Annotated in this window: 52 protein-coding genes and 1 tRNA gene (2 of these 53 only partly in view); 37 read left to right on the top strand and 16 right to left on the bottom strand. The window is 71.9% G+C overall.

The annotated features are described in order from the left end of the window. On the bottom strand, positions 1–137 hold the 5' portion of the coding sequence (locus ACZ45E_RS19470) for a 5-formyltetrahydrofolate cyclo-ligase (protein ID WP_468222181.1). Its footprint begins 487 nt before the window's first position; 137 of the gene's 624 nt are visible here — the first part of the coding sequence; the start codon lies at positions 135–137; its stop codon lies beyond the left edge, outside the window. 94 nt (positions 138–231) lie between these two features. On the opposite strand from ACZ45E_RS19470, the gene galU reads away from it, so the two are divergent. The 7 genes from galU (at position 232) to ACZ45E_RS19435 (ending at position 5,739) form a co-directional block, all read left to right on the top strand. After that, the gene (gene galU, locus ACZ45E_RS19465) at positions 232–1,134 is read left to right on the top strand and encodes a UTP--glucose-1-phosphate uridylyltransferase GalU (protein WP_468222179.1); all 903 of its coding nucleotides are present in this window, start codon (positions 232–234) and stop codon (positions 1,132–1,134) included. A gap of 4 nt (positions 1,135–1,138) precedes the next feature. Beyond that, on the top strand, positions 1,139–2,491 hold the full coding sequence (gene glp, locus ACZ45E_RS19460; RefSeq protein WP_468222178.1) for a molybdotransferase-like divisome protein Glp: 1,353 nt from the start codon (positions 1,139–1,141) through the stop codon (positions 2,489–2,491). A 96-nt stretch (positions 2,492–2,587) separates the two neighbouring features. Then, positions 2,588–3,079, top strand: a complete 492-nt coding sequence (gene moaC / locus ACZ45E_RS19455; protein WP_468222177.1) for a cyclic pyranopterin monophosphate synthase MoaC — start codon at positions 2,588–2,590, stop codon at positions 3,077–3,079. After that, positions 3,076–3,606, top strand: a complete 531-nt coding sequence (locus ACZ45E_RS19450; RefSeq protein ID WP_468222175.1) for a MogA/MoaB family molybdenum cofactor biosynthesis protein — start codon at positions 3,076–3,078, stop codon at positions 3,604–3,606. Before moaC ends, ACZ45E_RS19450 begins: the two co-directional genes overlap by 4 nt. After that, the gene (locus ACZ45E_RS19445) at positions 3,603–4,271 is read left to right on the top strand and encodes a GNAT family N-acetyltransferase (RefSeq protein ID WP_468222336.1); all 669 of its coding nucleotides are present in this window, start codon (positions 3,603–3,605) and stop codon (positions 4,269–4,271) included. Before ACZ45E_RS19450 ends, ACZ45E_RS19445 begins: the two co-directional genes overlap by 4 nt. A 172-nt stretch (positions 4,272–4,443) precedes the next feature. Beyond that, positions 4,444–5,595 carry a divisome protein SepX/GlpR gene (gene sepX / locus ACZ45E_RS19440; RefSeq protein WP_468222174.1) on the top strand — a complete coding sequence of 384 codons (1,152 nt, stop codon included), beginning with the start codon at positions 4,444–4,446 and terminating at the stop codon, positions 5,593–5,595. Positions 5,596–5,665: 70 nt separating this feature from the next. Then, positions 5,666–5,739: transfer RNA gene (locus ACZ45E_RS19435), tRNA-Ala, on the top strand. A gap of 89 nt (positions 5,740–5,828) precedes the next feature. On the opposite strand, the gene ACZ45E_RS19430 is transcribed toward ACZ45E_RS19435, so the two are convergent. After that, positions 5,829–6,335: a GNAT family N-acetyltransferase gene (locus ACZ45E_RS19430; RefSeq protein WP_468222334.1), complete on the bottom strand. Its 507-nt coding sequence runs from the start codon at positions 6,333–6,335 to the stop codon at positions 5,829–5,831. 45 nt (positions 6,336–6,380) lie between these two features. Between ACZ45E_RS19430 and xth the strand changes: the two genes are divergently transcribed. Next, positions 6,381–7,202, top strand: coding sequence for an exodeoxyribonuclease III (gene xth / locus ACZ45E_RS19425; protein WP_468222333.1), 822 nt, complete (start codon positions 6,381–6,383; stop codon positions 7,200–7,202). A gap of 105 nt (positions 7,203–7,307) precedes the next feature. Continuing rightward, on the top strand, positions 7,308–8,330 hold the full coding sequence (locus ACZ45E_RS19420; protein ID WP_468222173.1) for a DUF6528 family protein: 1,023 nt from the start codon (positions 7,308–7,310) through the stop codon (positions 8,328–8,330). A 7-nt stretch (positions 8,331–8,337) separates the two neighbouring features. On the opposite strand, the gene ACZ45E_RS19415 is transcribed toward ACZ45E_RS19420, so the two are convergent. Beyond that, positions 8,338–8,961, bottom strand: coding sequence for a MerR family transcriptional regulator (locus ACZ45E_RS19415; protein WP_468222331.1), 624 nt, complete (start codon positions 8,959–8,961; stop codon positions 8,338–8,340). Positions 8,962–9,157: 196 nt separating this feature from the next. On the opposite strand from ACZ45E_RS19415, the gene ACZ45E_RS19410 reads away from it, so the two are divergent. From ACZ45E_RS19410 to ACZ45E_RS19395, 4 genes are all read left to right on the top strand, one after another. Further along, positions 9,158–10,696 carry a flavin-containing monooxygenase gene (locus tag ACZ45E_RS19410; protein ID WP_468222172.1) on the top strand — a complete coding sequence of 513 codons (1,539 nt, stop codon included), beginning with the start codon at positions 9,158–9,160 and terminating at the stop codon, positions 10,694–10,696. Then, a complete protein-coding gene (locus tag ACZ45E_RS19405) occupies positions 10,693–11,640 on the top strand; it encodes an alpha/beta fold hydrolase (RefSeq protein WP_468222171.1) in 948 nt (315 codons plus the stop codon). Before ACZ45E_RS19410 ends, ACZ45E_RS19405 begins: the two co-directional genes overlap by 4 nt. Next, positions 11,637–12,512 carry an SDR family oxidoreductase gene (locus ACZ45E_RS19400; RefSeq protein WP_468222170.1) on the top strand — a complete coding sequence of 292 codons (876 nt, stop codon included), beginning with the start codon at positions 11,637–11,639 and terminating at the stop codon, positions 12,510–12,512. The genes ACZ45E_RS19405 and ACZ45E_RS19400 overlap by 4 nt, the downstream gene beginning before the upstream one ends. Before the next feature lie 126 nt (positions 12,513–12,638). Further along, positions 12,639–12,836: a hypothetical protein gene (locus ACZ45E_RS19395; RefSeq protein ID WP_468222169.1), complete on the top strand. Its 198-nt coding sequence runs from the start codon at positions 12,639–12,641 to the stop codon at positions 12,834–12,836. 89 nt (positions 12,837–12,925) lie between these two features. On the opposite strand, the gene ACZ45E_RS19390 is transcribed toward ACZ45E_RS19395, so the two are convergent. After that, on the bottom strand, positions 12,926–16,201 hold the full coding sequence (locus ACZ45E_RS19390) for a S41 family peptidase (protein ID WP_468222168.1): 3,276 nt from the start codon (positions 16,199–16,201) through the stop codon (positions 12,926–12,928). A gap of 142 nt (positions 16,202–16,343) precedes the next feature. On the opposite strand from ACZ45E_RS19390, the gene ACZ45E_RS19385 reads away from it, so the two are divergent. Together ACZ45E_RS19385 and ACZ45E_RS19380 are read left to right on the top strand one after the other, a co-directional pair. Then, the gene (locus ACZ45E_RS19385) at positions 16,344–16,931 is read left to right on the top strand and encodes a TetR/AcrR family transcriptional regulator (RefSeq protein WP_468222167.1); all 588 of its coding nucleotides are present in this window, start codon (positions 16,344–16,346) and stop codon (positions 16,929–16,931) included. A gap of 83 nt (positions 16,932–17,014) precedes the next feature. Next, entirely contained in the window at positions 17,015–19,222 is a 2,208-nt protein-coding gene (locus tag ACZ45E_RS19380) for an MMPL family transporter (protein ID WP_468222166.1), read from the top strand. A gap of 24 nt (positions 19,223–19,246) precedes the next feature. Here the strand turns inward: ACZ45E_RS19380 and ACZ45E_RS19375 are convergent, their stop codons facing one another. Then, a complete protein-coding gene (locus ACZ45E_RS19375; protein ID WP_468222165.1) occupies positions 19,247–19,609 on the bottom strand; it encodes an SsgA family sporulation/cell division regulator in 363 nt (120 codons plus the stop codon). A 133-nt stretch (positions 19,610–19,742) separates the two neighbouring features. Between ACZ45E_RS19375 and ACZ45E_RS19370 the strand changes: the two genes are divergently transcribed. The 5 genes from ACZ45E_RS19370 to ACZ45E_RS19350 all read left to right on the top strand — a co-directional run bounded on the left by ACZ45E_RS19370 (position 19,743) and on the right by ACZ45E_RS19350 (position 24,061). Continuing rightward, positions 19,743–20,798: an energy-coupling factor ABC transporter permease gene (locus tag ACZ45E_RS19370; RefSeq protein ID WP_468222163.1), complete on the top strand. Its 1,056-nt coding sequence runs from the start codon at positions 19,743–19,745 to the stop codon at positions 20,796–20,798. 1 nt (position 20,799) lies between these two features. Further along, entirely contained in the window at positions 20,800–21,561 is a 762-nt protein-coding gene (gene cbiQ, locus ACZ45E_RS19365; RefSeq protein ID WP_468222162.1) for a cobalt ECF transporter T component CbiQ, read from the top strand. Then, positions 21,549–22,316: an energy-coupling factor ABC transporter ATP-binding protein gene (locus ACZ45E_RS19360; RefSeq protein ID WP_468222161.1), complete on the top strand. Its 768-nt coding sequence runs from the start codon at positions 21,549–21,551 to the stop codon at positions 22,314–22,316. The genes cbiQ and ACZ45E_RS19360 overlap by 13 nt, the downstream gene beginning before the upstream one ends. After that, the gene (locus ACZ45E_RS19355) at positions 22,313–22,819 is read left to right on the top strand and encodes a GNAT family N-acetyltransferase (protein WP_468222159.1); all 507 of its coding nucleotides are present in this window, start codon (positions 22,313–22,315) and stop codon (positions 22,817–22,819) included. Before ACZ45E_RS19360 ends, ACZ45E_RS19355 begins: the two co-directional genes overlap by 4 nt. Positions 22,820–22,882: 63 nt before the next feature. After that, positions 22,883–24,061: a serine hydrolase domain-containing protein gene (locus ACZ45E_RS19350; protein ID WP_468222158.1), complete on the top strand. Its 1,179-nt coding sequence runs from the start codon at positions 22,883–22,885 to the stop codon at positions 24,059–24,061. A gap of 88 nt (positions 24,062–24,149) precedes the next feature. Here the strand turns inward: ACZ45E_RS19350 and ACZ45E_RS19345 are convergent, their stop codons facing one another. The 4 genes from ACZ45E_RS19345 to ACZ45E_RS19330 all read right to left on the bottom strand — a co-directional run bounded on the left by ACZ45E_RS19345 (position 24,150) and on the right by ACZ45E_RS19330 (position 30,031). Beyond that, positions 24,150–24,638, bottom strand: a complete 489-nt coding sequence (locus ACZ45E_RS19345) for a YbaK/EbsC family protein (RefSeq protein ID WP_468222157.1) — start codon at positions 24,636–24,638, stop codon at positions 24,150–24,152. A 57-nt stretch (positions 24,639–24,695) separates the two neighbouring features. After that, complete coding sequence (locus tag ACZ45E_RS19340; RefSeq protein WP_468222155.1) at positions 24,696–26,405, bottom strand: penicillin-binding transpeptidase domain-containing protein; 1,710 nt, start codon at positions 26,403–26,405, stop codon at positions 24,696–24,698. Positions 26,406–26,502: 97 nt separating this feature from the next. Continuing rightward, positions 26,503–28,143, bottom strand: coding sequence for a penicillin-binding transpeptidase domain-containing protein (locus ACZ45E_RS19335; RefSeq protein ID WP_468222154.1), 1,641 nt, complete (start codon positions 28,141–28,143; stop codon positions 26,503–26,505). A 124-nt stretch (positions 28,144–28,267) separates the two neighbouring features. After that, entirely contained in the window at positions 28,268–30,031 is a 1,764-nt protein-coding gene (locus ACZ45E_RS19330; protein ID WP_468222153.1) for a dolichyl-phosphate-mannose--protein mannosyltransferase, read from the bottom strand. An 84-nt stretch (positions 30,032–30,115) separates the two neighbouring features. On the opposite strand from ACZ45E_RS19330, the gene rsmI reads away from it, so the two are divergent. The 6 genes from rsmI to ACZ45E_RS19300 all read left to right on the top strand — a co-directional run bounded on the left by rsmI (position 30,116) and on the right by ACZ45E_RS19300 (position 36,135). Beyond that, entirely contained in the window at positions 30,116–31,000 is an 885-nt protein-coding gene (gene rsmI, locus ACZ45E_RS19325; protein WP_468222151.1) for a 16S rRNA (cytidine(1402)-2'-O)-methyltransferase, read from the top strand. A 196-nt stretch (positions 31,001–31,196) separates the two neighbouring features. Continuing rightward, positions 31,197–31,643: a hypothetical protein gene (locus ACZ45E_RS19320; RefSeq protein ID WP_468222150.1), complete on the top strand. Its 447-nt coding sequence runs from the start codon at positions 31,197–31,199 to the stop codon at positions 31,641–31,643. Positions 31,644–31,666: 23 nt separating this feature from the next. Continuing rightward, positions 31,667–32,548 carry a TatD family hydrolase gene (locus ACZ45E_RS19315; protein ID WP_468222149.1) on the top strand — a complete coding sequence of 294 codons (882 nt, stop codon included), beginning with the start codon at positions 31,667–31,669 and terminating at the stop codon, positions 32,546–32,548. A 150-nt stretch (positions 32,549–32,698) separates the two neighbouring features. Further along, entirely contained in the window at positions 32,699–34,318 is a 1,620-nt protein-coding gene (locus ACZ45E_RS19310; RefSeq protein ID WP_468222147.1) for a ubiquitin-like domain-containing protein, read from the top strand. 33 nt (positions 34,319–34,351) lie between these two features. Continuing rightward, complete coding sequence (gene rsmA / locus ACZ45E_RS19305) at positions 34,352–35,224, top strand: 16S rRNA (adenine(1518)-N(6)/adenine(1519)-N(6))-dimethyltransferase RsmA (protein WP_468222146.1); 873 nt, start codon at positions 34,352–34,354, stop codon at positions 35,222–35,224. Further along, positions 35,221–36,135 (top strand): 4-(cytidine 5'-diphospho)-2-C-methyl-D-erythritol kinase, encoded by a 915-nt coding sequence (locus ACZ45E_RS19300; RefSeq protein ID WP_468222144.1) that lies wholly within the window; start codon positions 35,221–35,223, stop codon positions 36,133–36,135. The genes rsmA and ACZ45E_RS19300 overlap by 4 nt, the downstream gene beginning before the upstream one ends. A 15-nt stretch (positions 36,136–36,150) precedes the next feature. Here ACZ45E_RS19300 and ACZ45E_RS19295 read toward each other — a convergent pair whose 3' ends face one another. Further along, positions 36,151–36,963, bottom strand: a complete 813-nt coding sequence (locus ACZ45E_RS19295; protein WP_468222143.1) for an acyl carrier protein — start codon at positions 36,961–36,963, stop codon at positions 36,151–36,153. Between the two features lie 616 nt (positions 36,964–37,579). Here ACZ45E_RS19295 and ACZ45E_RS19290 point away from each other — a divergent pair. The 4 genes from ACZ45E_RS19290 (at position 37,580) to ACZ45E_RS19275 (ending at position 44,318) form a co-directional block, all read left to right on the top strand. Then, positions 37,580–39,388 carry an ABC-F family ATP-binding cassette domain-containing protein gene (locus ACZ45E_RS19290; protein WP_468222141.1) on the top strand — a complete coding sequence of 603 codons (1,809 nt, stop codon included), beginning with the start codon at positions 37,580–37,582 and terminating at the stop codon, positions 39,386–39,388. A 203-nt stretch (positions 39,389–39,591) separates the two neighbouring features. Then, positions 39,592–41,385: an outer membrane protein assembly factor BamB family protein gene (locus ACZ45E_RS19285; RefSeq protein WP_468222140.1), complete on the top strand. Its 1,794-nt coding sequence runs from the start codon at positions 39,592–39,594 to the stop codon at positions 41,383–41,385. A 68-nt stretch (positions 41,386–41,453) separates the two neighbouring features. Further along, positions 41,454–43,334, top strand: coding sequence for an outer membrane protein assembly factor BamB family protein (locus ACZ45E_RS19280; RefSeq protein WP_468222139.1), 1,881 nt, complete (start codon positions 41,454–41,456; stop codon positions 43,332–43,334). A 264-nt stretch (positions 43,335–43,598) separates the two neighbouring features. Beyond that, on the top strand, positions 43,599–44,318 hold the full coding sequence (locus ACZ45E_RS19275) for a helix-turn-helix transcriptional regulator (RefSeq protein ID WP_468222137.1): 720 nt from the start codon (positions 43,599–43,601) through the stop codon (positions 44,316–44,318). Between the two features lie 580 nt (positions 44,319–44,898). Here the strand turns inward: ACZ45E_RS19275 and ACZ45E_RS19270 are convergent. From ACZ45E_RS19270 to ACZ45E_RS19260, 3 genes are all read right to left on the bottom strand, one after another. Continuing rightward, positions 44,899–45,783 (bottom strand): hypothetical protein, encoded by an 885-nt coding sequence (locus ACZ45E_RS19270; RefSeq protein ID WP_468222136.1) that lies wholly within the window; start codon positions 45,781–45,783, stop codon positions 44,899–44,901. A 703-nt stretch (positions 45,784–46,486) separates the two neighbouring features. Beyond that, entirely contained in the window at positions 46,487–46,765 is a 279-nt protein-coding gene (locus tag ACZ45E_RS19265) for a hypothetical protein (RefSeq protein ID WP_468222135.1), read from the bottom strand. Between the two features lie 17 nt (positions 46,766–46,782). Then, positions 46,783–48,462 carry a sodium:solute symporter family protein gene (locus tag ACZ45E_RS19260; protein WP_468222133.1) on the bottom strand — a complete coding sequence of 560 codons (1,680 nt, stop codon included), beginning with the start codon at positions 48,460–48,462 and terminating at the stop codon, positions 46,783–46,785. Positions 48,463–48,684: 222 nt separating this feature from the next. Here ACZ45E_RS19260 and galT point away from each other — a divergent pair, with 222 nt between their 5' ends. From galT to galK, 3 genes are read left to right on the top strand one after another with little or no spacing between them, the layout of a single operon-like run. Beyond that, on the top strand, positions 48,685–49,767 hold the full coding sequence (gene galT / locus ACZ45E_RS19255; protein WP_468222132.1) for a galactose-1-phosphate uridylyltransferase: 1,083 nt from the start codon (positions 48,685–48,687) through the stop codon (positions 49,765–49,767). After that, positions 49,767–50,744, top strand: coding sequence for a UDP-glucose 4-epimerase GalE (gene galE, locus ACZ45E_RS19250; protein ID WP_468222131.1), 978 nt, complete (start codon positions 49,767–49,769; stop codon positions 50,742–50,744). Before galT ends, galE begins: the two co-directional genes overlap by 1 nt. Positions 50,745–50,778: 34 nt before the next feature. Further along, positions 50,779–51,951 carry a galactokinase gene (gene galK, locus ACZ45E_RS19245; RefSeq protein WP_468222130.1) on the top strand — a complete coding sequence of 391 codons (1,173 nt, stop codon included), beginning with the start codon at positions 50,779–50,781 and terminating at the stop codon, positions 51,949–51,951. A gap of 11 nt (positions 51,952–51,962) precedes the next feature. On the opposite strand, the gene ACZ45E_RS19240 is transcribed toward galK, so the two are convergent. Then, a complete protein-coding gene (locus ACZ45E_RS19240; protein ID WP_468222129.1) occupies positions 51,963–52,418 on the bottom strand; it encodes a GNAT family N-acetyltransferase in 456 nt (151 codons plus the stop codon). A gap of 287 nt (positions 52,419–52,705) precedes the next feature. Between ACZ45E_RS19240 and ACZ45E_RS19235 the strand changes: the two genes are divergently transcribed. After that, a complete protein-coding gene (locus ACZ45E_RS19235; RefSeq protein WP_468222127.1) occupies positions 52,706–53,455 on the top strand; it encodes a LuxR C-terminal-related transcriptional regulator in 750 nt (249 codons plus the stop codon). Between the two features lie 82 nt (positions 53,456–53,537). On the opposite strand, the gene ACZ45E_RS19230 is transcribed toward ACZ45E_RS19235, so the two are convergent. Continuing rightward, positions 53,538–54,035 carry a MarR family winged helix-turn-helix transcriptional regulator gene (locus ACZ45E_RS19230; RefSeq protein ID WP_468222126.1) on the bottom strand — a complete coding sequence of 166 codons (498 nt, stop codon included), beginning with the start codon at positions 54,033–54,035 and terminating at the stop codon, positions 53,538–53,540. Positions 54,036–54,124: 89 nt separating this feature from the next. Between ACZ45E_RS19230 and ACZ45E_RS19225 the strand changes: the two genes are divergently transcribed. After that, the gene (locus tag ACZ45E_RS19225; RefSeq protein ID WP_468222124.1) at positions 54,125–54,940 is read left to right on the top strand and encodes a trans-aconitate 2-methyltransferase; all 816 of its coding nucleotides are present in this window, start codon (positions 54,125–54,127) and stop codon (positions 54,938–54,940) included. Beyond that, the gene (locus ACZ45E_RS19220; RefSeq protein WP_468222123.1) at positions 54,937–55,140 is read left to right on the top strand and encodes a hypothetical protein; all 204 of its coding nucleotides are present in this window, start codon (positions 54,937–54,939) and stop codon (positions 55,138–55,140) included. Before ACZ45E_RS19225 ends, ACZ45E_RS19220 begins: the two co-directional genes overlap by 4 nt. On the opposite strand, the gene ACZ45E_RS19215 is transcribed toward ACZ45E_RS19220, so the two are convergent. Beyond that, positions 55,083–55,868 (bottom strand): AraC family transcriptional regulator, encoded by a 786-nt coding sequence (locus ACZ45E_RS19215; RefSeq protein ID WP_468222122.1) that lies wholly within the window; start codon positions 55,866–55,868, stop codon positions 55,083–55,085. The genes ACZ45E_RS19220 and ACZ45E_RS19215 overlap by 58 nt on opposite strands. 54 nt (positions 55,869–55,922) lie before the next feature. On the opposite strand from ACZ45E_RS19215, the gene ACZ45E_RS19210 reads away from it, so the two are divergent. Further along, on the top strand, positions 55,923–56,164 hold the beginning of the coding sequence (locus tag ACZ45E_RS19210; protein ID WP_468222120.1) for an MFS transporter. The gene runs 952 nt beyond the window's last position; the window shows 242 of its 1,194 coding nt (coding positions 1–242); it begins with the start codon at positions 55,923–55,925; the stop codon falls past the right edge of the window.

Here is a 56,164-nt window from a genome sequence, read left to right as displayed (position 1 = left end):
AAGGCCCGCTCGGCGAGAACCGTTTCCGTCTCCCGTACGTCATTCACCGGCAACGTGTTTCTCACCGTGAGGAACCTTCGCCGCAATGTGCGCTTGTCAGGGTGGGTGCCTTGGGCGTCGTCCGGGTGCCGGCTCATAGCTGGCTCACAAATCTCTCCTTGTCCACGCATATATGTGCCAACAAAGCGGACCCACAGATTCCGCCCATAGGTGCCGGATAGGGTGACGGACATGAATGACTCGCACACCAGGATCACCAAGGCTGTCATCCCTGCCGCAGGACTCGGTACCCGGTTCCTGCCGGCCACGAAAGCGACTCCCAAGGAGATGCTTCCGGTGGTGGACAAGCCGGCGATCCAGTACGTGGTCGAAGAGGCCGCGTCGGCGGGTCTCGACGACGTACTGATGATCACGGGCCGCAACAAGCGGCCGCTGGAGGACCACTTCGACCGCAACTACGAGTTGGAGTCGGCCCTGCAGAAGAAGGGCGACGCGGCCCGTCTCGCCAAGGTGCAGGAGTCGAGCGACCTGGCGACCATGCACTACGTGCGCCAGGGCGACCCCAAGGGCCTTGGCCACGCGGTGCTGTGCGCGGCCCCGCACGTCGGCGACGAGCCCTTCGCAGTCCTCCTCGGCGACGACCTGATCGACCCGCGCGACCCGCTGCTCGCGCGCATGGTCGAGGTGCAGGAGCGGCACGGCGGCAGCGTCGTCGCCCTCATGGAGGTCGAGCCCTCGCAGATCCACCTCTACGGCTGCGCCGCCGTCCAGGCCACGGAGGAGGGTGACGTCGTCAAGGTCACGGATCTGGTGGAGAAGCCGGAGGTGGCGGACGCGCCGTCGCATTACGCGGTCATCGGGCGGTACGTCCTCGACCCGGCCGTCTTCGGGATACTCCGCCGGACCGAGCCGGGCCGCGGCGGCGAGATCCAGCTCACCGACGCCCTCCAGCAGCTGGCCGCCGACGAGAAGATCGGCGGCCCGGTCCACGGCGTCGTCTTCAAGGGCCGCCGCTATGACACCGGCGACCGAGGCGACTATCTGCGTGCCATTGTCAGACTCGCGTGCGAACGTGAGGACCTGGGCCCGGACTTCCGTGCCTGGCTTCGCAGTTACGTCACCGAGGAGATGTAGCACCTTGAGCAGCGCGACCACCTCGTCCACCGCCGGCCAGCAGCAGCTGTGGTCGGTGGACGAGCATCTGGAGGACATCCTCAGCACCGTCCGGCCGCTGGAGCCCATCGAGCTCCAGCTCCTCGACGCCCAGGGCTGTGTGCTCGTCGAGGACGTGACGGTGCCGGTCTCGCTGCCGCCGTTCGACAACAGCTCGATGGACGGGTACGCGGTGCGCGTCGCCGACGTCACCGGCGCGAGCGAGGAGTACCCGGCCGTGCTGACGGTCATCGGCGACGTCGCGGCGGGCCAGGTCGAACAGCCCACCGTCGGCCCCGGCCAGGCCGCCCGCATCATGACCGGCGCCCCCCTGCCGCCCGGCGCCGAGGCCGTCGTCCCCGTCGAGTGGACCGACGGCGGGCTCGGCGCGGGCCCCGTCACCTCGATGCCCGCCCACTCCAGCGCCCCCGAGGGCGCCTCGGGCGAGGTCCGCGTCCACCGCCCCGCCGAGGCACGCGCGCACGTCCGCGCGCAGGGCAGCGACGTCCAGGCCGGCGACCGCGCCCTCACCACCGGCACGGTCCTCGGCCCGCCGCAGATCGCCCTGCTCGCCGCGATCGGCCGCGGCACGGTACGGGTGCGCCCGCGCCCGCGCGTGGTCGTCGTCTCCACCGGCAGCGAACTCGTCCAGCCGGGCGAGCAGTTGCGCCGGGGCCAGATCTACGACTCCAACAGCTTCGCCCTCACGGCCGCGGCCCGGGACGCCGGAGCCATCGCCTACCGGGTCGGCGCCGTCGCCGACGACGCCGAGACGCTCCGCTCCACCATCGAGGACCAGCTCATCCGCGCCGACCTCGTCGTCACGACGGGCGGCGTCAGCGTGGGCGCGTACGACGTCGTGAAGGAGGCCCTCTCCTCGATCGGCGACCCGGACGAGGAGGGCGGCATCGGCGCGGGCAGCGGCGTCGAGTTCCGCAAGCTCGCCATGCAGCCCGGCAAGCCGCAGGGCTTCGGCTCCGTCGGCCCCGACCACACCCCGCTGCTCGCCCTGCCGGGCAACCCGGTCTCCAGCTACGTCTCCTTCGAGCTCTTCGTCCGGCCGGCGATCCGGGCCCTCATGGGCCTGCCCGACGCCTGCGTGCACCGCCCCACCGCGCGCGCGGTGCTCACCGCCGACAAGGCGCTGACCTCGCCGGACGGCCGCCGCCAGTTCCTGCGGGGCAGTTACGACGCCGAGAAGGGCGAAGTCGCCCCCGTCGGCGGCTCCGGATCGCACCTGATCGCGGCGCTCGCCCACGCGGACGCGCTGATCGTCGTGGGCGAGGACGTGACGTCGGTGGCGCCCGGCACGGAGGTCGACGTGGTCCTGCTGGGCTGACCGGGCCGAGCGCCGGGAGCCCGCGATACCGTGTCGCGCACAACCAGTCCGGCGCGCCGCACCGCGCACGGCTCGCATCGGGAGCGCCACAGCACCATGAGCACTTCGCAGGACCGACTCACCCACATCGACGAGGCGGGCGCCGCCCGCATGGTCGACGTCTCGCAGAAGGACGTCACCGCGCGCACCGCCCGCGCCAGCGGCCGCGTCCTCGTCTCGCCGCGCGTGGTCGAACTGCTGCGCGGCGAGGGCATGCCCAAGGGCGACGCCCTGGCGACGGCCCGCATCGCCGGGATCATGGGGGCCAAGCGCACCCCCGACCTGATCCCGCTCTGCCACCCGCTGGCCGTCTCCGGCGTGACACTGGACCTGTCGGTGGCGGACGACGCGGTGGAGATCCTCGCCACGGTGAGGACCACGGAACGCACGGGCGTCGAGATGGAGGCCCTCACGGCGGTCTCGGTCGCCGCGCTCACCGTCGTCGACATGGTCAAGGCGGTCGACAAGGGGGCGGTCATCACGGACGTCCGCGTCGAGGAGAAGACGGGCGGCAAGTCGGGGGACTGGAACCGCGGAGCCCGGGCATGACCGCGGCAGCCGGGGCCCGCCCCTACCGCGCCCTCGTCGTCACCGCCTCCAACCGGGCCGCCGCCGGCGTCTACGAGGACAAGGGCGGCCCGCTGATCGTCGCGGGGCTGGCGAAGATGGGCTTCGACGTGGAGGGCCCCCAGGTCGTGCCGGACGGCGACCCCGTGGAGTCCGCTCTGCGGGCCGCGGCCGAGGCGGCGTACGACGTCGTCGTCACCACCGGCGGCACCGGCATCTCGCCCACCGACCGCACGCCCGAGGCGACGGCCCGCGTCATCGACCACGAGGTGCCGGGCATCCCCGAGGCGATCCGCGCGTACGGGCGGCAGCACGTGCCCACCGCCGCGCTCTCGCGTGGCCTCGCCGGGGTCGCGGGCCGGACACTGATCGTGAACCTGCCGGGTTCGAGCGGTGGCGTACGGGACGGCCTCGCCGTCCTGGAGCCGTTGCTGACCCACGCCGTCGACCAGCTCCGCGGCGGCGACCATCCGAGACCCGATGCCCACGCCGCAGGGGGTGCGCACTGAACAGCTCGTCCTGGCCCGTCGTCCTGACGGAGGGCGATGTCGTCCTCCGGCCCATAAGGCTGCGCGACCAGCGCGCCTGGCGCGAGGTCAACCGCCGCAACCGCGACTGGCTGCGTCCCTGGGAGGCGACGATCCCGCCGCCCACCCCGACCGGCCCCATCGCCCACCGCCCCACGTACCGGCAGATGGTGCGCCATCTGCGCTCGGAGGCGAACGCGGGCCGCATGCTGCCCTTCGTCATCGAGTACCAGGGCCGTCTCGTGGGCCAGTTGACGGTCGCCGGGATCACCTGGGGTTCGATGTGCTCGGGCCACGTCGGCTACTGGGTGGACCAGGAGGTGGCCGGGCGCGGGGTGATGCCCACGGCTGTCGCGCTCGCCGTCGACCACTGCTTCCGCACGGTGGGCCTGCACCGCATCGAGGTCTGTATTCGCCCGGAGAACGGGCCGAGCCGCAGGGTCGTGGAGAAACTCGGATTCCGCGAGGAGGGCCTGCGGCCACGGTATCTTCACATCGACGGCGGCTGGCGGGATCATCTCGTCTTCGCCCTCACCGCCGAAGAGGTCCCCGAGGGCCTCCTCCGGCGCAGGCGGCGCGGGCGCCGGGGCAACGCCGCAGGTCCGGGCGCTTCCAACGCCATCGATCCCGGGGCACCCTCGAAATAAAATAAATGTTCGAAATTGATCGGCGGGCGACCGCGGGAGCCATTGAATTCGCACCCCGGTCGGCCAGTTGATCGCACCAGTCGCAAAAAATGCTCGAAATATCAGCCAGATCGTGCGACACACCGGCCCAATTGGCGGATGGCTCCGCGCAAACCCCTCTACGGTGTGAGGCGTGAGCAGCAGCGGCCTCATCTATGCAGTCATCGTCGGGGCCTGGGCCGCCTACTTGGTGCCGATGTGGCTCCGTAGGCAGGACGAGCTGAACGAAGCCCGTCCGACGGAACGCTTCAGCACCGCCATCCGGCTTCTGTCCGGACGGGCGGGTATGGAGCGCCGGTACGCCAAGGACCTGCAGGCGCGCTCGCCGGAGACGGACGAGCGGCGCGGCACCCCGGCCGACCCGGACGCGGCCACCGACGTGGTGGACGCCCGGGACTTCGTCGCGCCCCGGGCGAGCGAGCGCACGCCCCCGGAGCCCGCCCGCGAGCCCCGCCGGGCACCCGAACCGGAACCGGTGCCGGAACCCGCGCCCCCCGCCAAGCCCCGCCCGCCGCGCCCCACTTCCGCCGCCTCCGCCGAGGCGCTGGCCCGCGCCCGGCGCACCAAGGTCCTCGCGCGCCGCCGCCGCACGACCGTGCTGCTCTTCGTCGCCTTCTCGGCCGGCGCGATCGTCGCCGGGGTCGGCGGCATCGCGTTCCTGTGGGCGCCCGCGGCGCCCGCCCTGCTGCTCAGTACCTACATCGTCTATCTGCGGGCCCAGGAGCGACGCCGCTTCGCCTACGTCATGGACCGCCGCCGCGCCGAGATCGCCGCGCAGCGCCTGCGGGAGCGGCAGCCGCGCGGGCGCAGGCCGGCCGCGCAGCACGCCGCCGCCGACGACGCGGAGGAAGGACCGGGCGCCGAACCGGCGACCGGTACCGGGCAGACCTCGCTCGCCGCCGACCGGCGCGCGCTCGTCGAGCAGACCGACCACGCGGAGTGGGTCGACCAGCAGCGTGAGCGGCAGCGCCGCCCCGGGCCCGGCGAGAGCTGGGACCCGATCCCCGTGCCGCTGCCCACCTATGTGACCGCCCCGGTCGCCCCGCGGGCCGGCGGGAACATCGACTACGGCGCCCCCGAGACCTGGAGCGCCGCCCGCTCGTCCGCGGCGGAACAGGCCGAGCCGGAGCCGCCGCAGGAGCAGGCCGCCGACGACGGGCGCAGCGACGCCCGCCGGGCGGCCTCCGCCCGGCGCTCCCGCGAGCGCGGCCGTACCCCGCTGTTCGACCAGTACGACGTCGGCGCCGCCGGTACCGACGGGCGGCCGCGGGCAGCCAACGAGTGACCCGGCTGACCAGCCAGGGAGCGGATTTCCAAGCACCCCGATCGGGATGCTAGAGTTTCACTCGTTGCAAGGGCCTGTGGCGCAGTCTGGTAGCGCACCTCGTTCGCATCGAGGGGGTCTGGGGTTCAAATCCCCACAGGTCCACCGCAATTGAGAACCCCGCCGGGTGACCGGCGGGGTTCTTGCTTTGCTGTCCGGCGCGCGCCCCGGGGGCGGGCTCCGGACAGCGGTGCCTACAGCGGCTTGGCGTAGCAGCGGCTCAGCTCCTCGAAGCGGTAGAGGCCGAACTTGGCGCACGGCTCGTAGCCGCTCGAGGTGTAGAGCGCTATCGCCTCCGGCTGCTTCGTCCCCGTCTCCAGCACCATGCGGGTGCGGCCCGCGGTGCGGGCGTCGGCCTCCAGGGCCGCGAGGATCCGGCGGGCCAGACCCAGGCCGCGCGCCTCCGGGGTGACGTACATGCGCTTGAGTTCGGCGTCGCCGTCCGCGTACCCCTCCTCGTTCTCGTCCTGGGCGCGCCAGCCGCCCGTCGCGAGGGGCGTGCCCGCCGCGTCGTACGCGATCAGGTACCGGCCCGCCGGCGGGGTGAACATCGTCGGGTCGAGCGGTGTGACATCGCCCTCGTCGCCGTAGCGCTCCGCGTATTCGAGCTGGACGCGGTCGTTCAGTGCCACCGCGTCCGCGTGGTCGAAGGAGACGGGTCGCAGGGTGATCGCGGTGGTCGAAACGGGTTGGATAGTTATGCGAATAATCGTATCTCTATGCTTCGGGTGCGGTTGACGCGTCAAGTGTGCCGGTACGGTGGCCCGGTGCTGACAGTGACCACCGTGAATGTGAACGGGCTTCGCGCCGCCTCCAGGAAGGGCTTCGTGGAGTGGCTCGCCGGGACCTCCGCCGACGTGCTCTGCCTCCAGGAAGTGCGCGCCGAGCCCGAGCAGCTGCCCGCCGAGGTGCGCGCGCCGGAGGGCTGGCACGTCGTGCACGCCCCGGCCGGTGCCAAGGGGCGGGCCGGGGTCTCCCTCTATACGCGGCGCGCGCCGGAGCGGGTGCGGATCGGCTTCGGCTCCGCCGAGTTCGACGGCAGCGGCCGGTACGTGGAGGTCGACCTGCCGGGCGTCGTCGTCGCCAGCCTCTACCTGCCCTCCGGCGAGGTCGGGACCGAGCGGCAGGACGAGAAGATCCGCTTCATGGCCGAGTTCCTGGAGTACCTGAAGGCACTGCGTGTGCGGGCCGCCGCCGAGGGCCGCGAGGTCGTCGTCTGCGGCGACTGGAACATCGCCCACGCCGAGGCCGACCTCAAGAACTGGAAGGGCAACAAGAAGAACTCCGGCTTCCTCCCCGAGGAGCGGGAGTGGCTGAGCCGGGTCCTCGAGGCGACGGACGGCGGTTACGTCGACGTCGTGCGGGCGCTGCACCCGGAGGCCGAGGGGCCGTACTCGTGGTGGTCGTACCGGGGGCGGGCCTTCGACAACGACACGGGGTGGCGGATCGACCTCCTGGTGGCGACCCCCGGGCTCGCCGGGCGCGCGGTGAAGGGGTTCGTGGAGCGGGCGGCCAGTCATGGGGAGCGCTGGTCGGACCACGCCCCGGTGACGGTGGTCTTCGCGTAGTCACGGAGTTCGCCGGGGGGCTTACGTCCCGTCCGGCGGCATGGCACATTTTGGTCGCGTACATGATGAATCCGGGGTCGGCTGTCCGTCGTACGGGGGGAACTCATGTCTGAGGCGTCGCACGTCCTGTCCCGGCGCGGTCTGCTCTCCGGGGCCGTGGCCGCCGGGCTCGGGGCCGCTGTCGGAGCGGGCGGGCGGGGGGCGGCGGCCGGTGGACGGCTGCCGCCCGTGCTCCTCACCGAGCAGGCGAGCAAGCGGCTGCTCGTACTCGATCCGGCGGCCGCTCCGTGGGATCCGGCGGCCGGGCCCGAGGCGGTGCGGTGGGCGTTCACGCCCGTAGGGGACGACCGGTACCGGGACCTCGCGCCCGAGGCCAGCTGGGTCTACCCGAGCGAGGCGAAGGTGCGGCGGCACAGGGGGCGGACGCTCGTGCTGACCACGGCGTCGTTCGGGTTCGTGGGCGTGGTGGAGCATCCGACGGGGCGCAGGTACTGGGGTACGGCCATCGGGCCGGGGGACGATCTGTTCAACCCGCACACCGCCGAGATCCTCCCCGACGGGAACGTGGCCGTCGCGTGCAGCACCGGGGCCAGGGTGCGGCTGTACGCCGCGTCGCTCGGGCCGCGCTCCTCCCGGTTCACGGAGGCCGAGCTGAAGGGGGCGCACGGGCTGCACTGGGACCGGGAGCGCCGGGTGCTGTGGGCGATGGGCGACGACGAGCTGGTCGCGTTCGAGGTGGCGGGGTCGGCGGCGCGGCCGCGGCTCGTGCGGCGGTTCGCCGATCCGCTGCCGGTCGCCGTGCCGGGCAGGTCCGCGGGCGGGCACGATCTGTTCCCGGTCGCCGGGCGGCCCGGGCGGCTGTGGGTGTCGACCAGTGCGTCCGTCTTCCAGTTCGAGACGCGCGGCCGGACGTTCGGGCAGGATTTCGCGGGCGCCGGGGAGATCGTCCGCAAGGGCGTGAAGTGCGTCGGGGACGATCCGCGTACCGGCCGGGTCGTCACCACGGTGCCCGAGCCGGGGCTCGGGGAGAGCTGGTGGACGACGACCGTGAGCGTGCACCGGCCGCCGGGCGCGTACGAGCTGGTCGGCGGCGGGATCTACAAGGCCCGCTGGTGGCTGCCGGTCTGATCCCCGCTCAGGGGGCGGCGGAGCCGAGCTTGCGGTCCAGGGCCATCGACAGTTCGGCCTCGACCACCGACTTGGCCAGCGGGCGCAGGCGCTGGACGTCCTTCTCGGTGCCGTGCGCGAGGATCAGTTCGGTGAAGAGAGTGGCCATGGCGTCGGCGTGCTCGCGGACGCGGCTCGCCGCCCCGAGGACCTCGGCCAGCGGGATGCCCTCGCGGACCAGGGCCGCCGAGACCTCCAGGAGGCGGCGGCTGATGTGCACGATCTCCTCGCCGTCGGTGCCCAGGTAGCCGAGGTCCAGGGCGGCCTGGAGGTTCTCGGGGGTCACCTCGCCGGCGAAGTGGTCGGCCAGTTCCGTCGGGGTGAGGCGGACCGGGGTCTCCTCGCTGGGTTCGCCGAGGCCGAGGAGTTCACCGACGTCGCGGCCGCGGTCGAAGGCCTCGGAGAGTTCGGCGATGCCGTTGAGGGTGTGGCCGCGGTCCAGGAGCGCGGCGATCGTGCGCAGGCGGGTCAGGTGCGTCTCGTCGTACCAGGCGATGCGGCCCTCACGGCGGGGCGGCTTGATCAGGCCGCGTTCGCGGTAGAAGCGCACGGTGCGCACGGTGATGCCGGCCGCCTTCGCCAGCTCAGCCATGCGGAACTCGCGGACTTCGCCGTACTCGCCGCCCCTGCCGTCCGGGTCCGTTGCTTCTGTCGCCACGCGGGAAGCCTATGCCGTACTGGGGGTAACTTTCCTCGGCCCGACCCCTACCCATCAGTACGGTGCTGCTCTACGCTCCCCATTACGCCAGTGTTCACTGGCAGAGTCGCGCGGCAAGGGAGGCGCCGGGATGGCCGAGCAGGAACACGAGCACGTACGGGTGGCGGTGATCGGATCCGGCTTCGGCGGGCTGGGCGCGGCGGTCAGGCTGCGCCGCGAGGGCATCGGCGACTTCGTCGTCCTGGAGCGGGCCGGTGCGGTCGGCGGCACCTGGCGCGACAACAGCTATCCGGGGTGTGCCTGCGACGTGCCGTCCCACCTGTACTCCTTCTCGTTCGCGCCGAACCCGGACTGGCCGCGCACCTTCTCGGGGCAGGAGCGCATCCGGGAGTACCTGGAACACGTCGCCGACACCTTCGGGCTGCGGTCGCACATCCGCCTCGACTCCGAGGTGACGGAGGTGCGCTGGGACAACGAGCGGCTGTGGTGGGAGGTCGACACCGCGCGCGGGACGCTCACCGCCGATGTCGTCGTCTCCGCCACCGGGCCGCTCTCCGACCCCAAGACGCCGGACATCCCGGGCATCGCCACCTTCCCCGGCAAGGTCTTCCACTCGGCGCGCTGGGACCACGACTTCGATCTGCGCGGCAAGCGCGTCGCCGTGATCGGCACCGGCGCCTCCGCCATCCAGATCGTGCCCGCCATCCAGAAGGAGGTCGGCCGGCTCACCCTCTTCCAGCGCACGCCTCCCTGGGTCATGCCGCGCGCCGACCGGGCGATCACCAGGGCCGAGCGCTGGCTGCACCGGCAGCTGCCCTTCACCACGCAGGCGCGGCGCGGACTCCTGTGGGGGATACGGGAGTTGCAGGTCCAGGCGTTCACCAAGCGCCCCAACGAACTGGGCATGGTCGAGCAGCTCGCCAAGCGCAATATGCACCGGGCGATCAAGGACCCTGGCCTGCGGGCCAAGCTCACCCCCGACTACCGCATCGGCTGCAAGCGGATCCTGCTCTCCAACACCTATTACCCGGCGCTCGCCCAGCCCAATGTCGACGTCGTGGCGTCGGGCCTGAGCGAGATCCGCGGCAACACCCTGGTGGCCGCCGACGGCAGCGAGGCCGAGGTGGACGCCATCGTCTTCGGCACCGGGTTCCACGTCACCGACATGCCGATCGCGCAGCGCGTCATCGGCGCGGACGGTGTCAGCCTGGCCGAGAGCTGGAAGGGCGGGATGGCCGCCCTGCGCGGGGCCACCGCCGCCGGGTTCCCGAACTTCATGACGGTCATCGGGCCCAACACCGGGCTCGGCAACTCCTCGATGATCCTGATGATCGAGGCTCAGCTGAACTATCTGGCCGACTACATGCGCCAGTTGGACGTGCTGGGCGGCCGCGTCGCCCTCACCCCGCGCGAGAGCGCCGTCGTGGGCTGGAACAACCGCGTGCAGGACCGGATGAAGCGCACGGTGTGGAACACCGGCGGCTGCAACAGCTGGTACCTCGACGAGAACGGCGTCAACACGACCGTCTGGCCCGGCACCACCACCGAGTTCCGGCAGGCCACACGCCATGTGGACGTCGGGGAGTACGAGGTGGTCCGCGCCCCCGCCGGGGCGCCGGACCGCGCGGCCGGGGGATCGACGAAGAAGGCCGAGGTGAGCGCCGCATGAGCCGTACGACGCATATGAGGACCGGGCCGTTCGCGCCGCCCGTCGCCGCCCGTGAACTGACCGTCGTCTCGGCGGACGGATCGCGGCTGCACATCGAGGTGCACGGTCCCGAGCACGCGCCCGCCGTGGTGCTCTCCCACGGGTGGACCTGCTCGACGGCCTTCTGGGCCGCGCAGATCCGCGCCCTGGCCACCGGCCACCGGGTGATCGTCTACGACCAGCGCGGTCACGGCCGCTCGCCCGCCGCCACACGCCTGCCGTACACCGCGGACATGCTCGCCGACGACCTGGAGGCGGTGCTCGGCGCGACGCTCGCGCCGCGGGAGCGGGCGGTGCTCGTCGGGCACTCCATGGGCGGCATGACGATGATGGCCGCCGCCGCGCGGCCCGCCTTCAAGGAGCACGCCGCGGCCGTCCTGCTGTGCAGCACCGGCAGTTCGCGGCTGGTCGCGGAGGCCACGGTGGTGCCGCTGCTGGTCGCGGGCGCGCTGCGGACGCGGGTCACCCGGTCGATCCTCGGCTCGAAGGCGCCGCTCGGTCCTGTCACACCGCTCGGCAAGCGGATCCTGCGCTTCGCGACCATGGGGCCGGGCGCGTCACCGGCCCAGGTCGAGGCGTGCGCGCGGATCGTGCACGCGTGTCCGCGCGCCGTACGGCACGGCTGGTCGCACGTCCTGAAGACGCTCGACATGGACGAGGCCCTGCGGGAGCTGACGCTGCCGGTGGCCGTGCTCGGCGGGACCGCCGACCGGCTCACGCCCGTCGTGCACGCCCGGCGGATCGCCGCCGCGCTGCCGGAGTGCGTGGGCCTCACCGAGCTGCGGGGCCTCGGACACATGACACCCATCGAGGCGCCGGAGACCGTCACGGAGAAGATCCGCGAACTGGCCGGCACCTACCTGAACACACCATCGCAGTCGGAGAAGGGGGCGGACGTCGCATGAGCAGGGTCAGTCTTGAGGGTCAGGTCGCGGTCATCACGGGGGCGGCGCGCGGAGTCGGTGAGCTGCTCGCCCGCAAGCTGTCGGCGCGCGGCGCGAAGATCGCGCTGGTCGGCCTGGAGCCGGACGAGCTGAAGCAGGTCGCGGGCCGGCTGCACGCCGACGCCGACTGGTGGCACGCCGACGTCACGGACCACGAGGCGATGGCACGGGTCGCCGCCGAGGTGAAGGAGCGGTTCGGGAAGGTCGACATCGTCGTCGCCAACGCCGGTGTCGCCACGGGCGGCCCGTTCGTCGACTCGGACCCGGTCGCCTGGCGCCGCGTCATCGAGGTCAACCTCATCGGCTCCGCCGTGACGGCCCGCGCCTTCCTGCCCGTCCTGATGGAGTCGCGCGGCTACCTGCTCCAGGTCGCCTCGCTCGCCGCGATCACGCCCGCGCCGATGATGAGCGCGTACTGCGCGTCCAAGTCGGGCGTGGAGGCGTACGCGCACAGCCTGCGCGCCGAGGTCGGCTACAAGGGCGTACGGGTCGGCGTCGGCTATCTCTCCTGGACCGACACCGACATGGTGCGCGGCGCCGACCAGGACGACGTGATGCGCGAGCTGCGCCAGCGGCTGCCGTGGCCGTCGAACAAGACGTATCCGCTGGGCCCGGCCGTCGACCGGCTCGTGGTGGGCATCGAGCGGCGGGCGTCGCACGTGTACGCGCAGTGGTGGCTGCGGGGCATGCAGGGCATCCGCGGTTATCTGCCCGCGATCATCGGGTCCGTGGGGCAGCGGGAGATGCGGCGGTTCGAGCCGCGGCTCGGCAGCGTGTCGCGGGGTCTGGTGGGTGCGGGCGGCGCCGCCGACGAGACGGCACGTACGCGCTGACCTGCGCTTTCGCCCCACCGCCACGGTCCGTTATTGATCGAAATGCGCGGAAACTCCCGGCGTGTCAATCTGGTCGAGCCCCACCCCCCCCCAACCCACACCGGGAGTGAACACAGCATGGGCATCATGGACCAGTTCAAGGACAAGGGCGAAGAGCTCTCCAGCAAGGCCAAGGACCGCGCGAGCGGTGCCAAGGACGAGGCGAGCGAGCGCGGCTCGCAGGGTCAGGACCAGCTCCGCGAGCGCGGCTCGCAGGGCCGCGACCGGGCCCAGGACGCCGCCCAGGAGCAGCAGGACAAGTTCAACCAGGACTACGACTCCTGACGCTCTTCCCTGAGCGACGTGGGCCCCACCCGGGACGCCGGGCGGGGCCCACAGCCGTTGCCGCCCCCAGTCGTTTCCGGGGCGGCACGTCACCGGGGCGGCAGCGGGGGCCGCCTGCGGCCCGGCACGTCCGAGTGGTCCGGCGGCTCCTGCGCTCCGCGTTCCTCCAGCAGCTTCAGGGCGAGGCAGACCGCGTCGTCGAGCTGCGCGTACCGCCCCTCCGCCCAGTCGAGCGGGGTGCGCAACGCCTCGATGTCGGGGTCGACGCCCCGGTTCTCGATGGACCAGCCGTACTCGGGGAACCAGGCCGCGTTCATCGGCACCGTGATCACCGTGCCGTCGCCGAGCTTGTGCCGCCCGGTCATGCCGACGACGCCGCCCCAGGTGCGCTGGCCGACGACCGGGCCGAGCCCGAGGAGCTTGAACGCCGCGGTGATCATGTCGCCGTCGGACGAGGTCGCCTCGTCGGCGAGGGCGACGACCGGGCCCCGGGGCGCGTTGGAGGCGTAGGAGACCGCCTGGGCGTTGCGGGTCAGGTCCCAGCCGATGATCTTCCGGGTGAGCTTCTCGACGACCAGCTCGCTGATGTGGCCGCCCGCGTTGCCGCGTACGTCGACGATGAGCGCGGGCCGGGAGACCTCCATGCGCAGGTCCCGGTTGAACTGCGCCCAGCCGGATCCGCCCATGTCGGGGATGTGCAGGTAGCCGCACCGGCCGTCGCTCAGCTCGCGTACCACCGCCCGGCGTTTGGCCACCCAGTCCTGGTAGCGCAGCGGCCGCTCGTCGACGAGGGGGACCACCGCGACGCGGCGCGCGCGGCCCCCGCCCTCGGCGCGGGTGAAGGTCAGCTCGACGGTGGTGCCGCCCGCGCCGGCGAGCAGCGGGAACGGGCCGGTGACGGGGTCGACCGGGCGGCCGTCGACGTGGGTGAGGACCGCGCCCTCGCGGATGCCGGTGCCGGCCAGCGGGGAGCGGGCCTTGGAGTCGGAGGACTCGCCGGGCAGGATCCGGGCGACCATCCACCGGCCGTCCCGGCAGACGAGGTTGGCGCCGAGCAGGCCCTGGGCGCGCTGGTAGTGGGCCGGGCCCTCGTTGCGGCGGGCCGCGGAGACGTAGGCGTGCGAGGTGCCCAGCTCGCCGAGGACCTCGCGCAGCAGGTCGGCGAACTCGTCGGGGGAGGCGACTCGTTCGACCAGCGGACGGTACTGGTCGAGCACCCCGGACCAGTCGATGCCGCACATGTCGGGTTCCCAGAAGTACGCGCGGATGATGCGGCCCGCTTCTTCGAAGGCGCCGCGCCACTCGGCGGCCGGGTCGACCTCGTGCAGGATGCGGCGCAGGTCGATCCAGACGGTGCTGTCGTTGTCGCCGGCCTCGGTGGAGGGGACGGCGCGCAGCTCGCCCTCGTCGCCGACGACGAGCCGGGAGCCGTCGCCGCTGACCGCGAACCAGTCCATGTGGTCGACGAGCTGGGTCTTCTTGCACTTGGCGAGGGAGAAGTGTTCGAGGGTGGGCTGGGATGAGGTGTCGGCGGGGTTGGCGAACGTCTCGCCGAGCGCGCCCGAGATCGGCCAGCGCAGCCAGACCAGGCCGCCGCCGGAGACGGGGTGCAGCCCCGAGTACTTGGAGGCCGCGACGGGGAAGGGGACCACACGGTTCGCGAGGCCCTCGATCTCCACGGTCGGCGCGGCCTGGGTGAGACCCGAGCCGGTCTCCTCGACGGGGTCGAGTCCGCCGGCCGCCGTGCGTCCGTCGGGGGAGAGCGCGAAGGGCGAGGCCGTGGCCGACGACAGCGGTACGAGGTAGGGGCGGCAGCCGAGCGGGAACGACAGGTCGCCGGTGTGCACGTCGTAGACCGGGTCGAAGCCGCGCCACGACAGGAACGCCAGGTAGCGGCCGTCGCGGGTGAAGACCGGGTTCTCGTCCTCGAAGCGGCCGTTGGTGACGTCGACGATCGTGCGGTCCTTGATGCGGGCCATCTTGATCTGCCGCAGGGAGCGGCCGATGCCCGGGTGCGACCAGGTCAGCCAGGCGCCGTCGGGGGAGAAGGCGAGATCGCGGACGGGGCCGTTGGTCGACCGGATCAGCTCGGTGACCTCGCACCCGGGCTCCTCGGCCGCCGCGTCGGCGGCCTCCGCCCCCGGCACGGTGACGAGCAGCAGGCGGCCGTCGTTCGAGGCGATGGCGAGGCGCTCGCCGTCGGGGTCGCTGACCAGTTCCTGTACGCGGCCCAGATCGCCGCAGTCGAGGCGGCGCGGGGCGCGGTCGCCCGCGGCGCGCGGCAGATAGGCGATCTCGACGGCGTCGTCCCCGGCGGCGTCGGTGACGTAGGCGACCTGGGCGCCGGAGCCGAGCATCTCGGGCAGCCGGACGCGTACGCCCGGGGAGTCGGTGATGGTGCGGGCCGGGCCGTCGCGGTGGGTCAGCCAGTACAGGCTGCCGCGGACGACGACCGCGCTGGCCCGGCCTGTCTCGTCCACGGACAGGGCGTCGACGTGACGGGCGGCCGGTACCTGGTAGGCGCGGCGCCCGGCGCGCGGGCCGCCGAGCCGGACGTGCAGCCTGCGCGGCACGGAGTCGGGGCCGAGCGAGTCGAGGAGCCACAGCTCGCCCGCGCACTGGTAGACGACGCGGGCGCCGTCGGACGAGGCGTGCCGGGCGTAGAAGGCGTCGTGGTCGGTGTGCCGGATCAGGTCCGAGCCGTCGGGCAGGCACGAGTACACGTTGCCGATGCCCTCGTGGTCGGAGAGGAAGGCGATGCGGCCGTCCACGAACATCGGGGCGTCGAGGTGCCCGTCCAGGTCGGGCAGGATGCGCTGCCCGTGCACCCAGAGCCGGCCCTGGGCGCCGCCCCGGTACCGCTTCCAGGCGGCCGGCTCGTGCGGTGGCGTACCGGTGAGGAGCAGGGTCCGCCGCTCCCCTTCGATGTCGGCGATCTGGATGTCGGAGACCGGCCCCCAGGGCAGTTTGCCGCCGGGGGAGCCGTCGGTGGGGACGCGGTAGGCGAAGGTGAAGTAGGAGAACGGTTCGCCGTGCGAGGCCACCGCGAGGATGTCGCCGTCCGGGGTCCAGCCGCGTACCTGGGTGTCGATGCTGCCCCAGTAGGTGAGGCGGCGCGCACCGCCGCCGTCCACCGGGACCAGCTGGATCTCCGGGTCGAGGCTGCGCCATGTCGTGTACGCGATCCGCGTGCCGTCGGGGGAGAACCGCGGATGGCTGACCTTGGTGCGGTCGACGGTGATCCGCCAGGCCCGCGCCGAGCCGTCGAGCGGCGCGACCCACAGGTCGTCCTCGACGACGAAGCACAGTCGCTCGCCGCTCACGTGCGGGAACCTCAGGTACGCCTCGGCTGCTTCTTCTGTCACCTCCCCATGCTTTTCCGCGGCGGGGCCCCCGGCAACCGGGCGCCACGGACGGGTGTGGCGCACCCCACGTACGAAACGGTTTCGTTTCGTTAGTTGGCGGGGTAGGTTCAGGGCGTACGAGATCCGAGGAGAGGTGACGATCATGGTCGCGGAAGCAACGGTGCGCCGCAGCCGGATCACCCCCGAGCGCGAGGCCGAGCTGTACGGGGCCGTGCTCGATCTGCTCCGCGAGGTGGGGTACGACGCCCTGACGATGGACGCCGTGGCCGCCCGCACCCGGGCCAGCAAGGCGACGCTCTACCGTCAGTGGGGCGGCAAGGCCGAGCTCGTCGTCAAGGCGCTGCGGCACCAGAAGCCGCGCTTCGACGAGATCGACACCGGCTCGCTCCGCGGTGACCTGCACGCGATGGCGCTCCGGGACGACGACTGTCACATGGAGCAGAACAGCGCGCTGATGCGCGGCCTGATGGTGGCCGTGCACGCCAACCCCGATCTGCTGGAAGCCTTCCGGGAGTGGATCGTCGCCCCCGAGCTGTCGGGGCTCGACCGGCTGCTGGAGAGAGCCGTGGAGCGCGGCGAGATCCGGGCCGGCAACCCGGCGCTCGGCTATGTGATCCACATGCTGATCGGCGCGTTCGCCACCCGCACCCTCATCGACGAGAAGCCGCCCACCCGGGCCTACCTCGCCTCGTACATCGACGCTGTCGTCCTCCCCGCCCTCAGCGCCTGATCCTCCCCGCACCTGACGCGACCGCTCACGTCGTCGGGCTGATCCGCCCTGCCCACCTCACGACCTGACCGGAGTACGCCTTCGTGGCCACCTTCCTCTACAAGCTCGGCAAACTCGCCTTTCGCCGACGGCACTTCGTCGCCCTGATCTGGGTGGCGCTGCTGACGCTCGCGGGCGTCGGCGCCGCCACCGCGCCCACCGCCGCCTCCAGCTCCTTCTCCATACCCGGCACGGAGGCCCAGAAGGCCTTCGACCTCCTCGACCAGCGCTTCCCCGGCTCCGCCGCGGACGGTGCGACCGCCCGCGTCGTCTTCAAGGCCCCGGCCGGCGAGAAGCTGACCGACGCCGCGAACAAGGCGGACGTCCAGGACACCGTCGCCGCCCTCAAGTCCAGCTCGAAGCAGGTCGCCTCCGTCGCCGACCCGTACGCCGCGAAGACCGTCAGCAAGAACGGCACGATCGCCTACACCTCGGCGACGTACAAGGTCTCCTCGATGGAGCTGACCGACGACGACAGGGACGCCCTCCAGAAGGTCATCGACCAGGCCAAGGAGACCGGGCTGACCGTCGAGGTCGGCGGTGACGCGCTCCAGGCCATGCCCGAGACCGGCGCCACCGAGGTCATCGGCATCGCGATCGCGGCCGTGGTCCTCGTCATCACCTTCGGCTCGCTGCTCGCGGCCGGGCTGCCGCTGCTGACCGCGCTGATCGGCGTCGGCATCGGCGTCTCGTCGATCACCGCGCTCGCCAACGCGCTCGACCTCGGCACCACCACCTCCACCCTGGCCATGATGATCGGCCTCGCGGTCGGCATCGACTACGCCCTCTTCATCGTCTCCCGCTACCGCGCCGAACTGGCCGAGGGCCGCGAACGCGAGGAGGCCGCCGGACGGGCCGTCGGCACCGCGGGCTCGGCCGTCGTCTTCGCCGGGCTGACCGTCGTCATCGCGCTGGTCGGCCTCGCCGTCGTCAACATCCCGATGCTGACGAAGATGGGCATCGCCGCGGCCGGCACCGTCGCCATCGCCGTCCTCATCGCGCTCACCCTGATCCCGGCGCTGCTCGGCTACGCGGGCAAGCGCGTCCACGGCCGCAAGGCCCGTAAGGCGCAGGCGGCCGAGAAGCCCGCCGAGCCCAAGGTCAACATGGGCACCCGCTGGGCCCGCTTCGTGCTGCGCCGCCCGGTCATGGTCCTCGTCGCCGGAGTCATCGGACTCGGCGCGATGGCCGTCCCGGTCGCCTCGCTGGAGCTCGGCCTGCCCGACGACGGCGTCCAGCCCACGGACACCACCCAGCGCAAGGCCTACGACCTGCTCTCCGAGGGCTTCGGCCCCGGCTTCAACGGCCCGCTCATGACCGTCGTCGACGCCAAGGGCACGGACGACCCGAAGGACGCTGTCGCCGAGGTCGTCGCCACGATCAAGAAGACGGACGGCGTCGCCGCCGTCACCCCGGCCACCTTCAACAAGGCCGGCGACACCGCGATCATCAATGTCGTCTCCACGTACAAGCCGTCCTCCGTCGAGACCGAGGACGTCGTCCACGCGATTCGCGACGCGGGCAAGGACATCAAGGCCGACACCGGCGCCGAGCTCGCGGTCACCGGCTCCACGGCCATGAACATCGACGTCTCGCAGAAGCTCAACGACGCGCTCGTGCCCTACCTGGCACTCGTCGTCGGCCTGGCGTTCCTGCTCCTGATGGTCGTCTTCCGCTCGATCCTCGTCCCGCTCAAGGCGGCCCTCGGCTTCCTGCTCTCGGTGCTCGCCGCGCTCGGCGCCGTCGTCGCCGTCTTCCAGTGGGGCTGGCTCGGCGCGCTCTTCGGCGTGGACCAGACGACCCCGATCATGTCGATGATGCCGATCTTCATGGTGGGCGTGGTCTTCGGCCTCGCGATGGACTACGAGGTCTTCCTCGTGACCCGCATGCGCGAGGCGTACGTCCACGGGGAGCGGCCCGCGCAGGCCATCGTCACCGGGTTCCGGCACGGGGCCCGGGTGGTCACGGCCGCGGCGATCATCATGATCGCGGTGTTCTCGGGCTTCATCGGCTCCTCCGAGCAGATGGTCAAGATGATCGGCTTCGGCCTCGCGATCGCCGTCTTCTTCGACGCGTTCGTGGTCCGCATGGCGATCGTGCCCGCGGTGCTCGCGCTGCTCGGCAAGCGGGCCTGGTGGCTGCCGAAGTGGCTGGACCGCGCGCTGCCCAACGTGGATGTCGAGGGCGAGGGCCTGAACGCCGCCGAGGCGGCCGGGCGCTCCGAGAAGGACCGGGAGTTCGCCTCCGTCTGACCGATCCGGTGAGCGCCCGTCCCCTCAGGGCGTGACCGGTGCCGGGGTGACGGCCGTGTACGTACGACGCAGGAAGCGGATCAGCGCTTTGACGTCGAACTGCACGACCGTCACCCCGTTCGGCTGTCCGGGGGCGTGCGCGTGGAACTCGATGACCGCCTGCACCCGCCCGCACGGCCAGATCCGGATGGAGTCCCCGGTGACGGGGGCCCGCAGACCGCTCTCCAGCAGCTCGCGGGGGAAGACCCACTCGCCGGCGTCCGGGAGGGTGACGCGGACCCGGCCGTCGTAGCGCAGCACGACCGGTACGGCCCGGTGCGCGTCGGGGGAGTCGGTGACGACATGCGCCCGGGCGTACTGCTCGACGTACTGCTCGGAGACGGTCATGTCATCCAATGTCGCATATGTCGGAGTGTACGGCCCAGAGTTAGTTGGGGATGAGACGCTCTTGCAAGGCGTTCGCAACAAACCACTATCATCGAACGGTTAACCAGCTGCCCGAGCGCCGGAGTGCCCTGCCATGCATGTACCCGACGGATTCATCAACGCCCCCGTCTCGGCGGCCGCCGGTGTCGTCGCCGCGGGCGCCGTCGCCGTCAGCCTGCGCGGGGCCCGCCGTGAACTGGACGAACGCACGGCCCCGCTCGCCGGTCTGGTCGCGGCGTTCATCTTCGCCGTGCAGATGCTCAACTTCCCCGTCGCGGCGGGGACCAGCGGCCACCTCCTCGGCGGTGCGCTGGCCGCGATACTCGTGGGCCCCTACACCGGGGTCCTGTGCGTCTCCGTGGTCCTCCTCATGCAGGGCGTGCTCTTCGCGGACGGCGGCCTGACCGCGCTCGGCGTGAACATCACCGACATGGCCATCACCACCACCGTCGTCTCCTACCTCGTCTTCCGCGGCCTGGTGAAGGTGCTGCCCCGCGGGCGCCGCTCGATCACCGTCGCCTCCTTCGTCGCCGCCGTGCTCTCCGTCCCGGCCGCCGCGACCGTCTTCACCCTCATCTACGCCCTCGGGGGCACGACCGACGTCTCCCTCACCAAGGTCGCCACCGCGATGATCGGCGTGCACGTCCTCATCGGCATCGGCGAGGCCGCGATCACCGCGCTCACCGTCGGCGCCGTCGTCGCCGTCCGCCCCGACCTCGTGTACGGCGCCCGGGGCCTGAGCCGGCCGCTCAAGCTGAAGGTCGCCGGCGAACTGGTCGACGCCCCCGCCGCCGAGCCCGCCCCGGTGGCGGCCCGCTCGCACCGCACCATCTGGATCACCGGCCTCGTCACCTCCCTGGTCCTCGCCGGGATCGTCTCCTTCTACGCCTCGGCCGACCCCGACGGGCTGGAGAAGGTCGCCCACGACAAGGGCATCGACCAGAAGGCCGAGGAGCACGCCGCCGCCGACTCGCCGCTCGCCGACTACGGCGTCAAGGACATCACCGACGCCCGCCTCTCCGGCGGCCTCGCCGGGATCATCGGCGTCGGCGTGACCGTCGTCGCCGGATCCGGGATCTTCTGGTCGCTGCGCAGGCGGCGCAGCGACGGCGCGGCCTCCACCGAGGTCACCGCGCGCGAGAGCGTCTGACATGGGCGCCGGACACGCGCACCGGCTCTACCGCGCCGGGCAGTCGCCCGTGCACGCACTGCCGCCCCACACCAAACTCGCCGCCGTCTTCTGCTTCGTCGTGGTCGTCGTCTCCACACCCCGCGAGGCGATGTGGGCGTTCGCGCTGTACGCGGTCCTCCTCGCGACCGTCGCCCACACGGCGCGCGTCCCGGCCGGCTACCTGCTGAAGCGGCTGCTCATCGAGGTCCCCTTCGTCGCCTTCGCGGTCCTCATGCCGTTCGTCGCGGAGGGCGAGCGGGTCCAGGTGCTCGGGCTCTCACTGAGCGAGAGCGGGCTGTGGGGCGCGTGGAACGTGCTGGCCAAGGGCACCCTCGGCGTCGCCGCCTCGGTCCTCCTCGCCTCCACCACGGAGCTGCGGGAACTGCTGCTCGGACTCCAGCGGCTCAAGCTGCCGCCCCTGCTGGTGCAGATCGCGTCCTTCATGATCCGCTACGGCGATGTCATCACGGACGAGATGCGGCGCATGAAGATCGCGCGGGAGTCGCGCGGCTTCGAGGCCAGGGGCGTACGGCAGTGGGGGGTACTCGCCACATCGGCGGGGGCGCTGTTCATCCGCTCCTACGAGCGGGGCGAGCGCGTGCATCTGGCGATGGTCAGCCGGGGGTACGCGGGCTCCATGCCGGTGATCGACGAGGTGACGGCCTCCCGGACGCAGTGGACGTCCGCGCTGGCCCTGCCGGGTGCGGCGCTCGTGGTGTGTCTGCTGGGATGGACCCTGTGACAGCTTCAGCTTCTTTGGACGTGTCGGGCCTCGCCTTCGCCTATCCCGACGGGCACCAGGCCCTCTTCGGCGTCGATCTGACCATCGGCAAGGGCGAGCGGGTCGCCCTGCTCGGCCCGAACGGCGCGGGCAAGACGACCCTCGTCCTGCACCTGAACGGCATCCTGACCGGCGGCGCGGGCACCGTCACCGTCGCCGGGCTGCCCGTCGGCAAGCGGAACATGGCGGAGATCCGGCGGAAGGTCGGCATCGTCTTCCAGGACCCGGACGACCAGCTGTTCATGCCGACGGTCCGCGAGGACGTCGCGTTCGGCCCGGCCGCCGCGGGCATGAAGGGCGCCGAGCTGGAGGCGCGGGTCCGCACGGCGCTCGCGGCCGTCGGCATGGAGGAGTACGCGGACCGGCCCCCGCACCACCTCTCCTTCGGCCAGCGCCGCCGGGTGGCGGTCGCCACGGTCCTCGCGATGGAGCCGGAGATCCTCGTCCTGGACGAGCCGTCCTCCAACCTCGACCCCGCCTCGCGCCGCGAACTCGCCGACATCCTGCGCTCGCTGGACGTGACGGTCCTCATGGTCACCCACGACCTGCCCTACGCCCTGGAGCTCTGCCCGAGAGCGGTGATCCTCAGCGAGGGCGTCATCGCGGCGGACGGCGCGACCGGCGACCTCCTCCTGGACGAGGACCTGATGCGGGCGCACCGCCTGGAGCTGCCGTTCGGCTTCGACCCGAAGTCCGTCGCGGGCCAGGCGGGTTGAGCCCGGCAGCGGCCCGGCCCATCACCACGGGCCGCCTCGACCTCCTGCCGCTGGAGGCAGCCCACGCGGCGGAGATGGCCGGGGTGCTCTCCGACCCGGCGCTGCACGCCTTCACCGGCGGCGCCCCGCACACCCCGCGCTCCCTGCGAGCCCGCTACGAGCGCCTGACCGCGGGCTCCCCCGACCCGGACGTCACCTGGCTGAACTGGGTGGTCCGGCTGCGCGCCGAGAACTGCCTGACCGGAACCGTGCAGGCGACGGTGCGGGGCCCGCTCGCCGAGGTCGCCTGGGTGGTGGGCACCCCCTGGCAGGGCAGGGGCATCGCCGGGGAGGCGGCTCGGGCGCTCGTCGACCGGCTCGCGGCGATGCAGGTGCGCACGGTGATCGCGCATGTGCACCCCGACCATCACGCGTCCGCCGCCGTGGCCAGGGCCGCGGGGCTCACCCCGACCGGCCTGCGTCACGAGGGCGAGATCCGCTGGAGCCGCGGCTTCGATGCCTGAATCTCCCGGCCCGAACGGAATCAACCGGCATCGTTGCCTGTTGCACCGACCGTGGATACAGCTGTGAACGGGACGACCGACCCCGGATTCGAAGGCGTCAGGTCGGCCTTCGCCCAGAACTTCGAGGAGCGCGGCGAGCGGGGCGCGGGCGTCGTCGTCTACCGGCACGGTCACAAGGTCGTCGATCTGTACGCGGGGACGCGCGACGTGGACGGCGAGGCACCGTGGACCCCCGGCACCGCACAGATCCTGCGGTCCGCCACCAAGGGCCTGGCCGCCGCCGCCCTGCTCCTGCTCCACCAGCGCGGAGAGCTCGACCTGGACGCGCCCGTCGGCGCGTACTGGCCCGAGTTCAAGGCGCACGGCAAGGAGGGTGCGCTCGTCCGGCACGTCCTCGCCCACCGCGTGGGCGTACCCGCCCTGGGCCGGCCGCTGACCCCGGCCGAGGCCGCCGACCCCGGGCGCGGCGCCGCCGCCGTCGCGGCGCAGACCCCGTTCTGGGCGCCCGGCACCGAGCACGGCTACCACGCGCAGACCTACAGCTGGCTCACCGGCGAGCTCGTGCGCCGGACCACCGGACGCTCCCTCGGCGCGTTCGTCGCCGGGGAACTGGCGGGGCCCGCCCGCGCCGACGTGTGGATCGGGCTGCCCGCGGCCCAGGCCCACCGGACCGGCCGCGTCGGCCCCGTCGAGGCCCCGGCCGTGCCCGGCGCCCCGCGCTCCCGCCCCAAGCGGGCCCTCACCGAGGCGTACACGAACCCGGACTCCCTGACCCGGCGCGCCTTCGACACGATCACCCCGGCGGCCGACGAGAACGACGCCGCCTACCGCGCGGCCGAACTCCCGGGCTCCAACGGCATCGGCACCGCCGACGGCCTGGCCCGCTTCTACGCCGCGCTGATCGGTGAGGTCGAGGGCGGGGAGCGGCTGTTCACGCCCGGGACCGTCCGGCTCGCCCGCACCGAGGCGTCGGCGGGCCCCGACCGCGTCCTCGTCGTGCCGTCCCGGTTCGGCCTCGGCTACATGCTGCACGGCGTCGCCTCGCCGCTTCTGACCCCGCACTCCTTCGGTCACCCGGGCCGCGGCGGCGCCCTCGGCTTCGCGGACCCGGAGTCCGGCATCGCGTTCGGGTACGTCACCAACGGGATGAGCAAGGGCGTCACCGCCGACCCGCGCGCTCAGGCCCTGGTGAGGGCGGTGCGCGCCGCCTTGTCCGACGCCGCCGCCGGGCCCGCCGCGTAACCGCCGCGGCGCCACAGGGGAGCGTAGGAGAGGACCAGCGCCGGCCCGCGTGGAGCGCTCGGCTCCTGGGCGCAGGCCGGCGGCGAGGTCATTCCTGTACGTCCACGAGCGTGGCCCCCGCGTGCGACACCAGGACGTCGGGCTCCATCGGGAAGACGGAGTAGGGGGTGCCGGCCGCCGCCCACACCTCGTCGTGCGCGAGCAGCGAACGGTCCGCGAGGACCCGGGTCTTCGTCACGTGTCCGAAGGGCGGGACGCCGCCGATCGCGTACCCGGTGAACTCCCGCACCACGTCCGCCTTGGCGCGGGTCACCTTCGTCACGCCCAGCTCCTGGCGCACCCGCTCGACATCGACCCGGGACGCGCCGTCCATGAGGACGAGCACCGGCACCCCGTCGGCAGCGAAGATCAAGGACTTGCAGATCTGGCTCAGTTCGCAGCCGATCGCCTCGGCCGCCTCCTGCGCGGTGCGCGTCGCCTCCGGGAAGCGGCGTACCCGGGGCAGGAGTCCGGCCAGACCCATCGCGGTCACGGCCTCGGCGAAACGGGGGTGGGCTGCACTCTCGGCTGTCGTCATGGACGGCACGCTAACGGTCGCTGTACCCGCCACGCGAGCGGGTTGTCCACTTGTCGGTCAGCCGCCGTTCAGCAGCATCTGCCGTACGACCGGACCCGCCGAGTCGCCGCCGTGGCCGCCCTGCTGGACCACCGCGGCCGACGCGAGGTCACCGCGCCAGGCCGTGAACCAGCCGTTGGGCTCCTTCTGCCCGTCGACCTCCGCCGAACCCGTCTTCGCGCCCATGTCGGAGCCGAGCCCGGACATCGGCTCCACGGCCGTGCCCGCGACCGCCGTGTAGTGCATCAACTCCCGCAGATCCGCGGCCGTCCCGGCGGACAGGGTCCTGGCGGCCTTCGCCAGGGCGCGGTGGTCGACGTCGGGCGAGACCAGATAGGGCTGGTGGAAGGTGCCGGACTTCACGGTCGCCGCGACCGACGCCATGTTCAGCGGGTTCATCCGCACCGCGCCCTGCCCGATCAGCGAGGCCGCCATCTGCGCGTCCGACTGCACCGGCACGGATCCGTCGAAACTCGGCACGCCGATCGCCCAGTTGTCGAGGCCGAGCCCGAAGACCTGCTGCGCCTGCTTGGTCAGCGAGTCGTCGTCCAGCTTCGGGGCCTGGCTGATGAAGGCGGTGTTGCAGGACGCGGCGAAGCTCGCCTTGAACGTGCCGTCCTTGATCTGGAACTTGTCGTCGTTCTGGAACTTCCAGTGCCCGTACGTGACGTACTTCGGGCACGGGTGCTTCTTGTCGACGCCCGCGAGGCCCTTCTCCAGGAGCAGCGACGAGGTGATGACCTTCATCGTCGAACCGGGCGCGAGTGAGCCCTGGAACGCGGTGTTGAAGCCGGGGCTGGAGTTGGCCACGCCCAGGATCTCGCCGGTCGAGGGCCGCAGCACGACGACCGAGGCCCGCTCGCGCGAGGCGACCTGCTTCTCGGCGGCGGCCTGCACGGACGGGCTGATGGTGGTGCGCACCGTGCCGGGCGTGCCCTCGGAGAGGGTGAGCAGTGTCTTGTCGGGCAGCGCGTTCTTCTCCGCGGCCTCGGCGCCCTTCTTGCCCTTCGCCGGGGACTTGCGGACGACGCGCAGTTCGACGCCGGCCGTGCCGCCCGCCTTCTTGCCGTACTTCTCGCGCAGCCCGTCGATGACGGTGCCGAGCGACGGGTACTTCTTCGCGCTCAGCTCGCCGCCCGCCCGGTCCAACGCCTTGACGGGCGGATCACCGGCCTCCCCGGTGACGAGCCGGTCGCCGTCCTTCAGCTCCGGGTGCACGACGGACGGCGCCCAGCCGACGAGGACCTTGCCGTCGCTCTTGCGGCGCACCGCCTTCAGCGAGGAGTCGTACGCGTACGGCTTGCTGAGCTTCGCCGCGGCGCCCTTCTTCTCGTACGAGACCGTCGACGTGACGTGGAAGGGGACCTCGGCGCCCGCCCGGGCGCCCGAGGCGATCTTCATACCGGTGAGGTGGGCGTCCTCGGCGAGACCGGTGAGCGCGGCTTTCGCGGCGACCGCGTCGTCCGTGTACGCGGCGGCCTTCGCCATGTCGCCGGTCTGCCAGGCGGTGAGGAACCCGTCGGCCGCCGCCCGGACCTCCGCGGCGGCCGGCGGGCCCGTCCTGACGGTGGGCTTGTCGTCCACCGACGCGGAGGAGGCCGTGCCGTGGTCCATCAGGGCGTACGCGCCGACGCCGGCCCCGACGACGGCCACAGCGGCGGCCGCGCCGATCACCAGGGTGTGGGTGTTCCGGCGCTCGGGGGGCCTGCGCCTGCCTCTGGTGCCCAACGTCGTCCTCCGGTGTTCTGCGGGTGGCCCAGATTACGGGGTGCCCCAAGTCGCTTCGGTCGTAGGACAGAACGCCGTACAGGAGCCCGCGGTTTCGTTAGGATCCCGCCCCCAGCACGGACGCCACGATCGGACCGGCCGCGTCGCCGCCGTGTCCGCCGCCCTCCGCCATCGCCGCCGCGGCGACATCGCCGCGGAACCCGGTGAACCACGAGTTGGACACGGACTGCCCGTCGACCTCCGCCGAACCCGTCTTCGCCCCGATGTCACCGGTGAGCCCGGCCATCGCGCCGGTGGCCGTGCCGATGGACGAGGTCGCGGTCAGCCGCATCATCTGCCTGAGCTGGGCGGCGGTCGAGGCCGGCAGGCCCTGCGCGGTGGCCGGTTCCCGGTCGCCGATGGCCGGGGGGACGAGGACCGGCTGCCGGAAGGTCCCGGTGACCGCGGTCGCGGTGACCGACGCCATGTTCAGCGGGTTCATCATCACCTTGCCCTGGCCGATCATGCCGGCCGGGTCGTCCGAGTCCCCGGTGACCGGTACGGAACCGTCGTACGAGGTGATCCCGGTCTGCCAGTTCTTGCCGAGACCGAACCGGTTCCGCGCCTCGGCCGCGAACTTGTCCGCGCCCAGATCGTCCGAGAGCTTGATGAAGGCGGTGTTGCAGGAACGCTGGAAGCTGCTGGAGAGCGTGGCGCTCTCGTCGGGCCGCATGCCGGTGAGGTTGTGGAAGGTCTGGCTCAGCGCGGTCACCGAGTCCGGGCACGGGGCCGCGCCGGTCATCGAGGTGACACCGTTGTCGATCAGCGCCGCCGCAGTGATGATCTTCATGGTGGAGCCGGGCGCCAGCTTGGCCTCGAACGCGGCGTTCCAGACGCCGTACCCGTGGTTGGCGACCGCGAGGACCTCGCCCGTGGACGGCTTGACCGCCACCACGGCCGACTTGGAGAACTCCGTCACCGACTGCTCGGCCGCCGCCTGCGCGGCCGCGCTGATCGTCGTGTGCAGCGTGCCCGGCCTGCCCTTGGCGAGGGTGAGCAGCGTCTTCGCCGTGGTCGTCCCCTCGGCGCTCTCGCGCCGCACGAACGTCTCGACGCCCGGCGAACCGCCCGCCGCCTCCCCGTACTTGGCCCGCAGCGTCTCCAGGACGGGCCCGAGCGACGGGTACTTCTCCTTGGTCAGCACCGCCCCGCCGCGGTCGACCGCCTCGATGGGCGGCGCCGCCGACTCACCGGTGACAAGGGTGTCGCCCTCGCGCATGTCCGGGTGCAGGACGGACGGGCGCCACCGCACCAGCGCCCTCCCCGTGGACTCGCCGCGCACGACCGTCAGCGACGAGCCGTACGCCATCGTCCGCCTCTTGCCGCGGAACTCCACCGTGGCCTCGACCTTGAAGGGGACCTTCGCCCCGACCGGCGTGCCCGCCGTCAGGACGGTGTGCGTGATGTGCGCCTCGTCGTGCCAGCCCTCCAGCGCGGGCCGCGCGGTCTCCGCGTAGTTCGTGTAACCCGCCGCCACGCCCGCGTCGTTCTTCGCCCACGCCGCGAGGAACCTCGCCGACGTCTCCTTGATCTCCTCGCTCGTCGGCGGCCCGCTCCTGCGGGCACCGGGCGCACCCGCCGCCGACGAGCCGCCGTCGCCCGACACCGCCGAGACGATGTTGTAGGCGCCGTACGCGGCACCGCCCACCATCACGGTGAACACCCCGCCGACGATGGCGACCTTGACCCCCTTGCGCATGCGCGCCCCCTCCCCAGGTAGACCGAAGGGACTGTAGGCATGTCAGCGGCCCCGTGGGCAGGGAGTTTCCCAGATGGTGTCCGAAGGTGTCCGAAGAGTGATCACGGAGGCGGCTGGAATCAGCTCACACCCAGGTATCCAGCCACATCCGCGACCGCCACGAGTCCATCGGAATGGCGTGGCCCGTGTAGATGGGCCAGAAATAGATGAAGTTCCACGCGATCAGCAGGACGAACACCCCGGCCGCCGCCGCGCCGGCCACCCGCCGCCGTTCGCCCGAGCCGGGCCTGCCGATGATCGCGCCCAGCATCATCGCCAGCGCCAGACAGAGGAACGGCGCGAAGACGACCGCGTAGAAGTAGAAGATCGTCCGCTCCTGGTACTGGAACCAGGGCGCGTAGCCCGCGACCACGCCGCAGACGATCGCCCCCGCCCGCCAGTCGCGCCGGAAGAACCAGCGCCACAGCACGAACAGGAGCGCGAAGCACGCCGCCCACCACAGCAGCGGCGTGCCGAGCGCGAGCACCTCACGGGCGCACTTGTCGGCCGCGTCCGCCGGGCAGCCCTGCTGTCCTGCCGACGGGGACTCGTAGAAGTAGGAGACCGGGCGGCCGTCGACCATCCAGCTCCAGGGGTTGGACTGGTAGGTGTGCGGCGAGCTGAGATGGGTGTTGAACTCCCAGACCTCGTGCTCGTAGTGCCACATGCTGCGCACCCAGTCCGGCAGCCAGGTGAAGCCGCCGCCCTTGCCCGCCGTCGCCGCCCAGTTGCGGAAGTAGCCGCCGGAGCCGTCGGACGGCGAGAGGATCCAGCCCAGCCACGACAGGACGTACGTGGCGACCGCCACCGGCACCGTCGAGACGAACGCCGGCAGGACGTCCCGCTTGAGCACCGCCGCATACGGGCGGCGCGCCCCGGCGACCCGCCGCGAACCGACGTCCCACAGGACCGACATCAGGGCGAACGCGGCCAGGTAGATGAAGCCGTTCCACTTCGTGCCCGCCGCAAGACCCAGGCAGAGACCGGCCAGCAGCCGCCAGGGCCGCACGCCCAGGCGCAGGGTCTCGGCGACGTGCGCGTCGGGTCGGACCAGGCCGTGCTCGTCGACCGGCAGCGCCGCCGCCAGCCGCTCACGGGTCCTGTCCCGGTCCACGACCAGGCAGCCGAACGCCGCGACGACGAAGAAGACCAGCACCGAGTCGAGCAGCGCGGTGCGGCTCATCACGAACGCGAGGCCGTCCACCATCAGCAGCGCCCCGGCCAGGCACCCCAGGAACGTGGAGCGGAACAGGCGGCGCCCGATCCGGCAGACCATGAGCACGCACAGCGTCCCGAGGACCGCCGTCATGAACCGCCAGCCGAACGGGTCGAACCCGAAGAGCCACTCGCCGATCCCGATGACGTACTTGCCGACCGGCGGATGCACCACGTAGGAGGCGTCCGTCGGGATCGCGACGTGGCCGTTCTTCGCCAGGACCAGGTCGTTGGCGTTCTTCGCCCAGTTCACCTCGTAGCCGCGGTGGATGAGCGCCCAGGCGTCCTTCGCGTAGTACGTCTCGTCGAATATCACCGCCTTCGGACTGCCGAGGTTCCAGAAGCGCAGCAGCCCCGCGACGAGTGTGACGAGCAGCGGGCCGGCCCAGCCGAGAAGACGGTTCGCCCGGTCGGCGGTGAACCGGCCGAGGCCGAACGCCGCCCACAGCCGGGAGGACGGCTCGGGGTGCGGCGGCACGAGGCGCGTACTCACGTCACCGCCGCTCTCCGGGGCCCGGTACCCGAACCGGCGCAGGCCCCTCAGCCACGACGACGGCTGTCGCTCCCCGGCGGGGAGCCGCTCGGGCGGGGCGCTGGTCGGGGCCGGATGGGACGACGACGCGGTACTGGTCACCGCGCCATCGTAGGGAACGGCGCTGTGCGAGTCCCGTGGACGGTCCGACCGACCCGCCAGGACCGGTGCTGCGAGGATGGAACCGTGACAGGAAGCCCTGAGTCCCCCCAGCCCGCCGGCACGCTCGTGCTCGCCGGTACGCCCATCGGCGCCGTCTCCGACGCGCCGCCCCGGCTCGCCCAGGAGCTGGCCGCCGCCGACGTGGTCGCCGCCGAGGACACCCGGCGCATGAAGCGCCTCGCGCAGGCGCTCGATGTCCACGTCGGCGGGCGCGTCGTGTCGTACTTCGAGGGCAACGAGGCCGCCCGCACCCCGGAGCTGGTCGAGGCCCTCGCGGGCGGCGCGCGCGTGCTGCTCGTGACCGACGCGGGCATGCCGTCGGTCTCCGACCCCGGGTACCGGCTCGTCGCGGCCGCGGTGGAGCGGGACATCCGGGTCACGGCCGTGCCGGGCCCGTCCGCCGTGCTGACCGCCCTCGCGCTCTCCGGGCTGCCCGTCGACCGGTTCTGCTTCGAGGGTTTCCTGCCGCGCAAGGCGGGCGAGCGGCTGAGCAAGCTGAAGGACGTCGCCGACGAGCGCCGCACCCTCGTCTACTTCGAGGCCCCGCACCGCCTCGACGACACCCTCGCCGCGATGGTCGAGGCGTTCGGCGCGTCCCGCCGGGCCGCCGTGTGCCGGGAGCTCACCAAGACGTACGAGGAAGTGAAGCGGGGGCCGCTGAAGGAGCTCGCCGAATGGGCCGCCGACGGCGTGCGCGGCGAGATCACCGTCGTCGTGGAGGGCGCCCCGGAGAAGTCGGGCGCCGATCTCACCCCCGATGAGCTGGTGCGCAGGGTGCGGGTGCGCGAGGAGGCGGGGGAGCGGCGCAAGGAGGCGATCGCCGCTGTCGCCACTGACGCCGGGCTACCCAAGCGGGAGGTTTTCGATGCCGTGGTCGCGGCAAAGAATGCGGCGCGAGACGCCCCATAAGCGCGTAAAGGACCCGCCTGAAAAGCAAAGCGAAGACCGGCTGACAGGCCATTTGGGCAGGGAAAAGCCAAATCGGCTCCAACAGTCGACAGGTCTTTTGCGCCCGGCCCGGCGGAGGCGTCCACTGGTTGAAGGGACGTACCCGTCCCCACGCTGCTCACGGGCAGCGCTTGTCCAGCGGACAAGAGGAGCCGGAATGAGCGAGTTCGCAGTCTCCAAGGCGGCGACCGGTGCTGAGAAACCCCCTGTTGCGCATCATGGCGCGGCGATATCCGTCGGCCACGAGTCGTACTCCTTCGCCTGTATGCGGTGCGGGCACGGCTGGGAGCAGTCGTACGAGATAGAGCACCACGTCGACGGTGACGGTGCGGAATTCGTGACCTACGTGGCGGACGGCGAGCGGGTGCCGTCGCCGCTGACCCGCCCCACCTGCCTGAACTGCGGCGGCCATGTCGTACGGATCATGCGGGCCGGCCGGGTCTCCTCGGTGCTCGACGTGCTGCACCGCGGGCACCAGGCCCCGGCCGCCGGTCCGGTGGAGGTTCCCGAGCCCGGGGCGGCGGTGCCGGCCCCCGCCGGGCGCCACCACTGGCACCTCTCCGGCCTGCTGCACCCCTTCGGCCACCACAAGAAGGAGGCGTGAGCCCGGCTTCGTAGGATCGGGGCATGAGCCCCGACCGTTCCAAGGACGCCACCCCGCCGCCGCTGCCCGCCCCCCTCGCGGTGGAGGTCGCCGACTCGCACACCCACCTCGACATGCAGGCGGGCACCGTCGAGGAGGGCCTCGCCAAAGCGGCGTCGGTGGGCGTGACGACCGTGGTGCAGGTGGGCTGCGACCTCGCCGGCTCGCGCTGGGCGGCCGAGACGGCGAAGGCCCACCCGAGCGTGCACGCGACCGTCGCCCTGCACCCCAACGAAGCCCCCCGCATCGTCCACGGTGATCCCGACGGGTGGTCGCGGCAGGGCGCCCGGCAGCCGCTCGGCGACGCCGGCCTGGACGAAGCACTCGCCGAGATCGACCGGCTCGCCGCGCTCCCGCAGGTCAAGGGTGTCGGCGAGACCGGCCTCGACCACTTCCGCACCGGCCCCGAGGGCAAGGCCGCCCAGGAGCGCTCCTTCCGGGCCCACATCGAGATGGCCAAGCGGCACGGCAAGGCGCTGGTCATCCACGACCGCGAGGCCCACGACGATGTGCTACGCGTCCTGAAGGAGGAGGGCGCCCCCGAGCGCACCGTCTTCCACTGCTACTCGGGCGACGCCGCCATGGCCCAAGTCTGCGCGGAGAACGGCTACTTCATGTCCTTCGCGGGCAACGTGACGTTCAAGAACGCGCAGCCCCTGCGGGACGCCCTCGCCGTGGCCCCCCTCGAACTCGTCCTCGTGGAGACCGACGCGCCTTTCCTCACCCCGGCCCCGTACCGCGGACGGCCTAACGCCCCGTATCTCATTCCGGTCACGCTGCGCGCGATGGCGGCGGTCAAGGGCATCACCGAGGAAGCCCTCGCGACAGCGGTCTCGGCCAACACCGCCCGCGCCTTTGGTTACTGACCGATAACGACCGGACCCGCTCACCTTCGGGCAGAGTCACGACGCTGCGTAGTCGTGCTGCTTTGGAGAGTGACCGCTCCTCCGCTAGGTTCTGCTCGCCCGCTCCGCCCCCGCCCGGGGGCGGGCCCCTGGAGCGCCTGGAGCGTCGTCGTGAGCAATACGCCGTACGAGACGTACGAGGACACGTACGGGAATGCGTACGGGAACGCCGCGTACGGGGACACGTACGAATCCGGGTACGGGGCCTATCGGCCGCACGGCGACGGCGGCGGGGCGGCGGCCGAGTCGTACGAGCACGGGCCGTATGCGCAGGGACCGTACGTGCAGGAACCGTACGCACAGGGCTCGTACGCACAGGGCCCGTACGCACAGGGCTCGTACGCGCAAGGCTCGTACGCGCAAGGCCCGTACGCGCAGGTCCCGTACGAGCCCGTCGCCGACGCCCCCGACACGTACCGGCCCGCCTACGAGTACCCGCGGGCCTGCGCCCCCACCGAGCCCCGGCTGCCGCACCAGACGCCCGGCCCCGCGCACCGGCGGCCGTCGCCCGCCGAGGCCGCCGAGCCTGCCGCCCAGGCATCGCCCGCCCCGGCGGGCGCCGCCCGGCCGGCGCTCGGCCAGCCGTCCGGCCGAGCCGCCGCTCGCCGCGCCGCCCGCCGCAGGAAGTCCGGGCAGCGGCCCGAGACCCTGCGCCGACTGCTCCCGCAGGCCCTGGTCGTCGCGTTCCTCGCGGGCGGCACCACGGCGTTCGTCGCCGACGACAAGGCGATCCGGCTCAGCGTCGACGGCAAGGAGCGCACCCTGCACACCTTCGCCGACGACGTCACCGAACTCCTCACCGACGAGGGCGTCGACGTCGGCGCCCACGACATCGTGGCCCCCGGCCGGAGCGACGCCCTGGCCAGCGGCGACGAGGTCGCCGTCCGCTACGGCCGCCCCGTGCGGCTCACCCTCGACGGGCACCGCCGCCAGGTGTGGACGACCGCCCGCACCGTCGACGGGGCGCTGAGACAGCTCGGCGTGCGCGCCGAGGGCGCCTACGTCTCCCTCTCCCGCTCCCGGCGCATCGCGCGGCACGGCCTCGACCTCGACGTACGCACCGAACGCAGCGTCACCGTCATGGCCGACGGGCGGCGCCGCACCATCCGCACCAACGCGGCCACCGTGCGCGACGCCGTCGCCGAGGCCGGGATCGCCCTGCGCGGCCAGGACACCACCTCCGCACCGGCGGACAGCTTCCCGCGCGACGGACAGACGATCACGGTGCTGCGGGTGACCGGCACGAAGGAAGTGCGCGAGGAGGTCATCCCGTTCGTGACGCGGCGCACCCAGGACCCCTCGGCGTTCCAGGGCACGGAGGTCGTCAGCCAGACCGGCGAGGTGGGCATGCGGCGGATCACGTACACCGTGCGCACCGTCAACGGCGTCCGGCAGCGGCCGCACCGCGTCAGCGTCGAGACGGTGCGCGCACCGCGCCCCCAGCTCATCAGCGTCGGCACGCGGCCGATGCCCGGCTCCGTCGCCGGCGCCGACACCCTGAACTGGTCCTCACTGGCCAGCTGCGAGTCCGGCGGCCGCCCCGCCGCGACCGACGCGACCGGCACCTACGGCGGCCTCTACCAGTTCGACACACAGACCTGGCAGAGCCTCGGCGGCTCGGGCCGCCCCCAGGACGCCCCGGCCGCCGAACAGACCTACCGGGCGAAGAAGCTGTACGTACGGCGCGGGGCCAGCCCCTGGCCGCACTGCGGGCCCCGGCTGCACGGGTGACCCCGGGGCGGCCCCGACCCGTACCCTTGAACGGTGAGCACCCCTGACCCCCAAGGCCCCCTGTTCGGCGCGGCCGACATCCGTGAGCTGGCCGCCGCCCTCGGCGTGCGCCCCACCAAGCAGCGCGGCCAGAACTTCGTCATCGACGCCAACACGGTCCGCCGGATCGTCCGCACCGCGGAGGTCACCGCGGACGACGTGGTCGTCGAGGTCGGTCCGGGCCTCGGCTCGCTCACCCTCGCGCTCCTCGACGTGGCCCGGCATGTGACGGCCGTCGAGATCGACGACACCCTCGCCGCCGCGCTGCCCGCCACCGTCGCGGCCCGCCTCCCGGCGAAGAAGGACGTCTTCGACCTCGTCAACTGTGACGCGATGCAGGTGACCGAGTTGCCGGGCCCGGCCCCGACCGCCCTCGTCGCGAACCTCCCGTACAACGTCGCGGTGCCGGTCCTCCTGCACATGCTCGACTCCTTCCCGAGCATCGAGCGGACCCTCGTCATGGTCCAGGCCGAGGTCGCCGACCGGCTCGCCGCGGGCCCCGGCTCGCGCGTCTACGGCGTCCCGTCCGTCAAGGCCAACTGGTACGCAGAGGTCAAGCGCGCGGGCAGCATCGGGCGCAACGTCTTCTGGCCCGCGCCCAACGTCGACAGCGGCCTCGTCGCCCTGGTGCGCCGGGCCGAGCCCGTCGCCACGACCGCGTCCAAGGAAGAGGTCTTCGCGGTCGTCGACGCCGCGTTCGCCCAGCGCCGCAAGACGCTGCGCGCCGCCCTCGCCGGGTGGGCAGGCTCCGCCGCCGCGGCCGAGGCGGCCCTCGTCGCGGCCGGGGTCTCGCCCCAGGCGCGCGGCGAGGCGCTGACGGTGGAGGAGTTCGCGCGGATCGCGGAGCACAAGGGAGCGGCCGCGTGAGTGTGACCGTACGCGTGCCCGCCAAGGTCAACGTCCAGCTCGCGGTGGGCGCCGCCCGCCCCGACGGCTTCCACGACCTGGCCAATGTCTTCCTCGCCGTGGGCCTGTACGACGAGGTGACGGTGGAGCCCGCCGACTCCCTGACCCTCACCTGCACGGGCCCCGGCGGCGTCCCCGTCCCCGAGGTCCCACTCGACCGTACGAACCTGGCGGCGCGCGCGGCGATCACGCTGGCCGCACAGCACGGTCTCGGCGACCCGAAGGTCCGTATCCACATCGCCAAGGACATCCCCGTGGCCGGTGGCATGGCGGGCGGCTCCGCGGACGCGGCGGGCGCCCTCGTGGCCTGCGACGCGCTGTGGGGGACCGGGGCATCGCGCGAGGAACTCCTCGACATCTGCGCCGAGTTGGGCAGCGACGTGCCGTTCGGTCTGGTCGGCGGGGCCGCGCTCGGCACCGGGCGCGGCGAGAAGCTCAGGACCATTGAGGTGAGCGGCGCCTTCTGGTGGGTGTTCGCGGTCGCGGACGGGGGGCTCTCCACCCCTGCCGTGTACCGGGAGTTCGACCGGCTGACCCCGCGGGCACCGGAACCGGTCGCGTCCCCCGCCCTGCTGGACGCAGTGCGCGCCGGTGACGTGGCGGCCCTGGCCGCGACCGTCACCAACGACCTACAGCCCGCCGCCCTCTCCCTCTTCCCGTCCCTGAAGGCGACGCTCGACGCGGGTACGTCGGCGGGGGCCCTGGCCGCGCTGGTCTCCGGCTCGGGCCCCACGACCGCGTACCTCGCGGCGGACGAGGCGGCGGCGCGCCGGATCGCCGCCGCGCTGACCGCGTCCGGTACCTGCCGGACGGCCCGGGTGGCGTCGTCGCCCGCGCCGGGCGCCTCACTCGTCACCGCGTCCTCCGAGTGAGGCGCGGGCGCTCCCTCAGGCGCGGGGGAGCGAGGTGTTGGTGACCGGCAGCGTCACCTCCGTGCCCGCCACGTACAGGTCGCGGGGCGCCGTGCGCAGCACGAAGGCACCGTCCTCGGCCCTGACGCGCACGGACAACACGAAGGTGCCGTCGTCGTCGGTGGTGACCCGCACGCGGGACTGGTCCTCCCAGTAGGTCTGCAGGAAGACCTCGTTGTCCCCGGGCTCGACGCCCCGGGGGACGGTCACCTTGCCCTGCACGGTGAGGATGTCGCCCTTCTTCACCCTCCTCTTGTTGACCTTGTACGTGACGGACGTGGGCCGGGCCGTGGCGTGCACGGTGGTCTCGTCGAAGTAGCCGTCCTGCGGGGTGTCCAGGTCGCCGTCCTCGTCCCAGAGGGCCGTGATGTGCACGTCCTGCTGGACGTTGAGCAGGCTGCTGTTGGTCGCGTGGTCGATGTCGACGTCCGGGACGGTGAACTTCCCGTCCGCGTCCGTGACCGGCGTGCCCAGGTCGCGCGGCTCGTAGTAGTTCGGGTCGATGGGGTCGCCCCACGGGTTCCAGGTCGTGAACTGGACGACCTCCTGGACCGTGACGGGGACGTGCGGCGCCGGGGTGCCGTCGGCCCTGGTGACGGTGCCGGTGACGTCGACGGTGCGGTGGTCGTGGTCGGTGACGGCCGGATCGGCGCTCACGTGCAGGACGTAGGCGTCGCCGGGCGCGGCGTCCGCGGGCCGCGCCGAGGCGGCGGGTGCGGTGAGGGCGCCCGCCGCGAGCAGCAGGGCGGCGGTGGCGGCGAGCCGCGTCGACAGGGACTTCGTGGGCACGTCGGAACTTCCTTTGCGGTCCGAGGATGTGCGCCGGGCGGCACCGGTTCCGCCGCGGCGCGGGTGTGCGGCGCACCCTGTCCGACCGGTCTCGCGGGGCCGGAGTTGTCCCGTACGGGCATGCTGTTACGGGCCTGTGGCGCGGGGGTGATTTGCCCGGGTTCGGCGTTCACCTGGACGTCGCCCGAGGGCCGCCCCGCATTGCGCAGGACCCGGCTACTCACCCCGGATCTGAGTAGCCGGACGCTGCCGCGGCGGGCACCGGAGCCGCCACGCTGCCGTCCATGAAGAACACCGGCCGGCCCGCGAGCCGCCACCGCCTGCGCCGCGCCGCGCTCCCTCTCGGCGCGGTCGCCCTGTTCGGCCTGCACGCGGCCATGGCCTCCCGCGGCCATCCCCTGCCGCCGCCCGCCGTCGGCCAGGGCCGGATCGCGCGGCCCCGGGAGGTCGCCGTCCTCGCCCGCGCCGGGCGCCGCGTGCTCGAGGAGCGCCGGTCCTCGAACCCGCCCCACCCGCGTCGGCCCGGGCCCCCGGTAGCTCGAAAAGAAAGGCGCACGCTGTCGCACCCGGCACTCCGACTACGCTTGAAGGTCGGCACCCCCGCGGCAGGAGCGAAATGGCAGTCAATCTGGTCAACGTCGAGAACGTCACGAAGGTCTACGGCACACGGGCCTTGCTCGACGGCGTCTCCCTCGGCGTTTCGGAAGGCGACCGGATCGGTGTGGTCGGCCGCAACGGGGACGGGAAGACGACCCTGATCCGGATGCTCGCCAAGCTGGAGGAGGCCGACACCGGCCGCGTCACGCACAGCGGCGGCCTGCGTCTGGGCGTGCTCACGCAGCACGACTCCCTCGACCCGGCGGCGACCGTCCGGCACGAGGTGATCGGCGACCTCGCCGACCACGAGTGGGCGGGCAACGCCAAGATCCGCGACGTCCTCACCGGCCTCTTCGGTGGGCTCGACATGCCGGGCTTCCAGCAGGGCCTGGACACCGTGATCGGCCCGCTCTCCGGCGGTGAGCGGCGCCGTATCGCGCTGGCCAAGCTGCTCATCGACGACCCCGACCTGCTCGTCCTCGACGAGCCCACCAACCACCTCGACGTCGAGGGCATCGCCTGGCTCGCCCGCCACCTCCAGGCCCGCCGCTCCGCGCTCGTCTGCGTCACCCACGACCGCTGGTTCCTCGACCAGGTCTGCACCCGCATGTGGGACGTGCAGAAGGGCGACGTCTACGAGTACGAGGGCGGCTACTCGGACTACGTGTTCGCCCGCGCCGAGCGTGAGCGGATCGCCGCGACCGAGGAGACCAAGCGGCAGAACCTGATGCGCAAGGAGCTGGCCTGGCTGCGCCGCGGCGCCCCTGCCCGCACCTCCAAGCCCCGCTACCGCATCGAGGCCGCCAACGAGCTGATCGCCGACGTGCCGCCGCCGCGCGACACCAGCGAGCTGATGAAGTTCGCCAACGCCCGGCTCGGCAAGACCGTCTTCGACCTGGAGGACGTGACAATCCAGGCCGGGCCCAAGATGTTGCTCAAGCACCTCACCTGGCACCTCGGTCCCGGCGACCGCGTCGGTCTGGTCGGCGTGAACGGCGCGGGCAAGACGTCCCTGCTCCGCGCCCTCGCGGAGGCCGCCCGCACACAGGGCGAGGAGCAGCCCGTCGCCGGGCGGATCGTCGTCGGCAAGACGGTCCGGCTCGCCTACCTGTCGCAGGACGTGACCGAACTGCCCGCCCCGCTGCGGGTCCTGGAGGCGGTCCAGCAGATCCGCGACCGCGTCGACCTGGGCAAGGGCCGCGAGATGACCGCGGGCCAGCTGTGCGAGCAGTTCGGGTTCAACAAGGAGAAGCAGTGGACGCCGGTGGGGGACCTGTCCGGTGGTGAGCGCCGCCGGCTCCAGCTCCTGCGGCTCCTCATGGACGAGCCGAACGTGCTCTTCCTCGACGAGCCGACCAACGACCTCGACATCGAGACCCTGACCCAGCTGGAGGACCTGCTCGACGGCTGGCCCGGCTCCATGATCGTGATTTCCCACGACCGGTTCTTCATCGAGCGCACCACCGACAACACCTACGCGCTGCTCGGCGACGCCACCCTGCGGATGCTGCCGCGCGGCATCGAGGAGTACCTGGAGCGCAGGCAGCGGATGATCGACGCCGCTTCCCCGGCGCCGGTGGCGGCCGCCGCCTCCGCCGCCAGGTCCGGCCCGTCGTCCGCCGACACCCGCGCCGCCAAGAAGGAACTCCAGAAGATCGAGCGTCAGATGGACAAGATCTCCGGCAAGGAGACGACGCTGCACGCCCAGATCGCCGAAAACGCCACGGACTTCGCGAAGGTGGCGAAGCTGGACACGGAGCTGCGTGAACTCATCGCCGAGCGCGAGGAGTTGGAGATGCGCTGGCTGGAACTGGCCGACGATGCGTGAAGGCCGCGTGTAGACGCGTAACGGACCCATCACGGGCCGGTCCTCCCTTGGGAACAGGGGCTGGACCGGCCCTTCGCATACGTGTCCGCAGTGATAGAAAGGGCGGCTGGGGGCGGCCTGAGCGCACCCGTGACCGATCTGAGAACGTCCGGAAAACACCCAGGCGTGCCGGTACATCAGCAGTGAAAGAGGGGGGAGCGCTGATGACTCAGCCGCCCAGTCAGCCGCCGTCCGGCGGCTTCGGAGCACCACAGGATCCGCCACAGGGCCCGCCGCAGACGCCTCCGGCGCCGCAGCCCGGTTACGGATACCCCCAACCGCCCCAGCAGCCAGGGCCGCCGCCGCAGCCCGGCCCGTACCAGCAGCAGCCCGGCCCCTACGGGCAGCAGCCGCAGGCGCCGGGCCCCTACGGGCAGCCGCCCCAGCAGCCGGGACCGTACGGCTATCCCCAGCAGCCCGGCCCGTACGCCCAGCAGCCCGGCCCCTACGGGCAGCAGCCGCAGTACGGGTACCCGCAGCAGCCGCCGACCCCGCCGGGCGGTGGCGGTGGCAAGGGCAGGACCTGGGTGATCGCCGCCGCGGCGGTCGCCCTGCTGGTCGTCGCGGGCGGCGTCGTGTTCGCCGTGGTCGGCGACGACAGCGACGGCAAGAAGGACACCGCCGACAAGAACAAGGCCCCCAAGGCGTCCGCGTCGGCCCCGGTCGATCCGGGCGACGGCCAGGGCGACGGCCACGGCGGCGAGGAGGACCTCAACGCGGGCCGTCAGGACGGCGAGGCGAAGGTCCTCTGGTACAAGACCGCCCCGAAGGTGGGCAGCGACGGCGCCGACGCCCCCGGCATGTGGATCACCGGCAAGGTCGCGGTGAAGGCCGCGTACAAGGAGATCCTGGGTTACAACGTCGGGGACGGCGAGGTCAGTTGGCCCGCCGTCACGCTGCCGCAGAAGATCTGCTCGGTGACGAAGACGCCCTCCGACTCCGGCAAGGTCGTCGTCGCGTACATGAGTGGCACCAGCTCACGCGCCCACTGCAACCAGGTCCAGGAGATCGACCTGGCCACCGGCGCCAAGGGCTGGACGGCGAAGATCCCCGAGCGGGAGAGCAAGGACGACTTCTTCGACGGCACCGGGTCCAGCATCTCCCTCTCCTACGTCGGCGGCGACACCCTGATGGTCGGCCGCGAGATGTCGGGGCTCGCCCTGGACGCCAGGACCGGCACGAAGAAGAAGTTCGTCGTCGAGCAGTACGGCAGCGACTGCTTCCCCAAGGCCTACTCCGGCAACAAGGACAAGCTGCTCTCGGTGGCCGCCTGCGGCGCGGGCGGCGACAAGCCGCACGAGGAGCTGCGCCAGCTGGACCCGGAGACCGGCAAGGTCCTGTGGACCAAGAAGTTCCCCAAGGACTGGTCGATCTCGAACGTGTACTCCCTCAGCCCGCTGATCGTGTACAGCGCCAACGAGGACGACAAGAAGTACAACATCGCCACCTTCAAGAACAACAGCAGTACCGTTCAGTCCGAGGTCGGCGTCGACGGCCTCGACACCGGCTGCGGCTCCAGCTTCTCCTTCCTCTCCCGGAACCTGAACGGCTGCCAGGGCGTGACCGCGGACGCCTCCACCCTCTACATGCCGACCAAGGGCAAGACCGGCGGCGAGAACGAGGTCGTGGCGATCAGCCTCACCAGCGGCAAGGAGCGCTGGCGCGTCAAGTCGCCCGAGGACCAGTCGCTGATGCCCCTGAAGGTCGAAGGCGGCTCCGTCATCGCCTACATGGAGGCGTCCTACGGCGGCTCCGCCGGACGCGTGGTCTCCATCCCGGTCTCCGGCTCGCACCAGCCGAAGACGCTGCTGCAGAACCCGGCGGGCACCGCCGAGATCGAGAGCGGCTTCTTCTCGAAGGACGTCGCCTGGGCCGGCGGGCGCTTCTACCTCTCCGCCACCAACCTGTCCGGCAGCGCGAAGGGCCAGCAGAAACTGATGCTGGCCTACGGCGACTGAGGTCACGTACCGCCCCGCCCCTTGCCCCCTCCCGCCCCCGTCTTCAGGCACCCCGAGGTACCCACGTCATGACGCAGCCGCCCCCGCCCCCGCAGCAGCCGCCGAACGAGCCGCCGCGCGACCCGCTCCGCAAGGAGCCCGAGACCCCGCAGCCGCCCGCCGCCCCGGGGCAGCCGCCCGCCGGTGGTTTCGGCGCGCCCACGCCGCCCCAGCCCGGCGGCTTCGGCGCCCCGACCCCGCCCCCGCCGCCGCAGGAGGCCCCCGGCTACGGCTACCCGCAGACGCCGCCCCCGCCGCCGCAGGGCGCCCCGGGCTACGGCTACCCGGGCCAGCAGCAGCAACCGCCCGCGCCGCCCGCGTACGGCCAGCAGCCTTACGCCCAACAGCCGTACGGGCAGCCCCAGTACGGCCAGCAGCCCGCTGGCCAGCCCCAGTACGGTCAGCCGCAGTACGGGCAGCAGCAGTACGGCTACCCGCAGCCGCCCACCACGCCGATGGTCGGTCCGGGCGGTGGCGGTGGCAAGAAGCCCTCGCCGATCGTCTGGATCATCACCGCGGCCGTCGTGGTGATCGCCCTGATCGTCGGCGGCGGGATCTTCTACGCGAGCTCCTCCGACGACGGCAAGGACGACACGAAGACCTCCGCCGACGGCAAGGACGCCAAGGGCAAGGACGGCTCAGGCCCCGCCGGCGGCGAGGAGAAGGTCCCGGCCAGCACCTCGGCGAGCATCGCCTTCCAGCTGCCCGCGCCCAAGGTGGCCAAGGACGCCGTGTGGAGCGTGGCCGGTTCCTGGCTGACCGACTCGACGTACGCCAAGGCCGAGCTGAACCAGCTCGTCGGCTACGAGCCGGACTCCGGCACCAAGAAGTGGACCCTGCCCCTGTCCGGGCAGACCTGCGGCGCCTCGCCCGAGGTGACCGACGCGGGACTGGCCGCCGTGCTCTCCGAGGACGGCAAGCGCAAGAAGGACAAGGACTACTTCAAGTGCACCGAGGTCACGGTGTTCGACGTCAACACCGGTAAGAAGGTGTGGTCGGACAGCGTCAAGACCGGCACGGAGAAGATCGCCTTCAAGGAGCTCTCCATCAGCGGCTCCACCCTCGCCGTCGGCGGCGGCTTCGACGGCGGCGCGGCCTTCGACATCAAGACCGGCAAGTCCCTGTGGAAGCCCCAGCAGGGCAGTTGCGAGGACGTCGGCTACCGCGGCGGCGAACAGCTCGTCGCCGTCCGAAAGTGCGGTGACTTCGACGCGGAGACGTACGAGATCCAGGTCCTTGACCCGGCCTCGGGCAAGCCGAAGTCGACGTACAAGGTCCCCGGCGCGCCCGGCAGCGTCAACCTGCTCTCGGTGTTCTCCAGCAAGCCGGTCACCTTCGGTGTCGCGCTCGGCGAAGAGGTCAAGTACACCGACGCGTTCGCGCTCGACGACACCGGCAACAAGCTGCGCGCCAAGATCACCATTGACCCGGAGAAGTACGACGTCGACTGCGAGGTCGGCGAGGTGCACGGCTGCAAGGGCGTCGTCGTCGGCAACGACCGCCTCTACCTGCCGTCCCAGCAGCACGACGGCAGCGGCACCGACCAGGTCAACGAGATCGTCTCGTACTCGCTCGCCGACGGAAAGATCACCAGCGACCGCTTCGACAGCGGCGCGGACTACGAGATCTTCCCGCTGCGCATGGACGGCGGCAACCTGCTGGCGTACAAGGACGGCCCGTACGACAAGGGCGCCCAGGTCGTCACCGTCGACCCCAAGGCAGGCAAGCAGACGGTGCTGCTGGAGACGCCCGCGACCCAGAGCGTGCGGGACGTGCTGAGCCGGATGGTGCCGAAGTCGTCCGAGATGCTGTACTCCAACGGTCGGCTGTTCATGGGCAAGGACCTGATCAGCGCGCCCTACTCGGCGGACGACAAGCAGTACGCGGCCGTCGGGTTCACCGCCAAGTAACCCGCGCCCGATACAGGCCGACGGCCCCGCACCCCTCGCAGGGGCGCGGGGCCGTCGCGCTCCGCGCCCCGGCGAGCGCCATCACCCCTGAAAGGCGGCGATTTCAGCAATGCGGGCCGCTTCTCTTCAGTAGGGGGCGCGCATCGTCGAACAAGCGTGTAGCTTCCGGGGGATGAAGGAGGACGGGGAGTCGGGGGGCTCGCCTGTCCATGGGGGGCCCGGGAGTCCATAGCTGCTTCTGGGGCGAACTGGGGGGTTGGCTCAATGGGTGTGCGGCTCATGGTGGTCGACGACCACCGATTGCTCGCCGAGGCACTCGCCTCGGCCCTGAAGTTGCGCGGACACCGGGTGCTCGCCGCTGCCGCGCCCGCCGCGGGCGCCGCCGAACTGGTCATCTCCCGGGCGCCGGAGGTCTGCCTCATCGGCACGGCGACCCCCGCCGAACCGGGCACGTTCGACCCGGTGCTCCGCATCAAGCGGGAGCGGCCCCAGGTGGCGGTCGTGGTCCTCGGCCCCGTCCCGTCCCCCCGCGGCATCGCCGCGGCTTTCGCGGCCGGCGCCTCCGGCTACGTACGCCATGACGAGCGCATAGAAGGTGTCGAGCGGGCCCTGATGAAAGCCAGGGCGGGCGAGGCGGCCGTGGCCCCCGCGCTGCTCCAGGGCGCGTTCAGCGAACTCCTCAACCCCGCGGCCCAGCCCGACGACGAAGGCCAGCGCCTGCTCCAAATGCTGACGCCGCGCGAGATCGAGGTCCTGGTCCGGGTCGCCGACGGCGAGGACACGCGCTTGATCGCGGCCGGCATGGGCATCGCCCCCTCCACCGCCCGTACGCACGTCCAGCGGGTCCTGATGAAACTCGGCGTCGGCTCCCGCCTGGAGGCGGCCGCGCTCGCCGCGCGGACCGGGTTGCTGGACCGGGCGGGCTCGCTGACCTCGTCGCTGCCGGACCCCTCGGCCCCGGATTCGTCAGATCCGGATTCCTGAGCTACAGTTGATCTTGCGTTGGTCACCGCAACAGCGGCTGACGAACAGTGCGTTGGTCGTCCAAGGAAAGACGCCCCGCTTCCTGCGGGGAAATGCAGGTGCAAGGCCTGCCCAGCGCTCCACACCAAGTCCCGCCCCGCTTATCAGGGGGCGGGATTTGTGCGTTGTGGGAGTGGGTGGGGCGGGTCGCTGGTGCCCTGGTTGGTTCGGGTTTCGTCGCGGGTGGTCCGGCCGGTGGGAGTGGGGGTCCGGCGCGTGCGCGCCGGTGGGGTGGCTGGGGAGGGTTTGATGTGTCCGCGGCCTGGTGGGTTGTTTTTCTTGGATTGGGTGGCGGGTGTCCGGTGGGGGGTTGAGACGGCCTCCGCTTGTCTCGTTGTCGTCGTCCTGCTGTCCGGGGCTGGCTTTCGTGGGCTGGGGTGGTGGGTGGAAGGGGCGCGGGTCCCTTTGGATTCACAGGCCCTGTCGGTCGCGGCCGCCGCAGTCGCTGGTGGGGCGAGCGCGGCTATGAGTGGGGTACGCGCCGACAAGCGCAGCAAGAGGATGGGGCGATGAGCGGGGGTGGCTACGCGTACGGGGGCGTTCAGAGGGGCGGGGACTGGGCGAGGGCGTGCCGGATGCGGGTGATCATGTGGGTGGGGGTGCGCATGACTTCGCCTGCGGTGAAGCGCAGGACGAGGCGTACTTGGGGGCAGAGTTGAAGGTCGTTGAAGCGGGTGAGGTCGCGGCGATGGGCCTCACGGCTGCCGTGATAGGCGTAGCCCTCGATCTCGACCGCGACGCCTTCGCGGGTGAAGAGGAAGTCGGGCCGCACCCTTCTCCCCTCGGCGGTGGTCAGTTCGGCCTGGCTCGTGGGGTGGAGCCCGGCCTCGTGCATGCGCAGCCTGGCCAGGGTCTCGGCGGGTGAGGCGGCGTGCGGGTCGATGAGCCGTAGGCGCTCCAGGGCCTGGCGCCGCCCGTGTATACGCGGCCGGGACGCCTCCGCCGCGACCCTGTCCAAGGTGGTGAGCGGGGCGCGCCGGAAGGTGCGGATGCGGCGCCAGGTGAGAGCGGACTCGACGCCGATGACCGCCTCGTCCTGCCCGGCCCCGCGCAGCAGATCGGCCAGCGTCCGGTCCACCCCCGTACACCGAAGCCCGCGTCGCACCACGACGTCCTTCTCGCCCAGAGGGAGGCAGCGGACACCGGGGCGCTTGCGGCTGAGGGTCCGGCGCAGGGCAGTGAACTCGGGGGTGACGCGGGGGACTTCGACATCCCACAGCCAGGCGGCGGCCGAGTGGCTGACGACCAGATGCGGCGCGGCCCATTGCTCGGCCAGCAGCCGCACCCGTACCCCTTCGGCAAGATCGGGTGCCAGCCACGCACCCTCGCTCAGCCGGCGCCACCCGTCATCCTTGAGCTGCTGGTACAGCGTGCTCCGGCTCCACCCGTGAGCCAGGGCCCACCCGCAGAGCAACACCCCTTCCACAGCCAACTCCCGCAGAGCCACCCCTCTCACGGACCGGGGCAACCGCTTTCCACACCTAGCGTCCATCCCCCACCCCACCCCGCCCCCACTGCCTGCATCCCCGAACCAGCAAAGGGACGTTCGGTGCAGAAAACGCTTGCCCGCACCCTCCCCCAGAGGGCCCTACGGCAGTATCCCGCGTCTCTCGCTCCGCCAGCGGCGCCTGTGGATAACCCCATCCTCTTGCTGCGCTTGTCGGCGCGTACCCCACTCATAGCCGCGCTCGCCCCACCCGCGACTGCGGCGGCCGCGACCGACAGGGCCTGTAAAACCAAAGGGACCCGCGCCCCTTCCACCCACCACCCCAGCCCACGAAAGCCAGCCCCGGACGGCAGGACGACGACAACGAAACAAGCGGAGGCCGTCGCAACCCCCCACCGGACACCCGCCACCCAATCCAAGAAAAACAACCCACCAGGCCGCAGACACATCAGACCCACCCCAGCCACCCCACCGGCGCGCACGCGCCGGACCCCCACCCCCACCGACCGGACCACCCGCGACGAAACCGAACCAACCAGGGCACCAGCGACCCGCCCCACCCCACCAAGCCCCCCGAACCCCTCCGCCCCCAAGCCCCCGCCCCCCCGAACCCGTAAAAGGCCGGAACCCCCCGCCCGTAAGCGGATAGGTCCCGGCCCCTTTCGGCAGGTGGCGGCGGGTGTTACTCGGCTTCGTCCGGTGTCGGCGGAGCCGTCGGGCGGAGTTTCAGCCAGATCAGGAAGAAGAGGCCCAGGGCGAGCATGCCGAGGCCCGTCCAGAGGTTGATGTTGATGTCCTCGGCCTTTTTGAGGTCGGCGTCGGAGGCCGTGATGCCGGCGATGGTGACGATCACGCCGTAGAGGACGAACAGGCCGCCGATGATGCGCCGGATGTCGAAGAGGCGGGCCGCTGTCGCGGACTTGGCCTCCAACTCGGAGACGTCGTTCTGGAGTTCGGACATGGTGGTCGAGCCTCCGATCAGAGGGAGTAGGGGAGGTAGCAGAGGGCGGCCACGACGACGGCGCCCCAGCCGAGCAGCGCCGGCCTGCGGTACCAGGCGTCGTCGCCCTCGGCGGGCGGCTCCTCGATGCCCGGGGCCGTCGTGCCGTACACCAACCCTGCCAGCTCCGCCTCCGGCTTGGGAGCCGTGAAGAGGGTGACCACGACCATGACCACCGCGCCCGCGACGAAACCGACGATCGCCGAGACGAAGTTGGCGCCCTGGTCGGTCGGGATGTCGATGACGCCCTGCTTGTAGATGTAGAAGTAGTTGATCATCGCGGCCGAGGTGCCGGCGACCAGGCCCCAGACGCCCGACTTCATGGACGCGCGCTTCCAGAACATGCCGATGATGAAGACGACGAACATCGGGACGTTGAAGAAGGAGAAGAGGGTCTGGAGGTACCCCATGATGTTCGAGAACGACGACGCGATGAACGCCGTGCCGATGGAGAGGACGACGCCGATCGCCGTGATCGCGCGGCCGAACTTCAGGTAGTAGCCATCGGGCTTGTCGGTCTTCACGTACTTGGCCCAGATGTCGTACGTGAAGACGGTGTTGAAGGACGAGACGTTCGCGGCCATGCCGGCCATGAAGGCGGCGAGGAGGCCGGTCACCGCGATGCCGAGGACGCCGTTGGGCAGCAGTTCCTGCATCAGGTACGGGATCGCGTCGTTGTAGGTGAGGTCCGAGCCGGCGCCGCCGATCTTCGGGACGAGCACCGCGGCCACCATGCCGGGGATCATCACGAGGAAGACGATGAAGATCTTCGGGAACGCGGCGATCAGCGGGGTGCGCTGGGCGGCGGAGAGGTTCTTGGCGGAGAGGGCGCGCTGGACCTCGGCGAAGTTCGTCGTCCAGTAGCCGAAGGAGAGCACGAAGCCCAGGCCGAGGATGATCGTCAGCCAGTTCGCGCCGAGCGGGTTGGCGTCACCGATGCCGGTGCCGCCCCAGGCCGACATGAAGTTGTCGCCGTGCTGTGCCTTGAGGGAGTCGGTCATGCCGCCCCAGCCGCCGACCCGCTTGAGGCCGATGATGCAGATGGGGATGAGGGCCGCCAGGATGACGAAGAACTGGAGGACCTCGTTGTAGATCGCGGAGGAGAGACCGCCGATGGTGATGTACGCGAGGACGAACGCGCCCGCGACCACGATGGCCACCCACTGCGGCCAGCCGAGCAGCGCCTCGACGACGATCGACAGGGCGTAGAGGTTCACGCCCGCGATGAGTATCGCCGCGAAGGCGAAGAGGACCGAGCTGAGCAGGTGCGCGGACTTGTCGAACCGCTGGAGCAGGAACTCGGGGACCGAGCGCACCTTGGAGCGGTAGTAGAACGGCATCATGACCAGGCCCAGGAAGACCATGGCCGGGATGGCGCCGATCCAGTACCAGTGGACGACGGCGACGCCGTACTGCGCGCCGGTCGCGGCCATGCCGAGGATCTCGGTGGCGCCCAGGTTGGCGGCGACGAACGCGAGCCCCGTGACCCAGGCGGGCAGGGAGCGCCCGGAGAGGAAGAAGTCGAGGCTCGTCTTCACCGAGCGGCGGGCCATGAAGCCGATGCCGAGGACGACCACGAAGTAGATCGCCAGGATCGCGTAGTCGAGGCCGTTGGTGGGCAGCCGTAGCCCTTCGGCCAGGGTTGTCGTGGCAGACATTGTGGGGGACTGCATGGGAACTCGCTTCGTTGCGCGAACTGAATCAGACCGGAACCTACGCCTCCGTCTTCAATAAGTGAACACTTCGTCTGATGTTCTTTGTTTGATTGTGATCGAAGAAGCTCATCGCGATCTGGGGTCTGCCGCTCCCTTGACTGGCCTGTTGCCTTATGCTTTGTTGTGTTCGGTTCTGTTTGTTTGGCGCGATGAGGAGTGTCGGACGTGAAGAAGACGTCGACCTGGCTTGCTGATGGGCGCGAGCTCATCTACTACGACTCGCGCGACGACGTCGTACGGGAGGCCGTCGACCGGCGCCCCCTCGACCGCACCGTCACCACCTCGGAGATCCGCCGCGACCCGCTCCTCGGCGACTCCGTCGCGATCGCCTCGCACCGGCAGGGGCGCACCTACCACCCGCCGGCCGACGAGTGCCCGCTCTGCCCGTCCGCGGGGGAGCGCCTCAGCGAGATCCCGGACTCCTCGTACGACGTGGCCGTCTTCGAGAACCGCTTCCCCTCGCTCGCCGGGGACTCCGGACGGTGCGAGGTCGTGTGCTTCACGTCCGACCACGACAAGTCCTTCGCCGACCTGAGCGAGGAGCAGGCCGGGCTCGTCCTGGAGGCGTGGACCGACCGGACCGCCGAGCTCTCCCACCTCGACTCCGTCGAGCAGGTCTTCTGCTTCGAGAACCGCGGCGCCGAGATCGGCGTCACCCTCGGCCACTCGCACGGACAGATCTACGGTTACCCCTTCACCACCCCGCGCACCGCCCTCATGCTGCGCTCGCTCGCGCAGTACAAGGAGCAGACCGGTGGCCGGAACCTCTTCGCGGACGTGGTGGAGAAGGAGCTCAATGAGACCGGCGCCGGCTCGCGGGTCGTCCTCGAAGGCGAGCACTGGGTGGCCTTCGTGCCGTACGCGGCGCACTGGCCCTACGAGGTGCACCTCTACCCGAAGCGGCAGGTCCCGGACCTGCTCGGGCTCGACGACGCGGCTCGCACAGAGTTTCCCAAGATTTATCTGGAACTCTTGAAGCGCTTCGACCGGATCTTCGGTGAGGGGGAGCCGCCGACGCCGTACATCGCGGCCTGGCACCAGGCTCCGTTCGGTTCGATGGAGGAGTTCGGTGACGGTGTCGCCGTCAACCGGGACGACTTCGCGCTCCACCTAGAGCTTTTCACCATCCGCCGTACTTCCGGCAAGCTGAAGTTCCTCGCGGGCTCCGAGTCCGGCATGAGCGTGTTCATCAACGACGTGCCGCCGGAGACCGCGGCCGAGCGACTGCGAGAGGTAGCGAGCAAGTAATGGGCAAGGCCGTTCCTGAGAAGTACATGGTCACGGGTGGTGCGGGATATGTCGGCAGCGTCGTCGCCCAGCACCTGATCGAGGCGGGCCACGACGTCACGGTCCTCGACAACCTCTCCACCGGCTTCCGCGAGGGTGTGCCGGCCGGCGCGACCTTCGTCGAGGGCGACATCCGCGATGCCGCCACATGGCTGGACCCCTCGTTCGACGCGGTGCTGCACTTCGCCGCGTTCTCGCAGGTCGGCGAGTCCGTCGTGCAGCCCGAGAAGTACTGGGAGAACAACGTCGGCGGCACGATGGCGCTGCTCACCGCGATGCGCTCCGCGGGCGTGCGCAAGCTCGTCTTCTCCTCCACCGCGGCCACGTACGGCGAGCCCGTCAACACGCCCATCACGGAGACCGACCCCACCGCGCCCACCTCCCCGTACGGCGCCTCGAAGCTCGCCGTCGATCACATGATCACCGGCGAGGCGGCCGCGCACGGACTGGCCGCCGTCTCCCTTCGATACTTCAACGTGGCGGGCGCGTACGGCAGTTGCGGTGAGCGGCACGACCCCGAGTCGCACCTCATCCCGCTCGTCCTCCAGGTGGCCCAGGGCCGGCGCGAGGCCATCTCCGTCTACGGCGACGACTACCCGACGCCCGACGGCACCTGCGTGCGGGACTACATCCACGTCGCGGACCTGGCCGAGGCCCACCTCCTCGCGGTCGCCGCGGCCCGCCCGTCCGAGCACCTCATCTGCAACCTCGGCAACGGCAACGGCTTCTCCGTCCGCGAGGTCATCGAGACCGTCCGGCAGGTCACCGGGCATCCGATCCCCGAGGTCGGCGCCGCGCGCCGGGCCGGCGACCCGGCGGTCCTCGTCGCCTCCGCCGCCACCGCGCGCGAGCGGCTCGGCTGGAACCCGTCCCGCGCGGACCTCGCGGAGATCGTCACCGACGCCTGGCGGTTCGCCCAGGACCACCGGCAGTCGTAACTCGTAGCCTCGTCACAGGGTAGGTAGCCAACTCATGTCTGTCGCCGCGCAGTTCAAGGACCTGTACGGGTACGAGCCCGCGGGGGTGTGGGCGGCCCCCGGCCGCGTCAACCTCATCGGTGAGTACACCGACTTCAACGAGGGTTTCGTCATGCCGCTCGCGCTGCCGCACACCGCGGTCGCCGCGGTCGCCAGGCGGACGGACGGCGTGCTGCGGCTGCACTCCGCCGACATCGACGCCCCCGTCGCCGAACTGCGCGTCGACGAGCTGACCCCGCTGTCGAAGTACGGGCAGGGCGGCTGGGCCGCCTACCCGGCCGGTGTGGTCTGGGCGCTGCGCGACGCGGGTCACACCATCACCGGCGCGGACCTGCACCTCGCCTCGACCGTGCCGACCGGCGCGGGCCTGTCGTCCTCGGCCGCCCTGGAGGTCGTGACGGCGTACGCGCTGAACGAACTCTTCGAACTCGGGCTCAGCGAGCCGGAGTTGGCGGTTCTTTCGCAGCGTGCCGAGAACGTCTTCGTCGGCGTTCCGTGCGGCGTCATGGACCAGATGGCGTCCGCGTGCGCGACCGAGGGGCACGCGCTGCACCTGGACTGCCGTGACCTGTCGATCCGGCAGGTCCCGTTCGACCTCGCCGCGCAGGGCCTCCAGCTCCTCGTCGTGGACACCCGCGTCAAGCACGAGCTGGGCGACGGCGCGTACGCGGAGCGGCGCGCGGGCTGCGAGGAGGGCGCGCGCGTCCTCGGCGTCTCGCACCTGAGGGACGTCGCGTACGCCGAACTCGCGGACGCGCTCGGCAGGTTGGAGCGGGCCGGGGTGGACGAGAAGGTCGTCCGCTACGTCCGGCACATCGTCTCCGACGACCACCGCGTCGAGCAGGTCATCGGCCTCCTCGACACCGGCCGGTCCGCCGACGTGCGTGCCATAGGGCCGGTCCTCACCGAGGGCCACGCCTCGCTCCGTGACGATCTGCGGATCTCCTGCCCGGAGTTGGACCTCGTCGTCACCACGGCCGTGGCCTCCGGCGCGCTGGGTGCCCGGATGACGGGCGGCGGTTTCGGCGGCTCGGCGATCGTCCTGGTCGAGAGCGCCGACGCGGACGCCGTCACCAAGTCGGTCCTGGCCGCCTTCGAGCAGGCCGGGTACACGGCGCCGCGGGTCTTCCCCGCGGTGCCCTCGCAGGGCGCCCGCCGGGTGGGCTGAGTCCGGCGGGCTCAGCCGAGCCGCTTGGTCAGCGTGAACTCCTTGACCCCCGGCGGGTAGTCCGGCACCACCGCGACCAGGTCGTAGCCGTGCTGCCGGTAGAAGCCGGGGGCCTGGAAGTCCCAGGTCTCCACCCGGGAGTTGGCGCAGCCGTGCTCCTCGCGGGCGAGGCGCTCCGCCTCCGCGAGCAGCCGGGAGCCGAGGCCCGCGCCGCGGTGCCGGGCGTCGACCCAGAGCAGATTCACGTGCAGCCACGTCGCCCAGGTGTGTCCGTCCAGGCCGGCGGCGAGCGAACCGTCCTGCGCCAACGCCCAGACCTGGAGCGGGGTCTCGCGGTCGGCCGGGGTGCCGCGCAGGTCGCGCAGGGCGGGGGAGAGGGCCGTATCGGCCTCCTGGAGCAGCGACCGGAGCAGAAGGCGGCGCTCTTTGTCGACTTCTGTCTCGATGCGAAACATATGACTCACCATAAACGCGCCGGACGGTCACCGCCCGGCCAACCGGTAACCAGTTCTGTGAATTGACTTCCCCTCCTGGCCGGCGGCCCTACTCTGAGGACAACACCGGTGGGGGCCGGTGTTGATCAGGGGGCGAGACAGCCGGGTACGACGCCCGGAGCGGGGGTAGCGGAATCAGGCGCGGCGGCGGCCGTGCGACCGCGGTGACCCGCGCTTCGGGCGCCGTGCCTGTGTTGGTCCTTCTCCCGACGATGGGGTACCCCGTACTCAACAGAGGGTGCGGGGAAGGGGGTTGTCACATGGTTCGTATCCGGGTTCTGGTCGTCGACGACCATCGCATCTTCGCCGAGTCCCTGGCCGCGGCGCTCGCCGCCGAGCCGGATGTCGACGTGTCGGCCGCGGGCAGCGGTCCGGCCGCCCTGCGCTGCCTCGACCGGGGAGCGGCGGAGGGGCGCAGATTCGATGTGCTGCTGGTCGACGCCGATCTGGGCGCGGCGTCCATGCAGGGCATGCGGCCACCGGCCGTCGTGCCGGACGGCCCCGCCAAGGAGGGGCTCGTCGACGGCATCTCGCTGGTGGCGGGTGTCCGTTCGGGCCAGCCCGCCGTGCGTACGGTCGTGCTCGCCGAGCGGGACGACCCGCGGCGCGCGGCGCTCGCGTTGCAGGCGGGTGCCTCGGGCTGGGTCGCCAAGGACTGTTCCCTGTCACGCCTGTTGAACGTCATACGAGGTGTGCTGCGGGACGAGACGCATCTGCCGCCGGCGCTGCTGACGGGTGTCCTGCGGGAGTTGACCGCGGCCCGCAAGCACCGGACGGAGTCGGAGCGGCTCGTCGAGTCGCTGACCCCGCGCGAGCGGGAGGTCCTGCGGTGCATGGTGGCGGGTCTCGGCCGTAAGGCAGTGGCCGAGCGGCTGTTCCTGTCGCCGCACACGGTGCGGACGCACATGCAGAACGTGCTCGGGAAGCTCGGGGTGCACTCGACGCTGGCCGCGGTCGCGCTGGCGCGCCGGGCGGGTGTGGGGCCCGTCGATCTGGAGGCGGCCAGCTGATCCCGGCCGGGGGCGGTCCGGTGCCGGGTGCGGTTCCGGTGGGGGCGGGACGCATCGTCCTCCGGGCCCGGGGCGGGCCCCGTTATCCCGGGATGTTGTCGAACGGGGCGGTCAACTGCCGTAGCAGCGACGCCAGTTCGGAGCGGTCCGTGCGGGAGAGCTCCGCCAGGATCGCCCGCTCCTGTGCGAGCAGCCCCGCCAGGGCCTGATCCGCGCGGTCGCGGCCCTCCGCGGTGAGCCGGACCAGGACGCCGCGGCGGTCACTGGGGTCGGGGAGGCGCTCGACGAGGCCCTTCTTCGTCAGCCGGTCGATGCGGTTGGTCATCGTGCCGGACGTCACCAGGGTCTGCGTGAGGAGTTGCCCGGGGGAGAGCTGGTACGGGGCGCCGGCGCGCCGCAGCGACGTGAGGACGTCGAACTCCCACGGCTCCAGCTGATGCTCGGCGAACGCGAGGCGGCGGGCGCGGTCGAGATGGCGCGCGAGTCTGCTGACCCGACTGAGCACCTCGAGGGGCTCCACGTCGAGGTCGGGGCGCTCCCGGCGCCACGCTGCGACCAGACGGTCGACCTCGTCCTCCATGACGATCAGTGTAGAGGGTGTGTCGATGTGAAGTCTCTTGATATCAAGTGTCTTGACATCGAGAGACTTGGTTCGGGACCCTGGGAACCATGGAGACGACCTCGCCCCACTGGGATCCCCAGCAGTACCTCCGGCACGCCGGCCACCGCGCCCGCCCCTACGCGGACCTGCTCGCCCGCGTCCCCGGCCTGCCCCGCGAACCGGCCCGCATCGCCGACCTCGGCTGCGGCCCCGGCAACGTCACGGTGCTGCTCGCCGAGCGCTGGCCCACCGCGCACCTCACCGGCTACGACAACTCGCCCGAGATGCTTGCCAGGGCCCAGTCGTACGCCGGGCCCACCGCCGGCGGCGGCCACCTCGACTTCGCCCACGCCGACCTGGTGCGCTGGACGCCCACCGAGACGTACGACCTGATCGCGTCGAACGCGACGCTCCAGTGGGTCCCGGACCACGCCGACGCCTTCCCCGCGCTGCTGGACGCGCTCACGCCCGGCGGCATCCTCGCCTTCCAGGTGCCCGGCAACTTCGAGGCGCCGAGCCACGTCCTGATGCGCGAACTCGCCGGGTCCCGGCGCTGGCGGGACCGGCTCGCCGGAGTGCTGCGGCACGCCGACGCCGTGCTCACCCCCACCGCCTACCTGGAGCGGCTCGCGGACCTCGGCTGCGCGGTGGACGCGTGGGAGACGACGTACACGCATCTGCTGACCGGCGACGACCCGGTCCTGGACTGGGTGAAGGGCACCGGTCTGCGGCCCGTGCTCACCGCCCTCGCCGACGACCCGCGGGCGCGCGACGCGTTCGTGACGGAGTACCGCGATCTGCTGCGCGCGGCCTACCCGGCGACCCGGCACGGCACCGTGCTGCCGTTCCGCCGGATCTTCGTGGTGGCGGTGAAACCGGCATGACCGAGGCGCTGGACCACGTCCGGCTCGCCGTCCCCGCGGGCAGCGAGGAATCCCTGCGCGGCACGACCCGTCCCGGGACACGGGTACGGGACACCGGCGCCGCTCTCCTCCACGACGACACCCTCCCCGGCGACCGCCGGTGCTACTGCGCCGACCCCGTCGGCAGCCGGCTCCCATTCCTGGAGCCGTCCGACGCGTAGGCGCCCGGCGTCGTGCCGAACGCGGCGCGGAAAGCGTGGATGAACGCGCTCGGGGAGCTGTATCCGCACTCCGCCGCGACCCGGGTCACCGGCGCGCCCGCCGCGAGCCGGGCCAGCGCGTGATGCAGCCGCAACTGGGTCCGCCACTGCGGGAACGTCATGCCCGTGCACGAGCGGAACAGCCTGCTCAGCGTGCGCTCCGAGGCGCCGACCGCCGCGCCCAGTTCGGCCAGCGAACGCGGGTCGCCGGGGTCGTCGCGGAGCAGCCGGGCAAGGTCCGCGAGGCGCGGATCGTCCGGCGTGGGCAGGTGTACGCGGAGCGTCTCCACCCGCGTCAGCTGGTCCAGGGCGACCGCCTTCAGGTTCCGGCGCGGGCCCGCGCCCAGATCACCGCCGTCGGTGAGCGCGGCGACGACCTCGCGCAGCAACGGCGTCACCGACAGGACGGCCGGCCGGTCCAGGCCGAGCGGGTTCTGCGCCGCGTCGAACGTGACGGCACGCAGCTCGGTCGGGCCGAGCGCCTCGTGCCCGTGCGGCACCCGCGCCGGCAGCCACACCGCCCGGTGCGGCGGCACCATCCAGTCGCCGTGCGCGGTGCGGACGTGCAGGACCCCGCGGTGCGGGAAGAGGAGCTGGTGGTCGTCGTGGCGGTGCCGGTCGATCCGCTCCCGGTGCGCGAGCGGCACCCGGGCCGTACCCCCGTGCGGATCATGGCGGATCGTCGACATAGGTCGGCAGGCTATTGCTAGCCCGCCGTGGAGCGCGAGCGGAATTCTGGGGCCATGACCCAGTCAGCACCTCTCAGCGCCGCCCCCCGCGCCGCGGCCGCGTCACCGGTTCCCTCCGTCTGGCGCCGCATGTGGCTGTGGGGCCTCGCCCACGCCGTCGACGACCTGTACCAGGGGCTCGTGCCCGCCTGCGTGCCGTACTTCGTCCTCGACCGCGGCTACAGCTACGTCGCCGCCTCCGGGCTCACCCTCGCCGCCGCACTCGGCTCCTCGGTCCCGCAGCCCTTCGTCGGGCT

Source organism: Streptomyces sp. NPDC030991 (assembly GCF_055571235.1).
This window is presented reverse-complemented; position numbering and strand designations above follow the sequence as displayed.

Bases quoted from the DNA above. Each gene is read 5' to 3' on its own strand.
- galU (WP_468222179.1), top strand. From the start codon at position 232: ATGAATGACTCGCACACCAGGATCACCAAGGCTGTCATCCCTGCCGCA.
- moaC (WP_468222177.1), top strand. From the start codon at position 2,588: ATGAGCACTTCGCAGGACCGACTCACCCACATCGACGAGGCGGGCGCC.
- ACZ45E_RS19450 (WP_468222175.1), top strand. From the start codon at position 3,076: ATGACCGCGGCAGCCGGGGCCCGCCCCTACCGCGCCCTCGTCGTCACC.
- ACZ45E_RS19420 (WP_468222173.1), top strand. From the start codon at position 7,308: ATGTCTGAGGCGTCGCACGTCCTGTCCCGGCGCGGTCTGCTCTCCGGG.
- ACZ45E_RS19415 (WP_468222331.1), bottom strand. From the start codon at position 8,961: ATGGCTGAGCTGGCGAAGGCGGCCGGCATCACCGTGCGCACCGTGCGC.
- ACZ45E_RS19410 (WP_468222172.1), top strand. From the start codon at position 9,158: ATGGCCGAGCAGGAACACGAGCACGTACGGGTGGCGGTGATCGGATCC.
- ACZ45E_RS19405 (WP_468222171.1), top strand. From the start codon at position 10,693: ATGAGCCGTACGACGCATATGAGGACCGGGCCGTTCGCGCCGCCCGTC.
- ACZ45E_RS19400 (WP_468222170.1), top strand. From the start codon at position 11,637: ATGAGCAGGGTCAGTCTTGAGGGTCAGGTCGCGGTCATCACGGGGGCG.
- ACZ45E_RS19395 (WP_468222169.1), top strand. From the start codon at position 12,639: ATGGACCAGTTCAAGGACAAGGGCGAAGAGCTCTCCAGCAAGGCCAAG.
- ACZ45E_RS19385 (WP_468222167.1), top strand. From the start codon at position 16,344: ATGGTCGCGGAAGCAACGGTGCGCCGCAGCCGGATCACCCCCGAGCGC.
- ACZ45E_RS19375 (WP_468222165.1), bottom strand. From the start codon at position 19,609: ATGACCGTCTCCGAGCAGTACGTCGAGCAGTACGCCCGGGCGCATGTC.
- ACZ45E_RS19370 (WP_468222163.1), top strand. From the start codon at position 19,743: ATGCATGTACCCGACGGATTCATCAACGCCCCCGTCTCGGCGGCCGCC.
- cbiQ (WP_468222162.1), top strand. From the start codon at position 20,800: ATGGGCGCCGGACACGCGCACCGGCTCTACCGCGCCGGGCAGTCGCCC.
- ACZ45E_RS19360 (WP_468222161.1), top strand. From the start codon at position 21,549: ATGGACCCTGTGACAGCTTCAGCTTCTTTGGACGTGTCGGGCCTCGCC.
- ACZ45E_RS19345 (WP_468222157.1), bottom strand. From the start codon at position 24,638: ATGACGACAGCCGAGAGTGCAGCCCACCCCCGTTTCGCCGAGGCCGTG.
- ACZ45E_RS19335 (WP_468222154.1), bottom strand. From the start codon at position 28,143: ATGCGCAAGGGGGTCAAGGTCGCCATCGTCGGCGGGGTGTTCACCGTG.
- ACZ45E_RS19320 (WP_468222150.1), top strand. From the start codon at position 31,197: ATGAGCGAGTTCGCAGTCTCCAAGGCGGCGACCGGTGCTGAGAAACCC.
- ACZ45E_RS19315 (WP_468222149.1), top strand. From the start codon at position 31,667: ATGAGCCCCGACCGTTCCAAGGACGCCACCCCGCCGCCGCTGCCCGCC.
- ACZ45E_RS19290 (WP_468222141.1), top strand. From the start codon at position 37,580: ATGGCAGTCAATCTGGTCAACGTCGAGAACGTCACGAAGGTCTACGGC.
- ACZ45E_RS19285 (WP_468222140.1), top strand. From the start codon at position 39,592: ATGACTCAGCCGCCCAGTCAGCCGCCGTCCGGCGGCTTCGGAGCACCA.
- ACZ45E_RS19280 (WP_468222139.1), top strand. From the start codon at position 41,454: ATGACGCAGCCGCCCCCGCCCCCGCAGCAGCCGCCGAACGAGCCGCCG.
- ACZ45E_RS19275 (WP_468222137.1), top strand. From the start codon at position 43,599: ATGGGTGTGCGGCTCATGGTGGTCGACGACCACCGATTGCTCGCCGAG.
- ACZ45E_RS19265 (WP_468222135.1), bottom strand. From the start codon at position 46,765: ATGTCCGAACTCCAGAACGACGTCTCCGAGTTGGAGGCCAAGTCCGCG.
- ACZ45E_RS19260 (WP_468222133.1), bottom strand. From the start codon at position 48,462: ATGTCTGCCACGACAACCCTGGCCGAAGGGCTACGGCTGCCCACCAAC.
- galE (WP_468222131.1), top strand. From the start codon at position 49,767: ATGGGCAAGGCCGTTCCTGAGAAGTACATGGTCACGGGTGGTGCGGGA.
- galK (WP_468222130.1), top strand. From the start codon at position 50,779: ATGTCTGTCGCCGCGCAGTTCAAGGACCTGTACGGGTACGAGCCCGCG.
- ACZ45E_RS19240 (WP_468222129.1), bottom strand. From the start codon at position 52,418: ATGGTGAGTCATATGTTTCGCATCGAGACAGAAGTCGACAAAGAGCGC.
- ACZ45E_RS19235 (WP_468222127.1), top strand. From the start codon at position 52,706: ATGGTTCGTATCCGGGTTCTGGTCGTCGACGACCATCGCATCTTCGCC.
- ACZ45E_RS19230 (WP_468222126.1), bottom strand. From the start codon at position 54,035: ATGGAGGACGAGGTCGACCGTCTGGTCGCAGCGTGGCGCCGGGAGCGC.
- ACZ45E_RS19225 (WP_468222124.1), top strand. From the start codon at position 54,125: ATGGAGACGACCTCGCCCCACTGGGATCCCCAGCAGTACCTCCGGCAC.
- ACZ45E_RS19220 (WP_468222123.1), top strand. From the start codon at position 54,937: ATGACCGAGGCGCTGGACCACGTCCGGCTCGCCGTCCCCGCGGGCAGC.
- ACZ45E_RS19215 (WP_468222122.1), bottom strand. From the start codon at position 55,868: ATGTCGACGATCCGCCATGATCCGCACGGGGGTACGGCCCGGGTGCCG.